Annotated in this window: 53 protein-coding genes and 2 pseudogenes; 39 read left to right on the top strand and 16 right to left on the bottom strand. The window is 68.7% G+C overall.

Annotation, left to right across the window (positions count from 1 at the left end):
- Positions 1-1,097: AAA family ATPase (locus tag E3T37_RS16105; RefSeq protein WP_166806123.1), on the top strand; the 1,097-nt coding region annotated here is incomplete at its 5' end.
- Positions 1,098-1,175: 78 nt separating this feature from the next.
- Here the strand turns inward: E3T37_RS16105 and E3T37_RS16100 are convergent.
- The 4 genes and pseudogenes from E3T37_RS16100 to E3T37_RS17520 all read right to left on the bottom strand — a co-directional run bounded on the left by E3T37_RS16100 (position 1,176) and on the right by E3T37_RS17520 (position 4,066).
- On the bottom strand, positions 1,176-1,556 hold the full coding sequence (locus tag E3T37_RS16100; RefSeq protein WP_134368280.1) for a four-helix bundle copper-binding protein: 381 nt from the start codon (positions 1,554-1,556) through the stop codon (positions 1,176-1,178).
- A gap of 57 nt (positions 1,557-1,613) precedes the next feature.
- A pseudogene (locus E3T37_RS16095) lies at positions 1,614-2,812 on the bottom strand (IS110 family transposase).
- Between the two features lie 529 nt (positions 2,813-3,341).
- A complete protein-coding gene (locus E3T37_RS16085) occupies positions 3,342-3,785 on the bottom strand; it encodes a sirohydrochlorin chelatase (protein WP_241975780.1) in 444 nt (147 codons plus the stop codon).
- Positions 3,782-4,066, bottom strand: a complete 285-nt coding sequence (locus E3T37_RS17520; protein ID WP_241975781.1) for a sirohydrochlorin chelatase — start codon at positions 4,064-4,066, stop codon at positions 3,782-3,784. Before E3T37_RS17520 ends, E3T37_RS16085 begins: the two co-directional genes overlap by 4 nt.
- 87 nt (positions 4,067-4,153) lie before the next feature.
- On the opposite strand from E3T37_RS17520, the gene cyoE reads away from it, so the two are divergent.
- Positions 4,154-5,104, top strand: a complete 951-nt coding sequence (gene cyoE, locus E3T37_RS16080) for a heme o synthase (RefSeq protein ID WP_160140999.1) — start codon at positions 4,154-4,156, stop codon at positions 5,102-5,104.
- A gap of 37 nt (positions 5,105-5,141) precedes the next feature.
- On the opposite strand, the gene E3T37_RS16075 is transcribed toward cyoE, so the two are convergent.
- Positions 5,142-5,276: an FAD-binding oxidoreductase gene (locus E3T37_RS16075; protein WP_134368278.1), complete on the bottom strand. Its 135-nt coding sequence runs from the start codon at positions 5,274-5,276 to the stop codon at positions 5,142-5,144.
- Positions 5,277-6,094: 818 nt separating this feature from the next.
- Positions 6,095-6,394, bottom strand: a pseudogene (locus E3T37_RS17880) (FAD-binding protein); the annotation flags it as partial.
- 284 nt (positions 6,395-6,678) lie between these two features.
- On the opposite strand from E3T37_RS17880, the gene ftsY reads away from it, so the two are divergent.
- The 4 genes from ftsY (at position 6,679) to E3T37_RS16050 (ending at position 10,599) form a co-directional block, all read left to right on the top strand.
- Entirely contained in the window at positions 6,679-7,554 is an 876-nt protein-coding gene (gene ftsY, locus E3T37_RS16065; protein WP_134368277.1) for a signal recognition particle-docking protein FtsY, read from the top strand.
- Between the two features lie 7 nt (positions 7,555-7,561).
- A complete protein-coding gene (locus tag E3T37_RS16060) occupies positions 7,562-8,065 on the top strand; it encodes a DUF2004 domain-containing protein (RefSeq protein WP_134368276.1) in 504 nt (167 codons plus the stop codon).
- A 56-nt stretch (positions 8,066-8,121) separates the two neighbouring features.
- On the top strand, positions 8,122-9,711 hold the full coding sequence (gene ffh, locus E3T37_RS16055) for a signal recognition particle protein (protein WP_134368275.1): 1,590 nt from the start codon (positions 8,122-8,124) through the stop codon (positions 9,709-9,711).
- Positions 9,712-9,786: 75 nt separating this feature from the next.
- On the top strand, positions 9,787-10,599 hold the full coding sequence (locus tag E3T37_RS16050) for an LLM class F420-dependent oxidoreductase (RefSeq protein ID WP_134368274.1): 813 nt from the start codon (positions 9,787-9,789) through the stop codon (positions 10,597-10,599).
- Positions 10,600-11,192: 593 nt separating this feature from the next.
- Here E3T37_RS16050 and E3T37_RS16045 read toward each other — a convergent pair.
- Positions 11,193-12,335, bottom strand: coding sequence for a glutamate--cysteine ligase (locus E3T37_RS16045; protein WP_134368273.1), 1,143 nt, complete (start codon positions 12,333-12,335; stop codon positions 11,193-11,195).
- Between the two features lie 274 nt (positions 12,336-12,609).
- Here E3T37_RS16045 and rpsP point away from each other — a divergent pair, with 274 nt between their 5' ends.
- The 11 genes from rpsP to E3T37_RS15990 all read left to right on the top strand — a co-directional run bounded on the left by rpsP (position 12,610) and on the right by E3T37_RS15990 (position 20,124).
- On the top strand, positions 12,610-13,035 hold the full coding sequence (gene rpsP, locus E3T37_RS16040; protein WP_134368272.1) for a 30S ribosomal protein S16: 426 nt from the start codon (positions 12,610-12,612) through the stop codon (positions 13,033-13,035).
- Positions 13,036-13,037: 2 nt separating this feature from the next.
- Complete coding sequence (locus E3T37_RS16035) at positions 13,038-13,274, top strand: RNA-binding protein (protein ID WP_134368271.1); 237 nt, start codon at positions 13,038-13,040, stop codon at positions 13,272-13,274.
- Between the two features lie 22 nt (positions 13,275-13,296).
- The gene (gene rimM / locus E3T37_RS16030) at positions 13,297-13,968 is read left to right on the top strand and encodes a ribosome maturation factor RimM (protein ID WP_134368270.1); all 672 of its coding nucleotides are present in this window, start codon (positions 13,297-13,299) and stop codon (positions 13,966-13,968) included.
- Positions 13,969-14,064: 96 nt separating this feature from the next.
- Positions 14,065-14,907, top strand: a complete 843-nt coding sequence (locus E3T37_RS16025) for a formate/nitrite transporter family protein (protein ID WP_134368269.1) — start codon at positions 14,065-14,067, stop codon at positions 14,905-14,907.
- Between the two features lie 9 nt (positions 14,908-14,916).
- Positions 14,917-15,615 (top strand): tRNA (guanosine(37)-N1)-methyltransferase TrmD, encoded by a 699-nt coding sequence (gene trmD / locus E3T37_RS16020; RefSeq protein ID WP_134368268.1) that lies wholly within the window; start codon positions 14,917-14,919, stop codon positions 15,613-15,615.
- Positions 15,616-15,651: 36 nt separating this feature from the next.
- Positions 15,652-16,140, top strand: coding sequence for an MFS transporter (locus E3T37_RS16015; protein ID WP_134368267.1), 489 nt, complete (start codon positions 15,652-15,654; stop codon positions 16,138-16,140).
- Between the two features lie 200 nt (positions 16,141-16,340).
- Entirely contained in the window at positions 16,341-16,685 is a 345-nt protein-coding gene (gene rplS, locus E3T37_RS16010; protein WP_134368266.1) for a 50S ribosomal protein L19, read from the top strand.
- Positions 16,686-16,767: 82 nt separating this feature from the next.
- A complete protein-coding gene (gene lepB / locus E3T37_RS16005; RefSeq protein WP_134368265.1) occupies positions 16,768-17,514 on the top strand; it encodes a signal peptidase I in 747 nt (248 codons plus the stop codon).
- Positions 17,515-17,523: 9 nt separating this feature from the next.
- The gene (locus E3T37_RS16000) at positions 17,524-18,159 is read left to right on the top strand and encodes a ribonuclease HII (protein ID WP_338144963.1); all 636 of its coding nucleotides are present in this window, start codon (positions 17,524-17,526) and stop codon (positions 18,157-18,159) included.
- Between the two features lie 12 nt (positions 18,160-18,171).
- The gene (locus E3T37_RS15995) at positions 18,172-18,495 is read left to right on the top strand and encodes a DUF2469 family protein (protein ID WP_130176401.1); all 324 of its coding nucleotides are present in this window, start codon (positions 18,172-18,174) and stop codon (positions 18,493-18,495) included.
- A 156-nt stretch (positions 18,496-18,651) separates the two neighbouring features.
- Positions 18,652-20,124 carry a glyceraldehyde-3-phosphate dehydrogenase gene (locus E3T37_RS15990; RefSeq protein WP_134368263.1) on the top strand — a complete coding sequence of 491 codons (1,473 nt, stop codon included), beginning with the start codon at positions 18,652-18,654 and terminating at the stop codon, positions 20,122-20,124.
- Between the two features lie 27 nt (positions 20,125-20,151).
- On the opposite strand, the gene E3T37_RS15985 is transcribed toward E3T37_RS15990, so the two are convergent.
- On the bottom strand, positions 20,152-20,598 hold the full coding sequence (locus E3T37_RS15985; RefSeq protein ID WP_134368262.1) for a nitroreductase family deazaflavin-dependent oxidoreductase: 447 nt from the start codon (positions 20,596-20,598) through the stop codon (positions 20,152-20,154).
- Between the two features lie 191 nt (positions 20,599-20,789).
- On the bottom strand, positions 20,790-21,602 hold the full coding sequence (locus E3T37_RS15980; RefSeq protein ID WP_134368261.1) for a metal-dependent hydrolase: 813 nt from the start codon (positions 21,600-21,602) through the stop codon (positions 20,790-20,792).
- 145 nt (positions 21,603-21,747) lie between these two features.
- On the opposite strand from E3T37_RS15980, the gene E3T37_RS15975 reads away from it, so the two are divergent.
- The 9 genes from E3T37_RS15975 (at position 21,748) to E3T37_RS15940 (ending at position 30,117) form a co-directional block, all read left to right on the top strand.
- Positions 21,748-22,620, top strand: a complete 873-nt coding sequence (locus tag E3T37_RS15975) for a dipeptidase (protein WP_241994585.1) — start codon at positions 21,748-21,750, stop codon at positions 22,618-22,620.
- Positions 22,577-22,870 (top strand): membrane dipeptidase, encoded by a 294-nt coding sequence (locus tag E3T37_RS17510; protein ID WP_241994584.1) that lies wholly within the window; start codon positions 22,577-22,579, stop codon positions 22,868-22,870. Before E3T37_RS15975 ends, E3T37_RS17510 begins: the two co-directional genes overlap by 44 nt.
- Positions 22,871-22,928: 58 nt before the next feature.
- Positions 22,929-23,639 (top strand): SGNH/GDSL hydrolase family protein, encoded by a 711-nt coding sequence (locus E3T37_RS15970; protein ID WP_241975783.1) that lies wholly within the window; start codon positions 22,929-22,931, stop codon positions 23,637-23,639.
- A 125-nt stretch (positions 23,640-23,764) separates the two neighbouring features.
- The gene (locus E3T37_RS15965) at positions 23,765-24,121 is read left to right on the top strand and encodes a YraN family protein (RefSeq protein ID WP_134368260.1); all 357 of its coding nucleotides are present in this window, start codon (positions 23,765-23,767) and stop codon (positions 24,119-24,121) included.
- Entirely contained in the window at positions 24,121-25,656 is a 1,536-nt protein-coding gene (locus E3T37_RS15960) for a YifB family Mg chelatase-like AAA ATPase (RefSeq protein WP_134368259.1), read from the top strand. Before E3T37_RS15965 ends, E3T37_RS15960 begins: the two co-directional genes overlap by 1 nt.
- Positions 25,653-27,014, top strand: a complete 1,362-nt coding sequence (locus E3T37_RS15955) for a DNA-processing protein DprA (RefSeq protein ID WP_241975784.1) — start codon at positions 25,653-25,655, stop codon at positions 27,012-27,014. Before E3T37_RS15960 ends, E3T37_RS15955 begins: the two co-directional genes overlap by 4 nt.
- 36 nt (positions 27,015-27,050) lie before the next feature.
- Positions 27,051-28,199 (top strand): alcohol dehydrogenase catalytic domain-containing protein, encoded by a 1,149-nt coding sequence (locus tag E3T37_RS15950; RefSeq protein ID WP_370261508.1) that lies wholly within the window; start codon positions 27,051-27,053, stop codon positions 28,197-28,199.
- Positions 28,200-28,243: 44 nt separating this feature from the next.
- Positions 28,244-29,152 carry a phosphodiesterase gene (locus tag E3T37_RS15945; protein ID WP_134368258.1) on the top strand — a complete coding sequence of 303 codons (909 nt, stop codon included), beginning with the start codon at positions 28,244-28,246 and terminating at the stop codon, positions 29,150-29,152.
- Positions 29,143-30,117: a tyrosine recombinase XerC gene (locus E3T37_RS15940; RefSeq protein ID WP_370264067.1), complete on the top strand. Its 975-nt coding sequence runs from the start codon at positions 29,143-29,145 to the stop codon at positions 30,115-30,117. Before E3T37_RS15945 ends, E3T37_RS15940 begins: the two co-directional genes overlap by 10 nt.
- A 10-nt stretch (positions 30,118-30,127) precedes the next feature.
- Here the strand turns inward: E3T37_RS15940 and E3T37_RS15935 are convergent, their stop codons facing one another.
- Entirely contained in the window at positions 30,128-30,637 is a 510-nt protein-coding gene (locus E3T37_RS15935) for a murein hydrolase activator EnvC (RefSeq protein ID WP_134368257.1), read from the bottom strand.
- A gap of 330 nt (positions 30,638-30,967) precedes the next feature.
- On the opposite strand from E3T37_RS15935, the gene rpsB reads away from it, so the two are divergent.
- From rpsB to E3T37_RS15890, 9 genes are all read left to right on the top strand, one after another.
- Positions 30,968-31,882 carry a 30S ribosomal protein S2 gene (rpsB, locus tag E3T37_RS15930; protein ID WP_134368256.1) on the top strand — a complete coding sequence of 305 codons (915 nt, stop codon included), beginning with the start codon at positions 30,968-30,970 and terminating at the stop codon, positions 31,880-31,882.
- An 11-nt stretch (positions 31,883-31,893) separates the two neighbouring features.
- Positions 31,894-32,721, top strand: coding sequence for a translation elongation factor Ts (gene tsf / locus E3T37_RS15925; protein WP_134368255.1), 828 nt, complete (start codon positions 31,894-31,896; stop codon positions 32,719-32,721).
- Positions 32,722-32,842: 121 nt separating this feature from the next.
- Entirely contained in the window at positions 32,843-33,559 is a 717-nt protein-coding gene (pyrH, locus tag E3T37_RS15920; RefSeq protein WP_134368254.1) for a UMP kinase, read from the top strand.
- 31 nt (positions 33,560-33,590) lie between these two features.
- Positions 33,591-34,145, top strand: a complete 555-nt coding sequence (frr, locus tag E3T37_RS15915; RefSeq protein ID WP_134368253.1) for a ribosome recycling factor — start codon at positions 33,591-33,593, stop codon at positions 34,143-34,145.
- A gap of 13 nt (positions 34,146-34,158) precedes the next feature.
- Complete coding sequence (locus tag E3T37_RS15910) at positions 34,159-35,139, top strand: phosphatidate cytidylyltransferase (RefSeq protein WP_174235663.1); 981 nt, start codon at positions 34,159-34,161, stop codon at positions 35,137-35,139.
- A 47-nt stretch (positions 35,140-35,186) separates the two neighbouring features.
- The gene (locus tag E3T37_RS15905) at positions 35,187-35,744 is read left to right on the top strand and encodes a DivIVA domain-containing protein (RefSeq protein ID WP_134368252.1); all 558 of its coding nucleotides are present in this window, start codon (positions 35,187-35,189) and stop codon (positions 35,742-35,744) included.
- A 66-nt stretch (positions 35,745-35,810) separates the two neighbouring features.
- On the top strand, positions 35,811-36,473 hold the full coding sequence (locus E3T37_RS15900) for a lytic transglycosylase domain-containing protein (protein ID WP_134368251.1): 663 nt from the start codon (positions 35,811-35,813) through the stop codon (positions 36,471-36,473).
- Positions 36,474-36,536: 63 nt separating this feature from the next.
- Positions 36,537-36,836 carry a hypothetical protein gene (locus E3T37_RS15895; protein ID WP_134368250.1) on the top strand — a complete coding sequence of 100 codons (300 nt, stop codon included), beginning with the start codon at positions 36,537-36,539 and terminating at the stop codon, positions 36,834-36,836.
- 34 nt (positions 36,837-36,870) lie between these two features.
- On the top strand, positions 36,871-37,605 hold the full coding sequence (locus E3T37_RS15890; RefSeq protein ID WP_134368249.1) for an alpha/beta hydrolase: 735 nt from the start codon (positions 36,871-36,873) through the stop codon (positions 37,603-37,605).
- A gap of 13 nt (positions 37,606-37,618) precedes the next feature.
- Here E3T37_RS15890 and E3T37_RS15885 read toward each other — a convergent pair whose 3' ends face one another.
- Both E3T37_RS15885 and E3T37_RS15880 read right to left on the bottom strand, forming a co-directional pair.
- Positions 37,619-38,668, bottom strand: coding sequence for an AI-2E family transporter (locus E3T37_RS15885; RefSeq protein ID WP_134368248.1), 1,050 nt, complete (start codon positions 38,666-38,668; stop codon positions 37,619-37,621).
- 67 nt (positions 38,669-38,735) lie between these two features.
- Positions 38,736-40,346: a hypothetical protein gene (locus E3T37_RS15880; protein WP_134368247.1), complete on the bottom strand. Its 1,611-nt coding sequence runs from the start codon at positions 40,344-40,346 to the stop codon at positions 38,736-38,738.
- A 251-nt stretch (positions 40,347-40,597) separates the two neighbouring features.
- On the opposite strand from E3T37_RS15880, the gene E3T37_RS15875 reads away from it, so the two are divergent.
- A complete protein-coding gene (locus tag E3T37_RS15875; RefSeq protein WP_134368246.1) occupies positions 40,598-42,388 on the top strand; it encodes a hypothetical protein in 1,791 nt (596 codons plus the stop codon).
- Positions 42,385-43,353: a tetratricopeptide repeat protein gene (locus tag E3T37_RS15870; protein ID WP_134368245.1), complete on the top strand. Its 969-nt coding sequence runs from the start codon at positions 42,385-42,387 to the stop codon at positions 43,351-43,353. The genes E3T37_RS15875 and E3T37_RS15870 overlap by 4 nt, the downstream gene beginning before the upstream one ends.
- 224 nt (positions 43,354-43,577) lie before the next feature.
- Here E3T37_RS15870 and glgB read toward each other — a convergent pair whose 3' ends face one another.
- Both glgB and E3T37_RS15860 read right to left on the bottom strand, forming a co-directional pair.
- The gene (glgB, locus tag E3T37_RS15865) at positions 43,578-45,761 is read right to left on the bottom strand and encodes a 1,4-alpha-glucan branching protein GlgB (RefSeq protein WP_370292656.1); all 2,184 of its coding nucleotides are present in this window, start codon (positions 45,759-45,761) and stop codon (positions 43,578-43,580) included.
- A 35-nt stretch (positions 45,762-45,796) separates the two neighbouring features.
- A complete protein-coding gene (locus E3T37_RS15860; protein WP_134368243.1) occupies positions 45,797-47,794 on the bottom strand; it encodes a maltotransferase domain-containing protein in 1,998 nt (665 codons plus the stop codon).
- Positions 47,795-47,992: 198 nt separating this feature from the next.
- On the opposite strand from E3T37_RS15860, the gene glgP reads away from it, so the two are divergent.
- Entirely contained in the window at positions 47,993-50,557 is a 2,565-nt protein-coding gene (gene glgP, locus E3T37_RS15855) for an alpha-glucan family phosphorylase (RefSeq protein ID WP_134368242.1), read from the top strand.
- A 169-nt stretch (positions 50,558-50,726) separates the two neighbouring features.
- Here glgP and ybaK read toward each other — a convergent pair whose 3' ends face one another.
- Together ybaK and glgX are read right to left on the bottom strand one after the other, a co-directional pair.
- On the bottom strand, positions 50,727-51,221 hold the full coding sequence (ybaK, locus tag E3T37_RS15850; RefSeq protein WP_134368241.1) for a Cys-tRNA(Pro) deacylase: 495 nt from the start codon (positions 51,219-51,221) through the stop codon (positions 50,727-50,729).
- Between the two features lie 3 nt (positions 51,222-51,224).
- Positions 51,225-53,267, bottom strand: coding sequence for a glycogen debranching protein GlgX (gene glgX / locus E3T37_RS15845; RefSeq protein WP_134368240.1), 2,043 nt, complete (start codon positions 53,265-53,267; stop codon positions 51,225-51,227).
- Between the two features lie 84 nt (positions 53,268-53,351).
- On the opposite strand from glgX, the gene E3T37_RS15840 reads away from it, so the two are divergent.
- A partial coding sequence (locus tag E3T37_RS15840; RefSeq protein WP_134368239.1) for a cysteine desulfurase family protein occupies positions 53,352-54,527 on the top strand: 1,176 nt, incomplete at its 3' end.

Raw genomic sequence — 54,527 nt, 5'->3', positions numbered from 1 at the left:
TCGCCCGCCGGCGCGAGACCGAGCGGGCCGCGGCCGAGGAGGCAGCTCGCCGCGCCGTCATCCGTCGCCGGCAGGTGGCCGCGGCCACGGATGTCGCCCAGGCGCTGCCCCGGGTGCTCGCCGCCGTTGATGCCTCGGTGGCCGAGGCCCGGGTGCGTCTGGCGGGCGCCGAGCACGAGCGCAGCAGCCAGAACGAGGAGCTGGCGGCGCTGCGCCGGGACGACAACGCGCTGCGCACCCGCCTGCAGTCGGTCACCGAGACGGTGCACGGGCTCGAACTGGCGATCTACGAGAAGAAACTGCACCTCTCCGGACTGCTGGAACGCGCCGGCAGCGAGCTCGGCCTGGTGGAAGAGGTGCTCGTCGCCGAGTACGGCCCCGACCAGCCAGTCCCGGCGGACGACCCCAACGGAGAGGCCTCGAGCTTCGACCGTGAGGAACAACAGCGGCGCCTCGCCGTGGCCGAACGCAGGTTCGCCCAGCTCGGCCGCATCAACCCGCTCGCTCTGGAGGAGTTCGCGGCGCTGGAACAGCGGCACCGGTTCCTGACCGAGCAACTCACCGACCTCACCAACACCCGGCGGGACCTGCTCACGATCATCGAGGAGATCGACGAGAAGATGGGCGCCATCTTCGGCGCCGCCTTCGAGGACACCCAGGCGGCGTTCGCCGAGGTCTTCCCGGTGCTGTTTCCGGGCGGAAGCGGCAGCATCCGTCTGGCCGACCCCGATAACCTGCTCACGACCGGCATCGAGGTCTCCGTCAAACCGGCCGGCAAAAAGATCGAACGCCTGTCGCTGTTGTCCGGCGGCGAGCGCTCGCTGGCGGCCGTGGCCCTGCTGATCGCGATCTTCAAGGCCCGCCCGAGCCCGTTCTACATCATGGACGAGGTCGAGGCCGCGCTCGACGACGCCAACCTCGGCCGTCTCCTGACCATCTTCGAGGACCTGCGCGCCGCCAGCCAGCTCATCATCATCACCCACCAGAAGCGCACGATGGAGATCGCGGATGCCCTCTACGGCGTTTCGATGCGGCAGGACGGGGTCTCGGCCGTCGTCGGTCAGCGCGTGGTGAAGGACGAGGCGCAGCTCGTCTGACCGGCGACGGCCGCGGCGCGGCGCGGGCTACACCGCGGCGCGGACTACACCGCGGCCAGGGTCACACCGCCTCCCGGGCTAGAGCGCGGCGAGCAGCGTGCCGCAGGCGTCCATGACGCGCCGGCAGGCCATGGTGCAGGTGAGCCACGACGGGTACAGCTCCGCCATCCGCTCGCAGGCCTCGACCGAGGCCGAGCAGGACTCGCGGCACGTCTCCAGCATGGCGATCGCGGTCGCTCCGTCGCTGTGCACATGCCAGGACAGCAGCCGGCTGGTCGCGGAGCACACCTCGATGCAGTCAAGGTCGGCCAGGAAGCAGTGGGTGATCTCACCGTTGCCCTCGAGGGCGAGGCAGGCGGCGGCGCAGTCCTCGCTCACCTGCACGAGCGCGACACAGGCCTCGACGCACCGGTTGATCCCGGTGCGCACGGACTCCTCCGGCCATGTGCTCGTCACCATGCCAACACAGTAGACCCGGGCCCCGCGCTTGTCGGGGGGGGTGCCCCTATGTTTTTGTCAAGCGGCGAGTTGATGGTCGGTTTGATAGAGGGTGCCGTCGCGGAGCATGGCGTAGAGGACGTCGCAGCGTCGTCGGGCGAGGGCGATGAGGGCTTGGTTGTGGCGCTTGCCTTGGGCGATCTTGCGGTCGTAGTAGGCCCGTGAGACCGGGTCGCGAGGGCGGCGAAGGCCGAGAGGAATAGCGCCCGTTTGAGGATCTTGTTGCCTCGCCGGGAGGGATGTTCACCGCGGATGGAGCTGCCGGAGCGCCTGGTCACGGGGGCCAGGCCAGCGTAGGCGGCGAGGTGGCCGGCGGAGGCGAAGTCCTTGCCGGAGACTTCGGTGAGGAGTCTGGCTGCGGTCCTGATCCCGACTCCGGGCATGCTGATCAGGACGGGGTGAAGAGGGTGAGCCTCCACGAGCCGCTCGACTTCGACGGCGATCTCGTCCCGTTGCCGGCGGAGCGCGGCGAGCTGTTCGGCAAGCTTGGGGAGCACGATGCTGGTCGCGTTCGTGCCGGTGACCACGACGGTCTGCTCGGCCAGCGCCTGGGTAATCTCGTCCGCGAGGCGCCGGCCCATTCGCGGTGCCAACTTCAGCAGCCGGTTACCGAGTCGGGTTGGGCCAGCGGCCTTCATCGTCGCTGGCGTTGGGTAGCGCTGCAGCAGATCCAGCACCGCCGGATGGTCCAGGTGCGGGCCCAGGACCCGCTCCAACGCAGGGTGGATCTGGGTGAGCAGGCCCCGGATACGGTTGCTCGTGGCCGTGATCTGGCCGACGACATCGTCGTCGAAACCGCAAAGCATCGAGAGCTCAGCGACCTGCTCATCGGCCAGTTGCAGTGACCGCAGCGCGTGCGGGAGGCTCCTCGCGGCTTGGGCGATGATCGCGGCATCGCGGGCGTCGGTCTTGGCTTCGCCCGCGTGCAGGTCCGCGATGCGCCTCATTGCCAGCCCCGGCAGGTAGCCCACGAGCACGTCTTCGGCCTGGGCGACGGCGATCGGCAGGGCGCCGATGGTCGCGGGCTGATCGACGACGAACAAGACCTGGCCGTGTCGTTTCAGCTGCCCGATCAGCTCGCGGAGCTTCGCTTCGTCATTGGGCAGTGCCTTGTCGAAGAGTTGTTTGCCGGTCCGGTCGAGGGCGACCGCGTGGTGTTCTCCTTTGCCGACGTCCACGCCGATGAAGACGTCGACGCTGTCGTAGTTCTCGATCATGAATCCTCCGTCTCAGGTTCCAAAAGTCGGCCTGAACCGCGGCATCAAGTCTCGGCATCCACGTTACGAACGGCCTGGGACGAGTCCCGGTCCAGCCCCTATCAGCGATCACCTGATGCCAGTCAGGCCCGGTGACAACACCCCCCGGATCAGGGGCGACTGGGGGCAAGAACCATGCCGGGCCTGACAGGCCAACACCCTCACATAACTACACGATCAAGGGCTACGAAGAAAGTAACGGGGCGTGCCGTCGACCTTCCATTGGCCGTTCGGCCGGGAGGAGGGGCGGGGGCGACGCACGGGTTGTGCCGTCTCGGTCTGGCTCGGTGACACGATGGTTTCCTCCTCTGGGACGCGACGTGCGGCGAAAACGGATGCGCCGGGTGCGTGGGAGAAAACGTACCGAGGATGGGGGGTGGGCGACACCGGAGCCGTAACGGCCGGTCACGCGCCGTAGCGGTGCGTCACACAGTCGCGGACGAGGTCGCCGGGGGCTACGGTGCCCGGCGCCTTCCGGGGCGGATCGGCCTCAGAGCGCGCTGCGGTAGCGGCCGGTCACGAGCTCGACGAGCAGCCCGGGGGCCGGCTCGTTCGGCACCAGGAGCGGGCGCGTCACGACATCCGCCCCCGCCCGCTCGACCAGCCCCTGGAAGTATCCCGGCGCGAGCAGGTAGCTGCTCACGACGATGCGGCGACCCGGGTTCTCGATCCGCGCCGTCGTGACCGCGCAGGCCAGCCGCGGGGTGGCGGCGGAGAGGAAACCGAGGGTGACCTCCCGACCGGATGCCGCGGTGAGCCCCGCGGCGACGACCCGGCAGGCCGAGACCGCGCGGGGGTCGCTGGAGCCGGCGACCGCGAGCACCGCCACGTCCTCCTCCGCCACGTCCTCCTCCGCCAGGCCCGCTTCCTCGAGCCGGTGCCGGAGCAGGGCGATCAGCCGGTCGTCGGGGCCGAGCGCCGGTCCGAGCGTCACCTGACGCTCGGACCGGCGTCGACGGCCTCCGTGAGGTCCACGTGCACGTGGTACCCGGCCGACAGCAGCAGCGGGACCACGACGGCGGGCAGGCCGGCCGGCAGCGCGGCCAGGGTTTCCGGCGTGTCCGGATGCTGCACGTCGACGAAGCCGAGGGTGACGGTCAGGTCGGGATGCGCCTTGGCGACCGCGCGCATCAACCCGGCGACCGCGGCCTGGCCCGCGGGGGACGAGGTGCCGTGGGCGATGCCGACGAGGGCGGGGGAGCGTTGGATCGTCACCCCACCATTCTGCCGGTTCGTCCTTCTCCTGTGACCCCGGCGCTTATGATTGAGGTATACCGCCTACCCGATGGGAACACCTTCCGTATGACCGCGCGAGCCCCGTTTTCAGCACGTGACCGGGTCGACGGCACCGATGGGGCCCTCGCCGCCCGCGGAAGCGGAACGTCCTTCCGCGACACGCTCACCAGCTACTACTCGCTGACCAAGCCCGGCGTGCTCTACGGCAATGCGCTCACCGCCGCCGCCGGCTTCCTCCTCGCCGCCCGGGGCCAGGTCGACCTGTTCCTGTTCGTGGTGCTCTGCGTCGGCACCACGCTCGTGATCGCCTCCGCGACCGTGCTCAACAACGTGCTCGACCGCGACATCGACATGGTGATGGAACGCACGAAGAAGCGGGCCACCGTCACGGGGCGCGTGGGGGTGCGGAACGCGGTCATCTTCTCGATCCTGCTCTTCGTCTTCGGCATGGGCATGCTCGCCGCCTGGACGAACTGGCTCGTCGTCGTCGTCGGCCTGGCCGGCTTCCTCGTCTACGTCGTGCTCTACGGGATGCTGTCCAAGCGCCTGTCGATCCACGGCACCCTGGTCGGCAGCGTGTCCGGTGCCGCACCGATCCTGGCCGGCTACGTCGCCGTCTCCGGGGCCATCGACATCGGTGCGGTCCTCGCCTTCCTGGCGGTCTTCCTCTGGCAGATGCCGGAGTTCTACTCGATCGCCATCTACCGCCACGACGAGTACGCCAGCGCCGGCGTGCCGGTCATCTCGGTGGTGCGGGGCATCCGCAACACCACGATCCAGATCTTCGTGTACACGGTCGCCTTCGTCGTGTCGACGCTGCTGCTGCCGGTGTTCGGCTACGTGGGGTACGTGTACACGACCGTGATGGGCGTGCTCGGCGCCTACTGGATCTGGCTCGGCATCGTGGGCCTGCGCACCGGCGACCCCGCGCCGTGGGCACGCCGCATGTTCCGTTTCTCGCTGGTGATCATCCTGGCGCTGTGCCTGATGGTCTCGGTGGGCCCGGTCCTTCCCTAGCCGCGGTCCTTCCCCAGCCGGACAGGGCCTACTGGTTTCAGCTCGGGAGCTGCCGGTTGCTGCGGAACAGGCCGTCCGGGTCGACGGCGAGCTTGATCCGCCCCAGCCGGGCGAGGCTCTCCGGCGGCAACGCCGCGGACAGGTCCTGCCCGGGGACGAGGAACGTCGGCACAATGCGGGGTCCGCGATCTCCCGGACCGCGATCTCCCGGACCGCGTTCTCCCGGACCGCGTTCTCGAAGGGCCCGAAGACACTGCCCCGATCGATTCGGCGACTCGGGTCCAGCAGGACCGCTCCCGCGTAGACGAGGTACTGCGATTCGAGATGCCCGACGATGCCCGTGGCATCCGGGGCCGGATCGGAAATCGCGCCCCCGAGCGGCCGCAGCTCGAGCATGCTGATGCCGGCGGGGGTCGTTGCGGTGAACGCCTCGATCAGCGGGCCGAACCCGTCGTCGCCGAGTTCGCTGATGGCCGCGGTCCAGTCGAGGAACGGGAGAGGGTCGCCTGGTTCGGCCGAAACCTCGCCGAGGTGCCCGATTTCGAACGGTGCGGTCATGTCGGCGATGACGGGCGCCGTGGCCAGCAGCGGGGCGATCAGCGTGCGGGCGGCGTCGGCGTCGCCGACGAAGACGACATCCATGGTCGCGAAACCGTGGCCGCGCATGAGCTCCGGCACCACCTCCAGATCGGGCATGTTGATCAGCCCGGCGAAGATGGTCAGCTCGTCGGGTGCCGTCGCCATGATCGCGGCGAACCGCTCGAACACGACTCCCGCTGCCTCGAGCGGGAACACGATCTTGCCTCCGAAGAGCGCGGGGGCGGGGTAGAGGTCGATCTCGATGGCCGTCACGATGCCGAGCAGACCGGCCGCGCCGCGCAGCCCCCAGAGCAGCTCGGCGTCGCCCTCGGCAGTGCTGTCCGCGACCACGCGTCGCTGCCGACCGTGCGCGTCGACAAGCTCGACCGCGCGGATGGAGTGGGCGGCGAGCCCCTTACACCGGCTGAACCAGGAGTGCCCGCCCGAGAGCAGGTACCCGGCGCAGGTCACGTCCGGGTTGGTACCGGCCAGGGCGATGAGGCCGGTTCCCTCGAGGCGGGGGAGCACGGCGCCCCATTTGGCGCCGGAGCCGATCCGGGTGAAGCGCTCTTCGACCTTGATGGTCACCTCGTCAAAGGCGGAAGTACGCACCAGGATGCAGTTGCGCAGGTCACTGTTCGCCCCGTGTCCGTTCGGCTGCACCGCGATTTCGTAGCCACCGGCACGGGCGGCGTCGATAATGAGTCGCACATCGTCGGCGCCTGCGGGAATGGCGACCGCGGCGGGACGTTGTTCGACGGCCCGGTTCCAGGGTGACCTCGCCTGGTCCTAGTCGGCGTCGCCCGGAAGGACCAGCCGCCCGTCCAGTGCCGCGGCGAGGGTGCGAAGGTGGGGATCCAACTCGTTGGTGTGTGGCACTGGCGTTCCTTTCTCCGTAAGAAACCGACTGCGGCTCGGTGCGTGCCCACCGATTATCGACCGAGGCACGCCGGAGACCAACCCCTGGGGCATCGGGCGCGCCGTAGGCTAGGCGTATGGCTGAACGCACCCCCTGGTCTCTCTCCGGCGCACTGCGCGGCATGTTCGCGAAGAAGCTCATCGACGATGAAACGTGGGACGACCTCGAAGACGCGCTCATCCAGGCCGATTTCGGTCCGAGCATCACGGAGGAGATCGTGGCCGACCTGCGGGCCAAGGTCGCCCGGTACAACACGACCGACCCGACCGACCTGCATCGGATGCTGCGCGAAGGCCTCGAGGAACGACTCTCCAAGCTCGATTCCACCCTCAACCTCAGCGCCCGGCCGGCCGTCGTGCTCGTCGTCGGGGTGAACGGCGTCGGCAAGACCACCACGATCGGCAAGTTCGCGAAGTTCCTCCGCACCTACGACCGCAGCGTGCTGATCGGTGCGGCGGACACGTTCCGCGCCGCGGCCGTTGAGCAGCTGGCCACCTGGGCCGAGCGGGCCGGCGCCGAGATCGTGCGGCCGCAGGCGCACGGCCAGGACCCGGCATCCGTCGCATTCCAGACCGTGCAGCGGGCCCTCGAAACGGGCACCGAGATCGTGATCATCGACACCGCCGGCCGGTTGCAGACCAAGGGCGGCCTGATGGACGAACTGACCAAGATTCGCAAGGTGGTCGAGAAGCAGACTCCCATCGCGGAGGTCCTGCTCGTGCTCGACGCGACGACGGGCCAGAACGGGCTCACTCAGGCCGAGGCCTTCATCGAGCACGCCGGCGTGACCGGCCTCGTGCTCACCAAGCTCGACGGCTCCGCGAAGGGCGGATTCGTCCTGGCCGTTCAGGAGAAGACCGGCATCCCCATCAAACTCGTGGGTCAGGGCGAGGGCATCAACGACCTCACCGGTTTCACGCCTCACGTATTCGCGCAAAAGCTCGTCGGATAGGACAGTCATGACCATCGAACACGATTTCTTCGGCATTCTCGGCAGCGACGACGAGGGTGAGGTGTACTGGTCGGACTTCGCCGAATTGGGCGACGAGGACGTGCAGATCGACCTCAGCTCGCCGGACGAGGCCTCGGTCTCGGCGGAGGCGCTCGACATCGCCGCGGCCATGGTGAACGCGCTCGAGGACCTCGACTCCGAGGCCCGCGAGTCGCTCGTGGCCGACCTCAGCAAGGAGGCCTCGGTGACCAGCGCCTACATCGAATCCGAACTGGAGGAGATGGATCCCGAGGCCCTCGAGGACGCCCTGATCTGGGATTCCGGTGACAAGCAGATCGACTTCCTGCGCTCCATCCAGCTGCAGCGGGTGGGCTTCCACCCCCACCACCACCGCAGCGAGGAGCACTTCGCCGTGCTCGAGTATTCGATCAGCCCGGATGAGACCGACGCGCTGCTCGTGGTCACGATCGACGTGCACGGCGACCCCGTGCTCATCGCGGTCGAGCAGTAGGGCAAACGCGACCTCGGCACGCGACAGGCCTGCGGACCGGTTAAACTAAACGCATAATGGCTACTTTTGGAAACCTCTCAGATCGCCTGGCCGAGACGTTCAAGAATCTCCGCACCAAGGGCAAGCTCAGTGCGGCGGATGTCGACGGCACCGTCCGCGAGATCCGGCGCGCCCTCCTCGACGCCGACGTCGCCCTCGAGGTCGTCAAGGACTTCACCGGCAAGGTGCGTGAGCGCGCCCTCGGGGACGAGGTCAGCAAGGCGCTGAACCCGGCCCAGCAGGTCGTGAAGATCGTCAACGAGGAACTCGTCGAGATCCTCGGCGGGCAGCAGCGCCGGCTCGAGTTCGCCAAGAAGCCGCCGACCATCATCATGCTCGCGGGTCTCCAGGGTGCCGGCAAGACCACGCTCGCCGGCAAGCTCGCGAAGTGGCTCGCCAAAGACGGCCACACCCCGATCCTCGTCGCCGCCGACCTGCAGCGCCCCAACGCCGTCACGCAGCTCGAGGTCGTCGGGGCCCAGGCCGGCGTGCCCGTGTACGCGCCGCAGCCGGGCAACGGCGTCGGGAACCCGGTCACGGTCGCCCGCGACGGCGTGAAGTACGCCCAGCAGAAGATGCACGACGTGGTCATCGTCGACACCGCCGGACGCCTCGGCGTCGACGCCGAGATGATGAAGCAGGCCGCGGACATCCGTAAGGCCATCGACCCGGACGAGGTCCTCTTCGTCATCGACGCCATGATCGGCCAGGACGCCGTGGCCACCGCCAGGGCCTTCCAGGACGGCGTCGACTTCACCGGCGTCGTACTCTCCAAGCTCGACGGCGACGCGCGCGGTGGTGCGGCCCTGTCCGTGGCCTCGATCACGGGCCGGCCGATCATGTTCGCGTCGACCGGTGAGAGCCTCGACGACTTCGAGCCGTTCCACCCCGACCGGATGGCGTCCCGCATCCTGGACCTCGGTGACATCCTCACCCTGATCGAGCAGGCGCAGGGCGCGTTCGACGAAGACGAAGCGCGCAAGATGGCGGAGAAGTTCTCCACCGACAGCTTCACGCTGGACGACTTCCTCGGCCAGATGCAGCAGCTGCGCAACATGGGCTCGATCAAGAAGATGATGAGCATGCTCCCCGGCGCCGGCGCCATGAAGGCGCAGCTCGACAACTTCGACGAGCGCGAGATCGTGCGCACCGAGGCCATCATCCAGTCGATGACCAAGGCCGAGCGCACCACCCCGAAACTGCTCAACGGCTCCCGCCGGCTGCGCATCGCCCGCGGTGCCGGCTCGACCGTGACCGAGGTGAACCAGCTCGTGCAGCGATTCGAGCAGGCCTCGAAGATGATGAAGACGGTCGCCAAGGGCGGCATGCCCAACATCCCCGGCATGGGGCCGGTCCCCGGTGGAATGGGCGGCGGCGGCGGGCGCGGCAAGCCGCAGCCCAAGAAGAAGGGGTCCAAGTCGGGCAACCCGGCCAAACGCGCGGCGGAGAACCTGGCGATCGCGTCCGGCGAGAAGCCGGCCCTCGGCGCCGGCGTGAGCGGCGGCACGGGCTTCGGCCTCGGTGCCGGCGCGAGCGGGGGCTCGAAGAAGGCCGGCGGCCCCACCGAAGACGAGATGGCCGCTTTGCAGAAGATGCTCGGCCGGTAGCGCCCACGGCAGCGCCGCCGGTGACACCTTCGGCAGCGCCGCCGGGCGCCCCGGTGGCCGGTTTAGGATGAGCCCATGACCTCCTCCACGCCGTCCCCCCTGCCCTCGTCCACGGCCGGCCGGGTGCGCATCGGCGCGCAAATCGCGCCCCAGCACGCCACCTACGCGAAGATCCGGGAGACGGTGGCCGAGGTCGAGGCCCTGGGCACGGACGTGGCCTTCAACTGGGACCACTTCTTCCCGCTCTCCGGCGACAAAGACGGCCTGCACTTCGAATCCTGGACCATCCTCGCGGCCTGGGCCGAGCAGACCAGCACGATCGAACTGGGCGCCCTGGTCAATTGCAACAGCTACCGCAACCCCGACCTCCAGGCCGACATGGCGCGCACCATCGACCACATCAGCGGCGGCCGGTTCATCTTCGGCACCGGCTCCGGCTGGTTCGAGCGCGACTATGACGAGTACGGCTTCGAGTTCGGCACCGTCGGCGGCCGCCTGGACGCCCTCGAAGCGGACCTGCCGCGGATCGAGGCCCGTTGGGCGAAACTCAACCCGCCGCCCGTGCGCGACATCCCGGTGCTGATCGGCGGCGGCGGGGAAAAGAAGACCCTGCGGATCGTGGCCAGGCACGCCGACATCTGGCACTCGTTCTCCACCCCCGCGGTGCTCGAGCACAAGCTCGGGGTGCTGGCGGGCTGGTGCGACACGGTCGGCCGCGACCTGGCCGAGATCGAGATCTCCACCGAGCTGCGCGCCCGCACGGTCGAGGAGGCCGACCAGCTCTACGACCTCGGCGCGCGCCTGTTCACCCTCGGGCTCTCCGGCCCCCGCTACGACCTGGCCCCGCTCACCGACTGGCTGGCCTGGCGCGACAGCAAAAACGCGTAACAGCCCTTCCGCCGAGCCGTGAGTTTAGACCCTCTTTTTCGTCTGCGGAGGGTCGCAACTCACGGCTCGGCGCCGTTCCGGGCCCGCGCATTCGACGCGTCGCCAGCCATTGAGTGCCACGAGCAACGACCACAGCATCGAGACGTCGGGGTGGCTGATCCGCATGGTGCGGGGCAAACCCGAGGTGATGGCACCGGTCTGCCATGACGCGGCCCGGGGTTGGGTGCCGGGTCAGGACCACCTCGCACAGCGGGCCAGCGGTGCCGGCCGCGCCCGCGCCACGAAAACCCGAACCGCAGCCCGCGGGCATCCGCGAGTCACGGGTTCAGCGGAATAGTCGTGCCAAAGGCGGTCAGACGGCCAGGCCCAGGCCCGGGGCCGCGACCCGTAACCGACTGGCTAGCCTGGCGCGAATGCAAAAACGCGCTTCAGACATCCGCCGAGCCGTGAGTTCCGCCCCTCTTTCTCGCCCGGAAAGGGTCGCAACTCACGGTTCGGCGAGGTCTCGGCGAGGTCCGGGCCGGATCGCGGCCGCGATGCCTGTGCGCACGGTGAAGCAGCGGGTCTGCGCTGGCGGGGTACCGCGAGACGGGTCAGCGATCGCCGGACAGGCCGGTGCGCAGTTCCCGGCTGAGCGCCTTGACGACGGCTGGCAGGTCGCCGTCGTTGTCGTCGGCGATCCGGAGCTGGCGCTGGTAACTCGCGCCCCCGGAGATGATCCGGCCCAGCCCCAGCAGCTCGTCCAGGCAGCCCAGGCGCTCGGCGACGGGGGAGAGGGCGCCGATCAGCCGGTGCACGTCGTCGACGACCGGGCATTCCTGCCCGGCGGCATCCATGATGATCTGGGCGTCCAGTCCGTAGCGGGCTGCCCGCCACTTGTTCTCGCGCACGAACCAGGGCTGCATCGACGGCACCTCCTCGCCGTCGTCGAGCCGGGTGGACATCCACTCGACCAGGCACTGGATGAACGCGGCTATGGCCCCGAGCTCCTCGGTCGTGGACACGCCGTCGCAGGCGCGCACCTCGATCGTTCCCCAGCGCGGCGACGGGCGGATGTCCCAGCGCACCTCGGTCACGTCCTCGATCACGCCGGTGGCGGTCATGTCCTCCACATAGTGTTCCCAGGCCTCCCAGTCCTCCAGGATCCAGGGCAGGCCGGCGGTGGGCAGCTGCTGGAACATCAGCGCCCGGTTGGAGGCGTAGCCGGTGTTCACCCCGGCCCAGTACGGGCTCGACGCGGACAGGGCCTGCAGGTGCGGCAGGTAGCCGAGGAGGCCGTTCAGGATGGGGATGACCTTGGCCTTGTCCTCGATCCCTACGTGCACGTGGATGCCCCAGATCATCATGTTGCGGCCCCACCACTGGGTGCGCTCGATCAGGCGGTGGTAGCGGGCCTTGTCGGTGACCTCCTGGTCGAACCACTGGCCGAACGGATGCGATCCGCTGCAGATCAGGTCGACGCCCCGTGGATCCGTGATCGCCCGCACCTCCTCGACCTGCGCCGCCACGTCCGCGACCGCGCCGCCCACCGTGTGGTGCACCCCGGACACCAGCTCGACCGTGTTGAGCAGCAACTCGCCGGTGATGTGCAGGTGCGGCGCGCCGTCGGTCCCACGCAGCGCGGCGAGCACCTCGTCGGCCAGGCAGACCAGGTCTCCCGACTCCCGGTCGACGAGCGCGAGCTCCCACTCGATGCCGATGGTCGACCGCGATGAGCGGGCAAATTCGATTCCCACGTCCGGTCCTCCCGGTCTGGCGCACCCGAACGGGTGTGTTCAGACCCAATCCTGACAGCTATTCGCGCGTCGGTGCCACGGGCGGGGCTCGGGGCCGGTGGCATCGGCATCCGATTATCACAAAGAGGGTGATGTCTGACAGAATGGTTAGTCGAGTTCTCTTGCGTCCGACCCTCTACTCAGGCGCAGGAAGAAACCTTATTTGAGCTTGTGCCGAGTGTGCCCCCACGCTCACGGCCGTCAGTTCGCCAAAAATCAAATACACAGGAGAATTGTGGCTGTCAAAATTCGTTTGAAGCGCATGGGCAAGATCCGTGCACCGTACTACCGCATCGTTGTCGCCGACTCGCGCACCAAGCGCGACGGTCGCGTCATCGAAGAGATCGGCATCTATCACCCCACGCAGGAGCCCTCCGTCATCGAGGTCAAGTCCGAGCGTGCGCAGTACTGGCTGAGCGTTGGCGCACAGCCGACCGAGCAGGTTGAGGCTCTCCTCAAGCTGACCGGCGACTGGGGCATCTTCAAGGGCGACAAGAACGCCGTCAGCACCGTGAAGTTCAAGGAGCCGAAGGTTCCCTTCGTCGCCGACGAGAAGAAGAAGCCGGTTCTGAAGCCGAAGGCTGACAAGCCCGTCGTCAAGGAAGAAGCGCCCAAGGAATCCGAAGCTGCCGCCGAGGCAACCGAAGAGGACAAGGCGTAATTTTGCTTGCTCCCGCGCTTGAGCACCTCGTCAAGGGAATCGTTGATCACCCGGACGACGTGCACGTTGCAGCCCAGACTTCCCCTCGCGGCGAGGTTCTCGAGGTTCGTGTGAACCCCGAAGACCTCGGTCGCGTGATCGGTCGCTCCGGGCGCACCGCCAAGGCACTGCGCACCCTCGTGGCCGCGCTGGCCGACGGCAAGCGCGTACGCGTTGACGTCGTCGACACCGATTTCTGAACTGGTAAATGAGTAGTTGGATATGAGTTCGGTGAACGACAGCACGACTCCGCGCAGCCAGTTGAGGGTGGGGCGCCTGACCAAGGCGCACGGCCTCAAAGGCGCGATCAAGCTCGAGCTGTTCACGGATGACCCGGGACGTCGTTTCGTCCCGGGCGCCGTGTTCACCCTGCAGGTGCCCACGGGTTCGCCCTGGCACGGCAAAAAGATCGAACTCGTCGAACTGCGCTGGTACAACCAGCACGCCGTCGGTTTCTTCAAGGACGTGCCCGACCGCGAAGCGGCCGAGGCCCTGGCGAAGGCCATCCTCTGGATCGACCAGGATGACGCGGAGCAGTCCGACGAAGAAGACGCCTGGTACGACCACCAGCTGATCGGCCTGGCCGTCGTGCGCGACGACGTGCAGATCGGCACCATCTCCCGGCTCGAGCACCTTCCCGCCCAGGACCTCCTGATCGTGAAGACCCCGGCCGGCGACGTGATGATCCCGTTCGTGAAGGCCATCGTGCCCTCCGTGGACATCAAGCGGGGCATCGTCACGATCACCCCGCCCCCCGGCCTTCTCGAGGAACTCCCCGAGGAACCCGAGGAATCCGACGAGGCCCTCGCGGCCGACGAGGCCCCCGCAGCGGACGAGGAAGCGGCCGAGAAGCCCTCCGACGTGCCCGCACCCACCGACACCGACGGCGCATAGACGCGACCCGTCCACCCCCAGGGGAGAGGCGCGCCGCGCCCGTCCGACTTCCCGGCTCGTTACGACGCGGCAGATCCGTTCTAGGAGTAACCGCGCATGTCGTACGTCAAACCCGACCAACTCATCGATGACATCATCCACTCGGGTGAACATAAATCGAACCTGACCACTAAGCAGATGTTCGTGCGCGGCACCCTTTCGGGTGCCATCCTCGGTGCGGCGACGACCGTGGCCCTCACCGCGGCGGCCCAGACCGGGCTCCCGATCGTGGGGGCGGTCCTCTTCCCCGTCGGCTTCGCCATTATTCTGCTGCTCGGCCTGGAACTCGTCACGGGAAGCTTCGCCCTTATTCCGCTCGCCGTCCTGGAAGGCCGGACGACCATCCGGAAGTGCGTCAAGAACTTCGTAGTCGTCATCCTCGCGCACCTCCTCGGGGCCGGACTGTACGCAGCCCTGTACACGTTCGCGATCACCTACGCCGGCACCGACTCGAGCGACCCCATGGTGCAGGCGATCATCCACCTGGCCGAGCACAAGGTGCTGCCCTACCAGGCCGCCGGTGCCGGCGGCATCCTCGTCGCCATCGTCAAGGCGATGCTCTGTAACTGGATGGTGGCCATTGGAACGATCATGTTCTACACCTCGAAGTCGACCGGCGGGAAGATCCTGGCGATGTGGCTCCCGGTCACGATCTTCTTCAGCCTCGGCCTCGAGCACGCGATCGTCAACATGTTCGTGATCCCCGCCGGAATGATGCTCGGCGCCGACATCAGCATGGGCGAGTGGTGGCTCTGGAACCAGGCCCCCGTGCTCCTCGGCAACCTCCTCGGCGCCATCGCCTTCACCGCGCTGCCGGTCTACTTCTCCCATCGCACACGGGGGAACCGGGCCGTGACCCTGGACGCCGCATCCGCTTCACCCGTACTCGTTCGCTCGTAGACTTCTCCCGTGCGCATCGACATCATCACGATCTTCCCGGAGTTCTTCTCCGTCCTCGACGTCTCCCTGGTCGGCAAGGCCCGGCAGTCCGGCCTGATCGACCTGCGCGTGCACAACCTGCGGGACCACACCCACGACCGGCACCGAACCGTCGACGACACTCCGTACGGCGGTGGTGCCGGAATGGTGATGAAGCCGGAGCCGTGGGGCGAGGCCATCGACGAGATCCTCGGCGACGTGGCCGACGACGGGCCGGTGCTGATTTTCCCGTCACCGGCCGGTGAGCTCTTCACCCAGGCGATGGCCCGGGAATTGGCCCAGGAGCGCAACCTGATCTTCGGCTGCGGCCGTTACGAGGGCATCGACCAGCGAGTCTTCGACCACTTCGCCCGCACGGGCCGGGTGCGGCTGGTCAGCCTCGGCGACTACGTGCTCAACGGGGGAGAGGTGGCCGTCATGGCCATGATCGAGGCGGTCGGGCGTCTCATCCCCGGGGTGGTCGGCAACCCGGAGAGCCTCGTCGAAGAGTCCCACGAGGACGGCCTGCTCGAGTACCCGAGCTACACCAAGCCGGCCGCCTGGCGGGAACTCGAGGTGCCGCCCGTGCTGCTCAGCGGCAACCACGGCGCCATCGCCGCGTGGCGACGCGAGCAGCAGCTGGAACGTACGGCCCGAGTGCGCCCTGACCTTCTGCCTCCAGCGAACTGAGGGCACACGCCCGAACCGCCCGGGTAGTCTGATTGCGTGTTCGTACGCAGGGTCTTCTTCTACTGGCAGTTCATCGCCGTGCTCGCGCTACCGGCGTGGCTGATGATCGGTGCTTCGATCTACGGGACCGGCGGCTGGGACGTCGTCGGCAGCTTCTTCAGCGGCCTCTTCATCGGGCTCGGCCTGCTGGCCGTGAGCCTGCTCTTCTACGCCCGCAAAGAGGTGCGCACGACCCGCGCCGTGTCCTGGGCGGATGTCGGATTCCTCACCCTCTGGCACGGCCTGATCGTGGCCATGGGGTTCTCCTACACCTGGGCTCCGGGGCTGGCCGCGCTGGTCATCCTGGTCGGAATCGGCGTTTTCTGGTTCGCCATCTGGGAGCTCGTCGCCGCTGCCCGCAAGAGCGTGCAGGCCATGATGATCCTCGTCGACGAGACGGCGCGTGGGGGCCTCGTCCCCGGCGATCTGCCGCCCACCGAGTTGCCGCCCGTGATCATCGTGCGGGAGAAGCCGCCGGAATCCTGACCGCCGGCTCGGCCTCTTCTTTGTGGGAGTCCGCGGTTTCGTGACATACTCAATGCTTGTGCCGTGGCAAGCCTCTGCCACAGGGGAGCTGCAACGTATCGGCACGAAACACACTCATTCATTTGCTGACCCGAACACGTTCGCGTGCGGGCCCGCATAAGCCGTAGTCGTCCTGTGGCGGATACAGAGAGCGAACCAATATGCATATTCTCGACCAGGTGGATGCACCATCCCTCCGCAAGGACATCCCGGCGTTCCGCGCCGGCGATACCGTCAAGGTCCACGTCAACATCGTTGAGGGCGCCCGCTCTCGTGTGCAGGTCTTCCAGGGAGTCGTCATCGGCCGCTCCGGCGAAGGCGTGCGCGAAACGTTCTGCGTTCGCAAGGTCAGCTTCCAGGTCGGCGTCGAGCGTACCTTCCCGGTGCACTCCCCGGTGATCGACCACATCGAGGTCGTCACCCGTGGTGACGTGCGTCGCGCGAAGCTGTACTACCTGCGCGACCTGCGTGGCAAGAAGGCCAAGATCAAAGAGAAGCGCGACTAACGGTTACGACCGACTCGCAGCTGCTGCTGGATTGACCCTGAGCTCCTCACCCGTACACTGGGTCAGGAGCTCAGGTGGTTTAATGACGGACAATTCTCTGCCCACGCGGTCTCATCGCCTGGATTCAGAAACGAAGCGCACGAAGCGCGGCGTTGCACTCTTTTTTCGTGACCTCCTGGTCATCTTCGTGGTGGCCCTGCTCATCTCGTTCCTGATCAAGACGTTCCTGATCCGGTCCTTCTACATCCCCTCCGGGTCGATGGAGACCACGTTGCTGGTCAACGACCGCATCATCGTCAACCAGCTCGAGCCGAAACTGATGCCGATCGAGCGTGGCGACGTCGTCGTCTTCCGGGATCCGGGCGGCTGGCTCCTGCCGCAGGCGCCGATCGAGCAGAATCCCATCGTCGCCGGGGCGGAGTGGGTCCTCTCCGTCGTGGGCCTGTCCGCGCCGGACAGCAACGACCACCTGATCAAGCGCGTCATCGGGCTGCCGGGCGACCACGTCGTCTGCTGCAACGCCCTCGGACAGATGAGCGTCAACGACGTCCCCCTCGACGAACCGTACGTGACGCTGCCGGTCGGGGAGACCCGGGTGTCCAAGGACGACTTTGACATCGTGGTGCCGGACGGTTCGCTCTGGGTGATGGGCGACAACCGGTACAACTCCAAGGACTCCCGCTACAACGGCGACACTCCGGGCAAGGGGTACGTGCCCGAGGACAACGTCGTCGGCCGCGCCCTCGTGATCAGCTGGCCGCTGGCCCGTTGGTCCTGGCTCGACGACTACCCGGAGGTTTTCCGAGGAATCCCCTCGGGGACCGACTAGGTGGCTGTCATGGATCCGACCCTGGATGTCGAGCTGGCCCTGCTGGCAGCCGGAGCGACCTGCGTGATCGGCTGTGACGAGGTGGGCCGCGGCGCCCTGGCCGGCCCCGTCGGCGTCGGCGTCGCCGTCGTCGACGCCTCCGCCACGCCGTTCCCGGCCGGCTTACGCGACTCCAAGATGCTCAGCCAGCCGCGGCGCGAGCTCCTCGCCCCGCTGGCCGTCGCCTGGGCCCTGCACTCGGCCGTCGGGCTCGCCTCGGCGCAGGAGGTCGACGAGCTGGGCATCATCGCCGCCCTCGGCCTCGCCGGCAAGAGGGCCCTCTCGCGGCTCCACGCGGCCGGGGTCGACATCACCGGCGGCGTCGTGCTCCTGGACGGCAACGACGACTGGCTGAACAAGGCACTGGTCACCCCGCTCAACGTCGTCACGCGCATCCGGGCCGACCAGGACTGCGCGTCGGTGGCGGCGGCATCCGTGATCGCCAAGGTGCACCGGGACGCTCTCATGATCGAAGCGGATGCCGTTACCCCCGGTTATGAGTGGGCCGGGAACAAGGGTTACGGCAGTGCCGCCCACATGGGCGCGATCGCGCTGCTCGGCCCGACCGTGCTGCACCGCAGATCCTGGCTCAAAATCACAGCGTAAGATTGAGTCACCATGGAAGAAGAAGAGTTCGAGGACTACGACCGCGAGGTCGAGTTGGCCCTGTACCGAGAGTATCGAGACGTCGTTGGGCAGTTCCAATACGTGGTCGAGACCGAGCGACGCTTCTATCTCGCGAACGAGGTGGAGTTGGTTCGCCGGGACACGGAGCACGACTTCTACTTCGAACTGACGATGAAAGACGTCTGGGTGTGGGACGTGTACCGGTCTGACCGGTTCGTGAAGTCGGTTCGGGTGCTCACGTTCAAGGACGTCAACGTGGAAGAGCTCGCATCCAAGGAGTTCGAGCTGCCCAAGGAGCTCGCGCTCGACGAGTGACACCGCTCAGCCGGACCGCGTGAGCGGTCCGAGTTCGTGAGTTCTACCGTGGGGGATTCTCCTCCGTCAGGCCACCGTCGGCCGGATGGGGGCTCAGGCTGCACCAGCCTGCACAACTCGGCGCAACGATGCGGTCGAGAGAGAAGGGTATTTCTTTTGCTTCAGGAATCGGACCTCGCACGCGCCACGTGGATCGACCGGGAGGCCCTCGCTGAGGCGATGATCCCGCTGATCGGCCGGCTGTACCGCGAAAACAACGTCGTGACGAGCGTGCACGGGCGCGGGCTGGTCAACCAGTCCGTGGTCGGGCTGCTGAAGGCGCACCGTTTCGCCCGCCACATCGACGACGCCGAGCTGCCCCTCGGGGAGACCCTGCCGCTGCTGCAGGCGCTGAGCACCCTGCGGCTCGGGGCCGCCTCCATCGACGTGGCCCGCCTCGCCATGGCCTACAAGCTGGAGGGCGCGGGGCAGAGCCTCGACGGCTTCCTCCGCGAACAGCTCGCGGACGTCGTGGAGCGTCAGGGCATCGACGAGCAGACCGGCACGGATGTCGTGCTCTACGGCTTCGGCCGGATCGGGCGCCTGCTCGCCCGCATCCTGATCTCGCACGCCGGCGGCGGCCAGGGACTGCGCCTGCGCGCCGTCGTGGTGCGTCGCGGCTCGGAGAACGACCTGATCAAGCGGGCCAGCCTGCTGCGCCGCGACTCGGTGCACGGTCCCTTCGAGGGCACCATCACCGTCGACACGGTCAACAACACGATCCTGGCCAACGGCACGCTCATCCAGGTGATCTACTCCTCCGACCCGGCCTCCGTCGACTACACGAAGTTCGGCATCCACGACGCCATCGTGGTCGACAACACGGGCCGCTGGCGCGACGCCGAGGGGCTGTCCCAGCACCTGGCCTGCCCGGGCGTGTCCCGGGTGCTGCTCACCGCGCCGGGGAAGGGTGCGCTGAAGAACATCGTGCACGGCATCAACCACGCCGACATCGACCTGAGCGACACCATCGTCACCGCGGCATCCTGCACCACCAACGCGATCACGCCGGTGCTCAAGGCCGTGAACGACCGCTTCGGCATCGTGGACGGCCACGTCGAAACGGTGCACTCGTTCACGAACGACCAGAACCTGATCGACAACTTCCACTCCGGGGACCGCCGCGGGCGCAGCGCCGCCCTGAACATGGTGCTGACCGAGACCGGTGCGGCGAAGGCTGTCGCCAAGGCCCTGCCGGAGCTGGCCGGCAAGCTCACCGGCAACGCCATCCGTGTTCCCACGCCGGACGTGTCGATGGCGATCCTCAACCTCACCCTGGCGAACGGCACCACCCGGGACGAGCTCAACACCTACCTGCGCACCATGTCGCTGCACTCGGAACTGCACAAGCAGATCGACTACATCGACTCGCCCGAGGTCGTGTCCAGCGACTTCCTCGGGTCGCGGCGCGCCGGGATCGTCGACGGCCTCGCGACCATCTGCACGGACAACAAGGCCGTGCTCTACGTCTGGTACGACAACGAGTTCGGCTACAGCTGCCAGGTCATCCGGGTGTTGGAGGAGATGGCCGGGGTCCACCCGCCCGTCTTCCCGAAGGTGCGCAACGCGGAACCGGTCGCCGCGTTCTGAGTCGCGTTGTGAGTGCGCGAGTCCCGGTCAGCGCGACCGGGGCTCGCAGATGACGACCGGGATGTCCCGCGACGTCTTCTGCTGGTAGCCGTCGTAACCGCGGTAGGCGGCGACGATCTGCGGCCACAGCTCCGCTTTCTCCTCGGTCGTGGCGGTGCGCGCGCGCAACTTCAGGGTGCTGCCGTGCACCGTCAACTCCACGTCCGGGTTCGCGACGAGGTTGAGGTACCACTGCGGATGCCGGTCGTCGCCGCCCTTGGATGCGATCAGCACGAACCGCTGGTGCCCGTGCACGGGGGCCGTGAGCATGGTCGTGCGGCGTTTGCCGCTCGAACGGCCGATCGTGTGCAGTTCGACCGCGGGCATCGATCCGATCGAGGAGAGAACCCGACCGCCGGTGGCCCGCAGCACCGCCAGGTGCAGCGCGCTCATCGTCTTCATTTGCAGATCCACCAGCCGGTTGCGCATTCCCATAACTCCAGCCTAGGAGGCGGCGGCGCCTCGCCCGGCGTCGAACCAATTCGACGGAGATTAATTTGCAAGAGGCCGGTTTCGGGCCGTTTCGGGCCCGTTTGGGCCCGATACGGCCAAAACTTCCGTCGAATTCGTTCGCGGCGGGGTGGGTAGGGCGGGGTCGGCGGGGCAGCGGGGCGCGGAGCAGCGAGTCAGAGGGGCAGTGCGGCGGCGATCGCGAGCAGCACCGATTGCAGGTTGACCCCGGCCAGTTCGAGCAGGGCGAACGCGACGCCGTAACCGGCGTAAAGGGTGACGGGGATGAGCAGGAGCCACTCCCGCAGCGACCCCGCATTGCCGAGCAGGGGCAGGGCCAGGTAGCCGCCCGACGACCAGAGGCTCTCGAGCAGCGGCACCCGGCGCCACCATCTCGGCGGTTTCGGGATCCACGGCCAGAAAATCGGCATGCCGCCCGTGGTGAGCAGGTCGCCGAGCAGGTGCACGCCGTAACCGAGGGTGAAGCACACGACGAACCAGGACTGCTGCTCCGGGGCGAAGAGGGCGATGAACGCCGCCACGGCGAACCCGATCAACCAGGCCAGCCACCACGAGTCGCGGGCCAGGCCCAGGGCCTTCGCCGCGAAGGCGATCGCAGCGGCACTCATCAGGGCCGGGCCGATGCTCACGGGCTGGCCCGCGCCGGGCGGCTGCCAGAGCACGAAGCCGATGCTGCTGGCGAGCAGCCAGGCGCAGACCAGAGCCAGCAGGCTGTGCAGGCCGTGCCGGTGACCGCCGGAGGCGCGGGAGATCCCCGTGGTGACGAGCCGGCCCAGCACCGGCACCGACTGGGAGATCGTGGCCGCATTGTGGTCCGCGTCGGCCAGCAGGGCAGCCCCGGCGCAGAGCAGCGCACCGGCGATCGTGCCGACCGGCGTGACCGGGAAGAGGCCGAGACCGTGCCCGGCGGTCGCCGTGACGGCGATCCAGGCGGCGGCGCCGGTCATGGCATGGTGTCCACCCATCATGAGAGTGCGTCCTAACTGGTGCTGGCGGACCGGGCCGCGCAAGCCGGCGCAGAGCCGGGTGACGGATGCCGGCGGGAGCGTGGGTGAGGCTCCGGGCCGTTCCAATCGTAGGCGAGTTCCGATCCCCGCTGGCTAGCGTGGAGGCATGAGCGCGCACGCCACCAGTGACCCGTCCCTTCGGCCCGACGACGTCGCCACGGTCGTGGATCAGGCCATCCAGTTGGCGCCGCTGATCGACGGTCACAACGACTGGGCCTGGGAGTGCCGGTTGAACCGGGACTACTCGGTCGAAGGACTCGAGCGCGGCCTCTCCACCGACACCGACATTGCGCGGCTGCGGGCAGGCCGGGTCGGGGGACAGTTCTGGTCGGTCTACGTCAGTGACGACCACCTGGGCGCGGACGCCGTGCAGGGGACACTCGAGCAGATCGACTGGGTCTACCGCCTCGCGGCCCGTTATCCGTCGGACTTCGGCATCGCACGCAGCGCGGCCGACGTGGAGGCCGCCCGCGCCGCCGGGCGCATCGCGTCCCTCCTCGGCGCCGAGGGCGCCCACTGCCTCAACGATTCCCCGGCCGTGCTGCGCATGTTCGCCCGGTTGGGCGTTCGCTACCTCACCCTCACCCACGTGCACAACACCGAGTGGGCCGATTCGGGCACCGACGATCCCGTGCACGGCGGCCTCAGCGCGCGCGGCGTCGAGTACATCCGGGAGCTGAACCGGCTTGGCATGCTGGTCGACCTCTCCCATGTCTCCCCGGCCACGGCGCACGCGGCGCTGGACGCGTCCGACTCGCCCGTCATCTTCAGCCACAGCTCCTGCCGCGCGCTCAGCGACCACCCGCGCAACGTGCCCGACGACGTGCTGCGCCGCCTCGCGGTCAACGGCGGGGTGCTGATGCTCACCTTCGTGCCGCAATTCCTGTCCGCGGACTACTCCACGTGGTTCGAGGGCGGTCAGGCCGGGCCCGACGGTGACGCTGACGGATGTCGCCGACCACGTCGAGCACGCCCGTGACGTCGCCGGCATCCGTCACATCGGCCTCGGCGGCGACTACGACGGCACCGACGAGTTCCCCGTCGGCCTCGAGGGCGTCGACGGCTACCCCGCGCTGCTGGCCGAGCTGGCCCGGCGCGGCTGGCCTGCCGCCGACCTGGCCGCACTGGCCGGGGCCAACGTGCTGCGGGTGCTCCGCGAGACGGATGCCGCGTTCGCGGCGGCCGGGGACGCGGCATCCGGTGGCTCGGTGCCCCGGCTCGTGCGTTGATGACGCGGGCCGCACCTACGCGACCAAGCCGCACGGGGTGCCGCTCCGAACGGGTGTCATGAGCACACGACGACGAACCACCTTCCGGATTGTGTCCGGGCTTCTTTCTGTGGTCGCCATCACCAGCGCCATCGCCGTCGTCGCGGTGCTCATGAGTCGCGGCGCCGGGGACACCGGTTCCGGCCCGGTGGACGGAACGCGCGCGGGCGAGACCGTCGTCGCCTTCTACGGGGACTCGTACACCCGCGGCACCATGGCGTCGGCGCCGGACAAGCGGTGGTCGAGCATCATCTCGGCCGAGCGCGGCTGGACCGAGTTCAACCCGAGTCGGAACGGCCTCGGCTTCGTGAACAACCGGGGCGCGATGGGCGGGGCGGACCTGGTCGACCAGGTGATCGCCGACCACCCCGACATCGTGATCAGCACCATGGGCCTCAACGACAACTTCTCGATGCCCGCCCGCGCCGACGAGATCAAGGCCGCGATCACCCGCGACTTCACGAAGCTGAAGGCAGCCCTGCCGGAGGCCCTCTTCATCATCGTGGAGCCGTTCTGGTACACCGAGGAGCGACCGGAATCGGTGGACCGGATCAACGGCTGGGTCCAGGCTGCGGCGGCCGGGATCGGCGCCGACTACATCCCCGGCGCGTCGCACTGGCTCGACGGGCACCCGGAGTGGATGGCCGTCGACGGCCTCCACCCCAACGACGAGGGCTATCAGGCGATCGCCAACCGGATGGACGCCGCGCTGGCCACCCTCGGCCTGTAACCGCCGGATGCCGTCGGCTCGCCGGCCCGTTCCTCCCCAACGGCAGGCGCGCCGCGCAGCACACAGCTTCCGAGCCGCACCGGCGTCTGCCACGCCTGCCCGGCAGGCTGGCGGCGGAGGTGCTCGTGGCACGCAAAGACGAACTGGGCAGGCAGGGCGAGGACTGCGCCGCAATCTTCCTGGCGGCGGCGGGCTACCGGCTGGTGGCCCGCAACTGGCGCTGCGATCAGGGCGAGGTCGACCTGATCGTCGAGAACGGGGGAGAGGTCGCCTTTGTCGAGGTGAAGACGCGTTCGGGCACGCGGTTCGGGCATCCGTTCGAAGCCATCACGGTCGCCAAGCTCGCCCGCCTGCGCCGTCTCGCCGCGGCCTGGTGCGACCAGTCGACGCTCCGGCCCCGGTGCATCCGCATCGACGCCATCGCCGTGATCATCCGTCCCGGCGCCGACCCGGTGATCGAGCATCTGCCGGGGGTGTTCTGATGGGGCTGGCCCGCACCCACGCGGTGGCCCTGATCGGGCTGACCGGGGCGCTCGTGGAGGTCGAGGCCGACATCTCCGGCCAGCTGCCGGGCATCATCCTGATCGGGCTGCCCGACGCTGCGCTCTCGGAGGCGACCGAGCGGGTGCGGGCGGCGGCCAAGAACTCCGGCTGCCCCCTGACCCGCAACAAGCTCACGATCAACCTCTCCCCGGCATCGCTGCCCAAGCACGGATCGGGGTTCGACCTGGCCATCGCCCTGGCGTGCCTCGGCGCCGACCGGCTGGTTTCGGCCGACTCGGTCGGCCGGGTGTTGCACATCGGCGAGCTCGCCCTCGACGGCCGGCTGCGGCCGACGCCCGGCATGCTGCCGGCGGTGATCGCCGCCTCCCGGCTCGGCCACGACACGGTCATGGTGCCCGCCGGCAACGTCGACGAGGCCTCCCTCGTGCCCGGGGTGAGGGTGATCGGCGTGGCCTCCCTGCGGGACGCCGCGATCTGGCATGGGGCCGAACTCGAGCCGATCCCGGTCACCCCCATCCTCTTGCCCGTCGACGCCGGGCCGCAGGCCGCCGAGCCGGACCTGGCGGACGTCATCGGCAACGACGACGCGATCCTGGCGCTGCAGATCGCGGCGGCCGGCGGGCACCACGTGTTCATGGTGGGGCCGCCCGGCGCCGGCAAGACCATGCTCGCGGCCCGGCTGCCCGGGCTGCTGCCTGATCTCGATGCCGCAGCCTCGCTCGAGGTCAGCTCCATGCGCTCGCTCAGCGGCCGCGGCGTCGGGCGGTCCCTGATCACCCGTCCGCCCCTCGAAGCGCCACATCACACGGCCACGGCCGCGGCGATGGTGGGCGGGGGCAGCGGCCAGATCCGACCGGGCGCGGCAGCCCGGGCCTCCCACGGGGTCCTCTTCCTCGACGAGGCGCCCGAGTTCGCGTCGGCGGTGCTCGACGCGCTCCGGCAGCCGCTGGAATCGGGGGTGATCATCATCCACCGCGCCAATGTGGTCGCCCATTTTCCGGCCCGGTTCCAGCTCGTGATGGCCGCGAATCCGTGTGCCTGCGGCCAATACGGAGCCCCCGACCTGGACTGCGCCTGCCCGCCGAACGCCCGGCGCCGGTACCTGGCGCGCATCTCCGGGCCGCTGCTGGATCGCATCGACATCCAGCTGAAGGTGCAGCGCGTCACCGCCACCCAGCTGCGTCTGGCCGCGGACACGCCGCGCCTGGTGAGCGCCGTCGCCCGAGAGCGGGTCGTCGCGGCACGTTCCGCGGCAGCCGCCCGGCTCTCGGGCACCCCGTGGTCGGTGAACTCCGACGTGCCCGGGCCCTGGCTGCGCGGCCCCCAGGCCCGGCTAGACCGCAGCGCCACGGCCGGCCTCGACCGTGCGCTCGAACGCGGCGGAATCACCATGCGCGGATACGACCGGGTGCTTCGGGTGGCCTGGTCCATCTCGGATCTCGAGGGCGTTTCCAGGCCGGGCATCGAACAGGTCGGGCAGGCGCTCTACCTGCGGAAAGGAATCTCATCATGACGATTTTCGGGCTGGCGGAGGCCACGGTCATCGAGCTGGCGGGCGCGGTGCGTTCCTCCCCGATGTCCTGGCCGACTGCCGCGACGGATGCGCCAACGGATGCCGCAGCGCACGTTCCGGAGGATGGCGCAGCGCAGGCGGCCGCAGCACACGCCGTCGCGGATGCGACCGAGGCCGCCGACGTCTTCGCCCGCGCCGCCTGGACCGGCATCGCCGAGCCCGGCGACGGAGCGGCGGGGCTGCTGGTGCAGGCGCTCGGCGCCGCGCCCGCGCTCACGGCCGTGCTCGACCTGTGGACCCCGGCCCGTCTGGCGGCGGTCGTCGCGGAGTCCGGGGCCGTCGACGAGGCCCGAGCAGAGGGTGCCGACGACCTCGCAGCCCTGCTGGATCAGGGTCTGCAACGGTGGCGGCCCCGGTTGTCTTCCGGCGAGGTGATCCGCTCCCTGCACCAGGCCGCGCGCGCATCCACCCGGCTCCTCCTGCCCGGTGACGTGCTCTGGCCGGTCGGAGTGGACGACCTGGGGCTTCACGCCCCGCTGGCCCTGTGGTGGCGAGGCATCCCCGGAGCGCTGCTGGCCCTGTCGAACTCGATCGCCCTGGTCGGCGCCCGGGCCGCATCCGGTTACGGCGAGCATGTGGCCATGGAGGCGTCGGCGGGCCTGGTGGACCGCGGTTTCGCCATCGTCTCCGGCGCCGCGTACGGCATCGACGGCATGGCCCACCGGGCCGCGCTGGCCAGTTCGGGGGTGACGGTGGCCTTCCTGGCCGGGGGAGCCGACCGGTACTACCCGAGCGGCCACGACGAACTGCTCGGCCGGATCGCGACCCAGGGAGCCGTCATCTCCGAGCTCCCGTGCGGTTCGGCACCGACGAAATGGCGTTTCCTCCAGCGCAACCGGTTGATCGCCGCCTCGAGCGCGGCCACCGTGGTGCTGGAGGCCGGATGGCGGTCCGGCTCGCTCAACACCGCCGGCCACGCCTCGGCATTGGGCCGGCCGCTCGGCGCCGTCCCCGGACCGGTCACCTCGCCCACGTCCGCCGGCTGTCACCGGCTGATCCGCGAATACGACGCCGTCTGCGTGACCAACGCCGCCGAGATGGCCGAACTCGTGGGCGAACGGATGCTGCAGCTCACCCTCGACCTTCCGGCGGACGAGGGTGGCACGGCCGGGTTCGGGGGCCGCACCAGCGAGCAGATCCGGGTGTTCGACGCCCTCAGTTCCCGGTCGCCGCGCACCGTGAACGACATCGCCCGCCGCGCGGGCCTGTCGGCGGCGGCCGTGCAGGGCTCCCTCGGGGCCCTCGATCTGGAGGGGGCGGTGCGCGAGCGGGAAACCGGGTGGGTGCGCGCGGGCTAGCGGGCGGTGCCGCCCGCCCGGGCTAGGTTGAGAGCCATGCAGCCCGCAACGATGCCCGCCACGATGCTCAGTTCGATCCTCCGTGAGTCCGGGGCGTCCCGCCCGTACTCGGTCAGCGCGCCGCTGGTGCAGGAAGAGCTGGCCGTTCCCCGGCCGCGAGCCGGCGAGGTCCTGGTGAAGATCGAACGGGCCAGCCTGTGCTACTCCGACCTGTCCGTGATCAACGGGTCAAGGGTGCGGCCGCTCCCCATGGCCCTCGGCCACGAGGCGGCCGGCATTGTGGCCGCGCTCGGCTCCGGCGTCACGGATGTCCGGGTCGGCGACCGGGTCGTGCTCGTCTTCGTGCCCAGTTGCGGCCGGTGCCGTGCCTGCACGGCGGGGCGCCCGGCGCTCTGCCACCGCGGCGCCGCGGCCAACGGCACCGGCGATCTCCTGCACGGCGACGCCGTCCTCGCCTCGGCCGACGGTGAACGCATCAACCACCACCTGGGTGTCTCCGCCTTCTCGGAGTTCGCGCTCGTCGCCCGGGAGTCCGTCGTCGTCATCGACGACGACGTTCCGTTCGACGTGGCCGCCATGTTCGGCTGCGCCGCCCTGACCGGGATCGGCGCCGTGCTCAACACGGCCCGGCTGGTACCCGGCCAGTCCATCATCGTGTTCGGGTTGGGAGCGGTGGGGCTGATGTCCGTCATGGCGGCCGCGCAGGTCGCCGGAACCACCGTGATCGCCATCGATCCGCTGCCGGAGAAGCAGGCGCTGGCCCTCAAATGCGGCGCGGATGTCGCCGGGTCCCCCGAGCAGGCTGCCGCCCTGGTGGCCGAGCACACCGGGGACGGCGTGGACGTCGCCATCGAAGCGGTCGGTAGCGCCCGGGTGATGGAGGCTTGCCTGGGTCTGCTGACACGGGGAGGCGCCCTGGTCTCGGTCGGCTTGCCGAACCCGGAGCAGCAGCTCTCCGTGCAGGCCCTGCAGTTCGCCGGCACCGGCGTTCGACTGCTGGGCTCCTACATGGGCGACTCCGTCCCGACCCGGGACATCGCCGCATACCTGCAGCTCTGGCGCGATGGCCGGCTGCCGGTCGAGTTGCTGCACACGGACACCAGGCCGATCGCCGAACTCAACGAGGGTCTGGACGCGCTCGCCGACGGTCAGGTGGTGCGCCGCCTGTTCCGAATGACACCATGATCGGAGGCAGGCCGTAGTCTGGGCGGCACCGAGAAAGGTGAGTCATGTCAGCCGTGCAACTGGGCCAGTACCCGCCCGCGTCCCACCTGATCGCGCACATCAGTGACACCCATTTCCTCGGCGGCAGCCGGGCACTCTATGGTGCGGTCGACACCGACACCACGGTGTACCAGGCGATGGCGCAGCTGGAGCGGTCCGGCCTCCGGCCGGACGCGCTCGTGTTCACCGGCGACATCGCCGACCGGGGTGAGGCCGATGCGTATCGCCGGGTGCGCGACATCGTCGAGGCCGCGGCCGAACGGATGGGCGCCCCCGTCATCTGGGTGATGGGCAACCACGACAAGCGGGAGGCTTTCCGCACCGAGTTGCTGCGCGAGGCCGGGTCGATGGCACCCGTCGACCGTGTGCACGACATTGGGGGAGTGCGCATCATCGCCCTGGACACGAGTGTCCCGGGCTATCACCACGGCGACCTGTCCGAGGCGCAGCTGGCCTGGCTGACGGACGTGCTGCGCGAGCCGGCTCCCCACGGCAGTCTTCTGACGCTGCACCATCCGCCCGTGCCGACGATGCTGCCCCTGATGGCCATCCTTGAGCTGCGGGGGCAGGCGAGACTGGCCGAGGTGGTTGCCGGCAGCGACATCCGGGCGATCCTGGGCGGGCACCTGCACTACGCGACGACCGGACTCTTCGCCGGAATCCCCGTGTCGGTCGCTGCCGCGACCTGCTACACCATCGATCCGACCGCGCCGCGCGGCGAACTCAGCGGCCTGCAGGGCGGCCAGTCGATCAACCTCGTGCACGTCTACTTCGACCAGATCGTGCACTCCCACGTGGCCCTCGGGGAGTTCGAGGCGGCAACCGGCTTCGATGCCTCCTTCCTCGCCCGGATGGAGGCGCTCACTCCCGAACAGCGCACCGAGGCCTTCTCCAGGCAGGTCGAATCAGGGTGACGGCTGCGCCCGCACGCCTCCTCGCTGCCCATGTCGACGACTTCGTCATCTACCTTGCGGCCGAGCGTGGCTTCTCCGTGCACACCGTCCGGGCCTACCGCACCGATCTGGCCGGGCTCGTCGCCTATGCGGAGACTCGCGGCGTCACCGACACGGAAGGGTTGAGCCTCGACCTGCTCCGCGACTGGCTCTGGGTCGCCACCCAGGCGGGGCTCGCGCGGGCGACGATCGCGAGGCGTTCGGCATCCGCCCGCAGCTTCACGGCCTGGCTGGCCCGCACCGGCGGCAGTTCCGCCGACCCCGCGGTAAGGCTGCGCTCACCGAAGCCCGGCCGCCCGCTCCCGCGCGTGATCAACCGGGCGCAGATGCAGGACCTGCTCACTCACCTCGAACTCCGCGCCCGCACGAATGACCCGGCAGCGCTCCGCGAACTCGCGATCGTCGAACTGCTCTACGCGTCGGGCCTGCGGGTCTCCGAACTCGTCGGCCTCGACGTGGCCGACGTCGACCTGCACCGGTTGACGGTTCGGGTCACGGGCAAGGGCGCGAAGGAGCGGGTGGTGCCGTTCGGCGTTCCCGCCCAGACCGCGATCCTCGCCTACCTCGGCCGGGCCAGGCCCGTGCTGGCGGCGGGCGGGGTGCAGGAAACGGGGGTGCAGGAAACGGGGGTGCAGAAAGCGGCGGTGCAGAACGCGCTGTTCCTGGGAGCCCGGCGGCAGCGGCTGGGCGTGCGGGCCGTGTACCGGCTCGTCGCCACCCTGCTGGCCGGCATCCCGGGAAACGGACCGGCGGGCCCGCACGCGCTGCGCCACACCGCAGCGACCCACCTGCTCGACGGAGGCGCCGACCTGCGCGCCGTGCAGGAACTCCTCGGCCACGCCAGCCTGGGCACCACCCAGATCTACACGCACGTCTCCGCGGAACGGCTCCAGCAGAGCTACCGGAGCGCGCACCCCCGCGCCTGACTCGGCACGGCTACCGCGCCGGCAGCAGGACCGCCCGTGGGACCCCGCCCAGGTAGAGCAGGGGAGAGACGTAACGGCCGTGCTGCCTCAGCCCGAGGTGGAGGCAGCGGTCGGCGCAGTGGCCCCCGGCGGCAACGTGCCCGAGGAGCTGCCCCGCAGCGACGCGCTCGCCCGCGCCCACGATGGCCGCCACCGGTTCCACCGTCGACACCACGTCGCCCGCGTGAGCGAGCGACAGCACAGGGCGATCCACCACCACGCCGGCGAAGGAGACGACACCGTCGTACGGTGCGAACACGGCCGTGCCGGGGATCGCCTGCAGGTCCAGGCCGCGATGACCGTCCGCATACTCGCTGGCAGGGGCTCTGAATCCCTCGACCACCGGATGCGGCGGCACCAGTGGCCAGGACCAGGTCCCCGCCACACTCGTCGCAGTCGATGGCGTGCCGGGCGGCGCCGGCAGCAGCACGCCGGCCAGCGGCACCAGCAGTGCCGCGGAGAGTAAACGGGAGAGGTTCATGCGACCACCGTGCCTCAGGGGCGATGCGGCCGGCCGGTATCCGCGGCATCCGTGCTGCGCACCCCGGGGGGTCTGGCTGTGGAGGAGCCGGGGGAAGGGCGCGGGCGGGGTGCGGTGCACCAGACGCGGTGCCGGTGGGTGCTAAACTCGTCCAAGCAGCGCTTCGTGCGCTGACTACGCGTGCCCATTCGGCCTCCACGTCCACTCGGTCCTTGCTTCTCGAAGCGGGGCGGATGTGTGCCGGGCACCAGGAGTAGTGATCATCCGATCACGACACAAACCGATTGGCGTTTTGCTGCCTCGCAGCGCGCCAGATAAGGAGAACGGCTCATGGCCGTCGTAACCATTCGCCAGCTGCTCGACAGCGGCGTGCACTTCGGGCACCAGACCCGCCGTTGGAACCCGAAAATGAAGCGTTTCATCTTCACCGAGCGCTCCGGCATCTACATCATCGACCTGCAGCAGTCGCTCGGGTTCGTTGACAAGGCCTATGACTTCGTCAAGGAGACGGTTGCCCACGGCGGCACCATCCTCTTCGTCGGAACGAAGAAGCAGGCGCAGGAATCGATCGCCGAACAGGCGATCCGCGTGGGCCAGCCCTACGTCAACCAGCGCTGGCTCGGTGGCCTCCTCACCAACTTCCAGACCGTTTCCAAGCGTCTGGCCCGCATGAAGGAGCTCGAAGAGCTCGACTTCGAGGACACCGCCAAGAGCGGTTTCACGAAGAAGGAAATGCTCATCAAGAAGCGCGAGCTCGTCAAGCTTCACAAGAGCCTCGGCGGAATCCGCAACCTCACGAAGACGCCGTCGGCGCTGTGGGTTGTGGACACCAACAAGGAGCACCTCGCCATTGACGAAGCCCGCAAGCTCGGCATCCCCGTCATCGCGATCCTCGACACGAACTGCGACCCGGACGACGTCCAGTACCCGATCCCGGGCAACGACGACGCCATCCGTTCCGTCGGCCTGCTGACCCGCATCATCGCGGACGCTGCAGCCGAGGGCCTCATTCAGCGCCACGCCAAGCCGGAGGCCGAAATCGAGCCCCTCGCCGCGTGGGAAGCCGAACTGCTGGCCGCTCCGGCCGAGACCACCCCGGTTGCTGACGAGACTGTCGCCACCGAGGCCGTCGTCGCCGAGCCGGTTGCCACCGAAGAGGTTGCCGCCGCCCCCGCGGAAGAAGCCGCAGCTGACGAAGCCGTAGCAGCCGCCGCGGTCGACGCTCCCGCCGAAGAAACCAAGTAAGGGGTCCCGGTATGGCAAGCATCAGCCTCGCAGACGTCAAGGCTCTGCGCGAGCGCCTCGGCACTGGCATGGTCGACACCAAGAACGCCCTCGTTGAAGCCGACGGCGACATGGAAAAGGCCGTCGAACTCCTCCGGATGAAGGGTGCCAAGGGCAACGCCAAGCGCGCCGACCGCTCCACTTCGGAGGGACTCGTCGCGGCCAAGGAAATCGGCAACACCGCAACCATGATCGAACTCGCCTGCGAGACCGACTTCGTCGCCAAGGGCGTCAAGTTCGTCGCACTGGCCGAGAAGGTCCTGGACGCGGTCGCCGCTGCCGGCACCACCACCGTCGAGGAAGGCCTGGCCGCTCCGGTCGACGCCCAGACCGTCGGCCAGCTCATCGACGGCGAAGCCGCGATCATCGGCGAGAAGTTCGAACTGCGCCGCGTCGCATCCGTCACGGGTGAGAAGTTCGCGATCTACCTGCACAAGACCAGCAAGGACCTGCCCCCGCAGGTCGGTGTTGTTCTCGGCTACTCCGGAGACGACGCAGAGACCGCGCGCAGCGTGGCCCAGCACATCTCCTTCGCGAATCCCGAGTACCTCGCGCGCGAAGACGTTCCCGTCGACGCCGTCGAGGCCGAGCGCCGCATTGTGACCGAGATCTCGAAGAACGAGGGCAAGCCCGAAGCGGCTCTGCCCAAGATCGTCGAGGGTCGCGTCACGGCTTACTTCAAGCAGGTCGCACTCCTCGAGCAGGACTACGCCAAGGACAACAAGTTGTCCGTCAGCAAGGTTCTCGCGGACGCCGGACTGACCGTCTCGGGCTTCGCCCGGTTCAAGGTCGGCGCGTAACGAGAAATTGAGTAACGATGGAGACCGGGTTGCATTCGCAATCCGGTCTCCTTCTCTGTGTGCGCGCCCAGTAGCTCACCCAGTAGTTTTAAGACAGGTACAACGGAAGGACGCGCACAGCATGTCAGATTCGGTCAAAAAGCGCAGGGTCCTCCTCAAGCTTTCTGGGGAAGCATTCGGGGCGGGAAGCCTCGGCGTGAACCCCGACGTCATCAGCGCCCTCGCCCGCGAGATCGCCGAAGCGGCCAAGCAGGTCGAAATCGCGATCGTCGTCGGCGGCGGCAACTTCTTCCGTGGAGCCGAGTTGTCACAGCGCGGCATGGACCGTGGCCGGGCCGACTACATGGGGATGCTCGGCACCGTCATGAACGCGCTGGCGCTGCAGGACTTCCTGGAGCAGGCGGGCGCTGAGACCCGGGTCCAGTCCGCCATCGCGATGACCCAGGTGGCCGAGCCGTACATCCCCCGCCGCGCGGAGCGCCACCTGGAAAAGGGCCGCGTCGTCATTTTCGGCGCCGGTGCCGGACTGCCCTACTTCTCGACCGACACCGTCGCGGCGCAGCGTGCCCTCGAGATCGACGCCGAGATCGTGCTCGTCGCCAAGAACGGCGTGGACGGCGTCTACTCCGATGACCCGCGCACCAACCCGGCCGCGCACAAGATCGACCGCATCACCTATCAGGAGGCCCTGCAGCGCGGGCTCAAGGTCGTCGACTCGACCGCGTTCAGCCTCTGCATGGACAACGGCATGCCCATGCAGGTCTTCGGGATGGCTCCGCACGGCAACGTGACGGCCGCCATTCTCGGGGCCGATCTGGGAACCCTCGTCTCCAACTAAGCTTGTCAACGCCACCGAAGAAGGAGTCACCGTGATCACGGATGTTCTGTCCGATGCCACCGCACGCATGCACAAGGCTGTCGAAGCCGCGAAGGACGATTTCGCGACCGTGCGAACCGGCCGCGCGAACCCGCAGATGTTCGCGAAGATCCTGGTCAATTACTACGGCACGGCGACGCCGCTGGAGCAGATCGCCTCCCTCCAGAACCAGGAAGCCCGCACGCTGTTGATCGGCCCGTATGACAAGGGCGCCCTGCGCGATATCGAGCAGGCCATCCGCGACACCCCGAACCTCGGGGCGAACCTGGGCAATGACGGCAACGTCATCCGCGCCACTCTGCCCGAGCTGACGGCGGACCGCCGCAAGGAGTACGTCAAGATCGTCCGCACCAAGGCCGAGGACGCGAAGGTGTCCGTGCGCAACCTCCGGCGCAAGGCCAAGGACGAACTCGAGGCCCTCAAGACCGAGGTCGGTGACGACGACGTGGCCCGCGGTGAGAAGGAACTGGAACAGATCACCAAGGCCCACGTCGATGCCATCGACGATGCCCTCAAGCGCAAAGAAGCCGAACTCCTCGAGATCTAGGGAGTTCAGCACCATGACGGACGATTCGAAAAAAGACCTGCCGCCCAAGCGCGCGCATGGCGTCAGCCGTGCCGAGTTCCGGGCCCAGGTCCAGTCCACCAGGGCTGACATCGAACGTCAGATGCAGGCCACCCGGGCGCAGCTGGACGCGACGCAGGTGCGTATCCAGGCTCGCACGGGCCGCAACCTGATCCTCGCCACCCTGATCGGGCTGGCGCTGGGACTGTTCATGCTGTTCAGCCTCATCGTGGTCAAGGACCTGTTCATGGTCTGCGCGGCCGCGTTCGTCGGCCTCACCGCCTTCGAGCTGGCCCAGGCGCTTCGCCACTCCGGGCGGAACGTGCCCCGCATCCCGGTCGTACTGGCTGCCGTGTCCGTGGTGCCGGCCGCGTTCTACTTCGGAGCGACCGGCCAGTGGCTGGCCACGCTCGGCGGCATCCTGCTGATCGGTCTCTGGCGGGTCGTTCTGCTCGCCTGGAAGAGCCACCGCGCCGATGCGAGCAGCGTGCTGGCGGATGTCGGTGGCGGCCTGCTGATCCAGTCCTACGTCGTCTTCCTGGGCAGTTTCTCCGTGCTTCTGGTGGCGCTGCCCGAGGGGCAGTGGTGGACGCTCGCGTTCCTGCTGATCGTCATCTCGGCGGACACCGCCGCCTACGCCACGGGGCTCAGCTTCGGCAAGCACAAGATGGTGCCCAGCATCAGCCCCAAGAAGACCTGGGAAGGTTTCGCGGGTGCCGGTGCCGCCTGCCTGGGGATCGGCGTGCTCCTGTCCGTCCTGATGCTCCACGAGCCCTGGTGGTTCGGCCTCATCTTTGGGGTCGTCATCCTGCTCAGCGCGACCTTCGGCGACCTGGCGGAGTCACTGATCAAGCGGGACCTCGGGATCAAGGACATGAGCTCCTGGCTGCCGGGCCACGGCGGATTCCTCGACCGGCTGGACTCGATCCTTCCGTCGGCCGCAGCCGCGTACGCCCTGTACCTGATCTTCGCCTAACAGTTGACGCTCGAAACAGAGGAGATGCTGTGAGGCAGCATGACGCAGTGGCCACGACCTTCCCGCGCACCCCCAAAAAGACGCTGGGTTACAACACGACGCAGGTCGAGTCATTCCTCGCAGCGGCTCGGAAGGCGTACGACGCCACCGATGACGGAGGCGAGGGCGCTCCGCTCACGGCCGAAACCATCCGTCACACCGCGTTCAGCCTGCACAAGGGCGGCTATTCTCCCGCCCACGTGGACGCGGCCCTCGAACGGCTCGAGGATGCCTTCGCCACCCGCGACCGTGACCGGGCCACGCGTGCACAGGGCAAGGAGGCCTGGCTGGAAGAGGCACACGATCTGGCCCAGGTCCTGGTCAACCGGCTCGGTCGCGCCGACCACCACCGTTTCTCCCGCGTCAGCATCCTTACGGTCGGCTACAGCCGGGTAGACGTCGACCGGTTCGCGTCCCGGCTGGTGCGGTACTTCGAAGACGGCTTCCCGGTCACGATCGAGGACGTGCGGTGCGCGGTATTCCGGCCCCAGCGCGGCGGCTATCGCGAAGCCCAGGTCGACGTCGTCCTGGACGGCGTGATCGACGTGATGCTGGCGGTTCGCTAACACGCACGCCGTTATCTCGCTGTTATGCGTGATCTGGGTTAGGCTCAGGACATCGTGGGTAGACATATGAGCATCATCGAGTCCGAGCACGCCGCCATACCCGTCAGGCCCGCAATGAGAAGGCCCCGGTCCAGAGGTCAGGCGTCGCTCTTCCTTTTCGCCTTCACGGCTGCTGCGGCCTTCGTGCTGGTCACCGTCGTGGACCCGTATTCCGGCGCCACCGCGTCACCGTACTTCCAGGTCGTCGGCGTGAGCCGGCCGTCTGGTCCCGCCCAGGAGATCCAGGTCGCCGCCGGCTACGCGAACACCGTGACCCGAGACAGCTTCACCGTGAACGAGAAGCCCATTCCCGTTCCGGTGCCCGTCGCGGCTCCCGTAGCGTCGAAGTCATCGTCGTCTACGGCGCCGACGGCCGCCGTTCCCGATCCCGGCTCCGCCCAGGCCATCGCGTCCGGGATGGTGGCTGACCGCGGCTGGGGCGACGACCAGTTCAACTGCCTCGTCTCGCTGTGGAAGAAGGAGTCCGGCTGGCGCGTCAACGCCGAGAACTCCTCGAGCGGCGCGTACGGCATCCCTCAGGCGCTGCCGGGCTCCAAGATGGCCACCTCCGGCGACGACTGGCAGACCAACGCCGCGACGCAGATCGACTGGGGCCTCGGCTATATCAGCGGCCGCTACGGAACGCCGTGCGGTGCCTGGGCGCACTCCGGCGACGTCGGCTGGTACTAACGCGCCGCACGCCCCCACCGGCCCCGTGGCCGCAAGCCGGCCGCCCCGACGTAGACTGTGCCCATGGCCCGCAGCAACCGACCTCGTGGCCGCAAGCCGGCCGGGTCGGGCGAGCCGGATGACGGCCTGTCCCGTCTGCGGGCCGGCTGGCGCCGCACGGAATCCGGGCGCGACGGCCTCTGGACCGTTCAACCGGTGACCGGTGCGCAGGCCGTCAAGGCCTATGTCTGCCCGGGCTGCAGCCTGCACATCGCGCCCGGACTCGCCCATGTCGTCGCGTGGCGAAACGACGGCCTGATGGGCGAGGCCGCCGACCTGGCGGCCCGCCGGCACTGGCACACGCACTGCTGGAAGATCAGATAGGGATGCCGCAGCGGGCATCCGAGAAGGAGAAACCGTGAGTTCGAGCGTGGTCGAGATTCGCGGGGGAGTCGAACTGCCGGCGGTGCGCGAGCAGATCGAGTTGCACACCGGCGATGGCCTGACCCTGGTGGGGGAGCTCGCGACACCGGTGGGCCGCCCCCCGGTGGCCACTCTCGTCACCCTGCATCCCTTGCCCACGCACGGCGGCTTCATGGACTCCCACCTCCTCCGCAAGGCAGCCGGCCGGCTGCCGGCCCTCGCCGATCTGGCCGTCCTGCGGTTCAACACCCGCGGTACGACCTCCCCGCGCGGCACCAGCGGGGGCAGTTTCGACGGCGGGGACGCCGAGCGCGAGGACCTCGCGGCGGCCATGGCCTTCGTCGCCCAACGGGGCCTGCCGAACCCCTGGCTGGTCGGCTGGTCCTTCGGCACCGAACTGGCGATCAAGTACGGTCTCGAGCACCCGATCCGGGGCGCCATCCTGCTGTCGCCACCCCTGCACCGGGCGTCGGATGCGGATCTGGCCAGGTGGGCGGGGAATGAGCGGGCCCTCGTCGCCATCATCCCGGAGCACGACGACTACCTGCGGCCGGAGGAGGCCCGTCAGCGCTTCAGCAGCGTGCCGGGCACCCGGTTCATCGCCGTGGACGGCGGGAAGCACCTGTGGGTCGGGGAGAGCCAGACGCGCCGGGTCCTGGACGAGATCGTCGCCGTGGTCAACCCGGCGGCCGCACCCCTGCCGACGGAGTGGACCGGCCCGCTCGCCTAGCCGAACCGATTCGTCAGAGTTCGTTCTGCCTCGGCACGACGACCTGCTTGATGATCATGATGGCGGCCGCGGCGACGGGGATGGCGATCAGGGCGCCGAGGATGCCGAGCAGGCTTCCGCCGGCGAGGGCGGCCACGACGACGAGCGCCCCTGGTACGGCGACGGCGCGGTTCATGATGTTCGGGCTGAGCAGGTACGCCTCGACCTGCATGTAGATGAGGTAGTAGATCGCTGCGACCAGGGCCGTGAACGGCGAACTGCCGATCCCGGGGATCAGGCAGGTCAGCACGATGATGATCGAACCGGTGATGGTCCCGATCAGGGGAACGAGCGAGAACAGGAAGGCGATCAGTGCCAGCAAGGCCGGGAAGGGGGCCCCGATGATGGACAGGAAGATGAAACTGAGCACGCCGTTGCACAGGGCCAGGGCACCCTGCCCGATCACGAAACGGCCGACGGCGGTCGTGATCTGCTCGCTGAGGTCGGCGAACCGCTCCCGCTTGGACGCCGGCACCAGCTGGTACATCGCGTGCTTCATGCCGTTCAGGGAGGCCGTGAAATAGAGCGTGAGAATGAGGATGATCAAAGCGCCGAACAGGCCGCTCACCACGGCGATGCCGGACTGGATCACCGTGGACGTGATCGAGGTCAGGTTCTTGCCGAGGAAGTCAGTCACCGAGGTGACGATCTTGGAGACCTCCAGGCCGGGGAACTGGTTCTGCAGGTCGGTGAGGAACGTCGAGGAGTTGACCGACTTCACCAGGTCGGGGATGGCTTTGGAGAGCTTGGACACCTGGTCGACGATGATCGGGGCGACGGCGAAGACCATGCCGGTGAGGACGCTGAGTACGACGGCCAGAACCGTCAGGATCGCCCACCGGCGCGGGAACTTTTTCTTCTCCAGCCAGGACACGGCCGGGTCGAGTCCGAGCGAGAGGAAGAGCGCGGCCCCGATGTAGGTGATGATCGTCTGCAGCGTGACAACGGAGGAGATGATCAGTAGTCCGACGCCGACGCCGAGGGTTCCGATCAGGCCGACTCGGAATGCATTTTGAATCTTCACGTGCTCCCCCATTGGCGACGACTCGGCGTCGGTTCTCATCGTCGGTGCTGCTGCTGCTGCTGGTGGACTACTCGTCCGAGGTGACTCTCTCCGCCTGGGTGAGCAGGCCGCGCAGGCTCTCGAAGTAGCCGGCCACCGCGTCGCGCTCAATCCTAATCTGGGACAGGCGCTCCTCCGCGTCCTCAACGAGAACGCGTGTGCGCGATTCCGCCTCCGTCACCAGAGCGCTCGCGCGGGCCTCGGCCTCCCGCACCGTGCGTTCCGCGGATTCCTCCGCGGTCTTCTTCACTGCTCGGGCCTCGTCTCGGGCGTCAGCGTCCAGCTGGTCGTTCAGGGCGCGAAGTTCGGCCGTGCGCTGGGTGGTCTCGGTGAGCTGCCGGGTCGCGTCGGAAATGAACTTCTGCGTCTGGGCGACGGCCTCCTGGTGACGGGTCAGGTGCCCCTGCTCTGCTTCGTCCCGGCGTGCCTTCAGCTCCATGTCCAGGTCGGCCCTGGTCTGGTCGATCTCCCGCTTCAGTTTCGCGGCCTCGTGTTCGCCGCGCTTGCGAGCGGCCGTCAGGTGATTCTCGAGGTCGATGCGCAGCTGCTCGCTGTCCGCGGCAAAATCGGCCCTGGCCTGTTCGTGTTCGCGCCCGAGATCTGCCCGGGCCTGCTCGGTCTCGGCAGCCAGGTCGGCGCGCGCCTTGTGGGTCTCGTGCTCCAGGTCCGCCCGCCTGCGATCGAGGTCCCTGGCCAGGTCGGTCTGGGCCTGGTCGGCCGCGATCGCCTGGTCGGCGTGGGCCTGCTCAAGTTCCCTGTCGAGGTCGGTGCGGGCCTGCTCGATCTCGGCCGCGAGGTCGGTGCGCGCGGCCTCGGTCTCGTGGGCGAGGTCGATTCTGGCCTGCTCGGTCTCCCGGGCAAGGTCGACGCGCGCCTGCTCGGTCTCGGCCGCGAGGTCGATTCTGGCCTGCTCGGTTTCGCGGGCAAGGTCGGCGCGCTGCTGGTCGAGTTCGTGGGCGACCTCGGCCCGGGTCAGCTCCGTCTCCGTCGTCAGGCCGGCCGCGATCTCCTGCGCCTCGGTTGCTTCCCGCTGGGCGACCACGCGCACCTCGGCGGCCTCACGCTCGGCTTCGGAGCGGATCGCGGCGACCTCCCGCTTCACCGTGGACCGCAGCTCGGCCGCTTCGGTGGCCACGGCGCCGCGGATGGCGGCCGCGTCGTGCATGGCGTCCTGGGTCAGCGTCGTGGAGTCGTCGTGGGCGCGGGCCAGGAGGTCGTCGGCCTCGGCGATGGCGTCGTCCATGATGCGGCCGGCCTTCACGCCGGCATCCGAAAGAACGCGGTCGGCGTGGTCTTTCGCCTCACGGCGCAGGGTCTGCACTTCGCTGGCAGCGGATGCGCGCAGCCGCTCGGCGTCGATGTCGGCCTGGGCGATGACGCGGGTCGACTGTTCCTCCGCGACGCGGAGGGTGTTCTCCAGCTTGGTGCCGAGTCCGGAGAAGGTGGGGCTGCCCACTTCCTCGATTTCGGCGTTCAGGTCCTCGATGTGGGCGGTGAGGCGTTTGATCTCCTTGTTCGCTTCGGTGCCCTGGCTGTTGGCCTGAATAAGGTCGCGACGAAGACCCTGGATGGCCTTGTCGACTTCTTCCCGGTCGTATCCACGGAAAACCTGGGTGAAATCAGCTTCGTCGAGTGCCACGCTATCTCCTCAAAATGGGACTCGGACCCCCGACCACGGTGCATCGGGGGGAGTCTCGTCAATTTTAGTATGTTGGGGAGGGGGCGGCCGGTCCCAGTTGAAGGACTATTAGGCAGCTCTCAGGGGCAACCAGTATCGTGAAATGTCCTGTCTGCTGCTCCCCGGGCCCAAAACCGGGCAGTGCCCGCCCCAAGCGTGTGGTGAGCGGCGGGCAACACAGGAGGGTTTACGTGCGTTTTCTTATTGCCATTGTGGCATTCGTCCTTGCGGCCGGGATGATCGTTCTCGGCATCGCCCAGCGGACGGTCTTTCTCGAACCGGCATCCACCAGCCTCAGCGCGACCATCGCGGACGAGGCCCGGTACGCGGTGATCGAGTCCAGTGCGCTGACCGCGTTCGACGGCAGCCAGACCGTCACCGTCACCGGTGCCGACACCGTCTTCCTGGCTTACGGGCGTTCCAGCGACGTGAAGGCCTGGCTCGGGGACTCCCCGTATGCGGACATCCGCCAGGCCAGGAACGCTCCCCGGCTCAGCAGCAAAATCGTCGAGGCCCCCGCGGCCGAAGCGGCCGACGCGGCATCATCGGAGACTGCTGCGCCCGTGGCCGAGACGATCACCAACCCGGCGGGGTCTGACATGTGGCTCCAGGAATTCACCGCCAAGAAGACCCTGACCACCACTGTCCACGTTCCGGAGGGCATCTCCCTGATCGTCGCGTCCGACGGCACCGCGCCCGCACCGACGACGGTCACCCTGTCCTGGCCCGTCGACAACTCCACCCCGTGGGCCGGCCCGCTGATCGCGGGCGGCGGGATCGTCGCCCTCCTCGGCTTGGTCATGTATCTGCTGGCCCTGCTGCACCTGCGCCGTTCGCATGGCCCGCGCCGCAACCTGCCCCGCGGCCCGCGGATGCCCCGGCTCCCGCGGGTGCCCCGTCCCAAGGCGATCAAGGCCAGCGAGATCACCGGCTCGCGTCGGTCGGTCACCCGCTCCATGGTCAGGGTTGTCCCCGTGGTCCTGGTGTCCGGCCTCCTGCTGAGCGGGTGTTCGGCCGACTTCTGGCCGAGCGCGCCGTCCGCCCCGAAGGCGTCGGTCACCGCGACTCCCGGAGCCACCGACCTCCCCGCGGCCGAGGACGTGCCGCCGCCCGCCGTCTCGGTGCCACAACTGGAGCGAATTGTTTCCGACATTTCCAGACTCTCCACCGACGCCGACGCGAAGCTGGATGCGGAGGCCATCGCGACCCGGTTCACCGGTCCTGCCCTCGCGGAACGGCTGGCCAACTACAAGGTGCGCGCCGTGGACCCCGCGCTGAAGGCCGTGCCGGCCCTTCCGGCCGCACCGCTCACGCTGAAGCTGCCGCAGCAGTCCTCGAACTGGCCGCGGGTTGTCCTGACCGTGATCCAGGACAAGGCCGCGCCCACCGTGGCCCCGCTGGCGCTGGTGCTCCGGCAGGAGAGCCCGCGGGCCGACTACCTGGTCGAGTACGCGATGCAGCTGGAACCGGCCGCGAAGGTTCCCGACGTGGCGCCGGCGAGCATCGGCGCGCCCATCATCGCGCCCGACTCCAAACTCCTGGCCCTGCCGCCGGGTGAGGTCGCCGCGGCCTACGCCGACATCCTGATGCAGGGGGAGGCCAGCCCCTCCTTCGGTCTCTTCGAGGCGGAGGGGGACACCTTCCGCACCCAGGTGGCCACCCTCAGGGCCGACCGGATCGGCAAGCTCTCCAAGACGGCGTCCCTCGAGTTCGCGACCGCCGTCGGGAAGGGGTCGACGGTGGCCCTGGCCACCAACGACTCCGGCAGCATCGTCGCGGTGAGTCTGACCGAGACGGAGACGGCTAAGATCCTCGATGGCGGCGCCACGGTGCAGACCGAAGGGGCCAGCAAGGCGCTTTCGGGAGTGGAAAAAACCGCCAAGGGCATCCAGAGCGTCTACGGTGACCAGCTCCTCTTCCACGTTCCGGCAGCCGGTTCGAAAGAAAAAATCGTCCTCCTTGGCATCGCCCAGGGCCTCATCTCATCCTCGGAGATTCCATGACCACTGTCCCCCCGTCCGGAATGAACATGCGCGGCGCCGTCGACCTGTCGTCCCTGGTGAACCGCCCGGCCGCTCCGGTCCCCGGTGCGCCGGCCGCACCTGCGGGGGCGCCCGTGCCGGTGCCGAGCCTGATTCTTGACGGCACCGACGCGAACTTCGGAGAGGTGCTGGAACTGTCCATGACGGTGCCGGTCATCGTCGACCTCTGGGCCGAGTGGTGCGAGCCGTGCAAGCAGCTCTCGCCCGTGCTCGAGAGGCTCGTCGCCGAGTACGCCGGCAGGTTCGTGCTGGCCAAGGTGGATGTCGACACCAACCCCCAGCTCACGCAGGCGTTCCAGGCGCAGTCGATCCCGACCGTGGCCGCCGTCATCGGCGGCCAGCCGGTGGCGTTGTTCAACGGGGCGCTGCCCGAGGCCCAGGTGCGCGAGGTCTTCGAGCGTGTGCTCGAGCTCGCGTCGGAGCACGGAGTCACCGGGACCGCCGCCGCGCCCGCAGTCGGTGCGGGAGCCGCCGGAGACGCCTCCGAGGCGCCGGTCCCGGCCGAGCCGGAGCTGCCGCCCCTGCACCGCGAGGCCTACGACGCGATCGAGCGTGGGGACTACGAGGCAGCGATCGCCCTCTACAAGACCGCGCTGGCCCGCGACCCAAGGGACACCATGGCCGTGGCCGGCCTGGCGCAGGTGAGCCTGCTGGCCCGTCTGCACGGCAAGACGATGGCCGAAATCCGTGCGGCCGCCGCTGCCGCTCCCGGGGACCTCGATGCGCAACTCCTGGTGGCGGACCTCGATCTGTCGGGCGGCCACATCGAGGACGCCTTCGATCGGCTGCTCGAGCTCTTCCCCGCGCAGGAGCCGGTCGGCAGGAACAAGATCCGGGAGCGCATCCTCGAACTGTTCGAGGTCGTCGGCCAGGACGACCCGCGGGTGCCGCCCACCCGCTCGCGCCTCACCGCGCTGCTCTACTAACCGACGCCCCGAGCCCATACCCAGAGGCGACGCCGTCGACCCAATTCGACGGAGATTCTGCTCTAAAATCGCCGTTTGGTAGGGTTTGGGGCCGATTCCGGCAGAATCTCCGTCGAATTCGTTCGGGCGGCGACGCTTGGGCGCACGCAGCTGAGGCCGCGAAAAGGCCCCTCGGCATCGTCGAGGGGGCCTTTTCGCGCTTTCGCGGACTGAGCGCGTCGTCGTTAGCGGCGCAGTCGCAACCAGAGGCCCGCGAGGGGCGGCAGGCTGAGAACGACGGATGCCGGGCGGCCCGCCCACGGGGTAGCCGAGGCTTCCACGGCGCCCAGATTTCCGACCCCGGAACCGCCGAACTCCTCGGCATCCGTGTTCAGGATCTCCTCCCACACGCCCGCGAACGGCAGGCCGACCTGGTAACCGATGTGCGGTTGACCGGAGAAGTTGAACAGGCAGGCGACGGGGTTGCCGTCGTTGTCCCAGCGCAGGAACGAGACGACGTTCTGCGCGGCCGCGCCTCCGTCGAGCAGCTCGAACCCGCTCGCGTCGTAGTCGCGCGCCCAGAGGCTCGCGTTGGCCCGGTAGACCCGGTTCAACTGGCCGACCAGGTTGAACAGGCCCCGGTGGGCCGGCTGGTCGAGGGTCCACCAGTCGAGGCCGCGCGCCTCGCTCCACTCGGAGCGCTGCCCGAATTCCTGGCCCATGAACAGGAGCTGCTTGCCGGGGTGCGCCCACATGAAGGACAGATACGCGCGCACGTTCGCGAGCTGCTGCCAGGAGTCGCCGGGCATCCTGGAGACGAGGGAACCCTTGCCGTGCACGACCTCGTCGTGGCTGATCGGCAGCAGGAAGTTCTCGCTGAAGGCGTAGACGAACGAGAAGGTCAGCTCGCTGTGGTGGTGCGCCCGGTACATCGGGTCCACGCTCATGTACTCGAGCGTGTCGTGCATCCAGCCCATGTTCCATTTGATGCCGAAACCGAGGCCGCCGCCCGACGTGGCGGCCGTGACGCCGGGCCAGTTGGTGGACTCCTCGGCGATCATCACCGCGCCGGGATTGCGCTTGTAGGCGGTGGCGTTGATCTCCTGCAGCAGGCTGATCGCCTCGAGGTTCTCGTTGCCGCCGTGGATGTTCGGCTCCCACTGACCGTCCTCGCGGGAGTAGTCCAGGTAGAGCATCGAGGCGACGGCGTCCACGCGCAGGCCGTCGATGTGGAACTCCTCGAGCCAGTACAGTGCGTTCGCGACCAGGAAGTTGCGCACCTGCTTCTGACCGAAGTCGAAGACGTAGGTGCCCCAGTCCATCTGCTCGCCGCGGCGCGGATCGGGGTGCTCGTACAGCGCCTCGCCGTCGAACCGGGCCAGGGCGAAGTCGTCCTTCGGGAAGTGACCGGGGACCCAGTCCATGATCACGCCGATGCCGGCCTGGTGCAGCCGGTCGATCAGGTAGCGCAGGTCGTCCGGGGGGCCGAAACGACTCGTCGGCGCGTAGTAACCGGTGACCTGGTAACCCCAGGAACCGCCGTACGGATGCTCGCTGAGCGGCATGAATTCGACGTGCGTATAGGCCAGCTCGTCCAGGTACGCGATCAGCTCGTCGGCCAGGTCCCGGTAGCCGAGGCCCGGCCGCCAGGAGCCGACGTGCATCTCGTAGATGCTCATCGCCCGGTCGTGCGGGTCGGAGGCCGAGCGCTCGGTCAGCCAGCCGGCATCCCCCCACTCGTAGCTGGTCTCGCCGATGACCGACGCGGTCTTCGGCGGGATCTCGGTGTACCGGGCCATCGGGTCGGCCTTGCGCACCCAGTCTCCCGACTGAGCGAGCAGCTCGAACTTGTAGTTGGAGCCGGCGGCCAGCCCGGGCACGAACAGCTCCCAGACGCCGGTGCTGCCCATGTTGCGCATGGAGTGCAGCACGCCGCTCCACTGGTTGAAGTCGCCGATCACCCTGACCGCCTGCGCGTGCGGAGCCCACACAGCGAAGGACGTGCCGGAGCCGGTGCCGAGCGGTCCCACGCGCGGCCGGTAGTGCGCGCCGAGCACGTCCCAGAGACGCTCGTGCCGCCCCTCGCCGATCAGGTGCAGGTCGAGCTCGCCCAGGGTGGGCAGATACCGGTACGGGTCGTCCACGATCCAGGTGGGGGCGTCGCTGTAGCGCGTCTCCAGGACGTAGTCCTGCAGGCCGAGGGTGCTGACACCCTGCCAGATACCGTGGCTCAGGTGTGCCAGCTCCACGTGGGCACCGGTCGACAGCACCGCGATGACCTCGGTGGCCAGCGGCCGCAGGGCACGGATGACGGTGAGCGGGTCGCTGACGCCGGCGGTGGCGAGCAGGTGCTGGCCCAGGACCTCGTGTGGGTTGTAGTAGCTGCCCGCCGCGACGGCTTCCAGGACGTGCGCCGGGATCACCGGCATGTCGGCTCCGTCGGTGGGACGGGGATGGGCGTGCTTCATGTAATCGGTCCCTTCACGTGCAGGATGTGCACCGGTTCGGTGAATGCGTCGAGGCGCACGAAGTTGTCGGCAGACCAGTTCCAGACGGCTCCGGTGACCAGGTCTTCGACCTCGAACGATCCGCCCTGCGGAATGCCGAAGCGGGTGACGTCCAGGTGTACGACGGTCTGGCGCACCGAGTGTGGGTCCACGTTGGCCACGATGATCAGCGCGTCGGACCGGCCGGTGCCGGTGAATTCGGCGTCGAGGAACTTGCTGTAGACGAGGATGGCCTCGTCTTCGCTGCCGTGGATGTCGAGGTTGCGCAACTGCCCGAGGGCCGGGTGCTCGGCCCGGATACGGTTGAGCAGGGTGAGGTAGGGAGCCAGGGACGCGCCGCGTGCCTCGGCCGCCGCGAAATCGCGCGGACGGTACTCGTACTTTTCATTGTCGATGTTCTCCTCGGCGCCGGGACGGGCCACGCTCTCGAAGAGGTCGAAACCGCTGTACACGCCCCAGGTCGGCGCCGCCGTGGCCGCGAGGGCGGCCCGGATCTTGAACGCCGCCGGGCCACCGAACTGCAGGTATTCCGACAGGATGTCCGGGGTGTTGACGAACAGGTTCGGCCGCAGAAAGTCGGCGGTCTCATGGGCCAGGCCGTCGAAGAATTCCGACAACTCCTGCTTCGAGTTGCGCCAGGTAAAGTAGGTGTACGACTGCTGGAAACCGACCTTGCCCAGGCCCTGCAGCAGGGCCGGGCGGGTAAACGCCTCGGCGAGGAAGACGACGTCCGGGAACTCGGACGTGATCTCGTGGATCAACCATTCCCAGAAATCGAGCGGCTTGGTGTGCGGGTTGTCGACCCGGAAGATGTTGATGCCGACGCCGATCCAGTACCGCACGATCCGGAGCACCTCCGCGCGGATCCCGGCCGGGTCGTTGTCGAAGTTGATCGGGTAGATGTCCTGGTACTTCTTCGGCGGGTTCTCGGCGTAGGCGATCGACCCGTCGGGAAGCGTGGTGAACCATTCCGGGTGCTCGGTGACCCAGGGGTGGTCGGGGGAGGCCTGCAGGGCCAGGTCGATCGCGATCTCCAGGCCGTTGCCCCGGGCGGCGTCGAGGAACGCGGTGAAGTCGTCCACGGTGCCGAGATCCGGGTGGATGGCGTCGTGTCCGCCCGCGGCCGATCCGATCGCCCAGGGCGATCCGGGATCGTTCGGCCCGGCGTTGAGGGTGTTGTTGGGGCCCTTGCGGAACGACCGGCCGATCGGGTGGATCGGCGGCAGGTAGACGACGTTGAAGCCCATGGCCGCCACTCCGGGGAGACGGCCGGCGGCCGTGCGGAAGGTTCCGCTCTGCCACGTCCCGTCCGCGCGCCTGACCGCGCCCTCGGAACGGGGGAAGAACTCGTACCAGGAGCTGACGCCCGCGCGGGTGCGTTCGACGAGCACGGTGCGGGACTCGGAGAAGGCTTCCAGCCCGGCGAGTGGGCGCACGGCTGCCGCGGCGTTGAGCTTCTCGTTGGAGATCACCGCGAAGCGCGCATCCGGGGACTTGGCCGGATCGACGAGTGTCTTCGCCGCCGCCGTGAACAGACGCCGCTCGGCCAGGGGCCGGGTCTTGTCGGCGGCCGCGCGCTGGAGGAGGTCGGATCCGATCAGGTACATCAGCTCCACGTCGACCCCGGCCGGGATCTTCAGGGACGCGTTGTGCTGCCAGGTGGCCCAGTCGTCGGCGTAGGCCCGCACCCGGTACTGCCACCGGCCCTGGCTGCCGAGGCCCACGGTGGTCTCCCAGCGGTCGGTTCCCGGCACGGTCAGGGACATCGGATGCTGCGACCGGGTGCCGTCGGGCGCGGTCAGCAGGAGCATAACGCCGATCAGGTCGTGGCCCTCACGGAATGCGGTGGCCTTGAACGGCACCGCTTCGCCGACGAAGGCCTTCGCCGGCCACAGATTGTCGTTCACCTGCGGGGAGAGATCGAGGATCGGGATGCGCCCGAACTTCGGCGTCATCGGTACCGTCGTCCGCGACGTCGGCGGAGCCGAAGGGACGTCGGGGACGTCCGGGATCCGGGCGGGATTTGAAGGAGTTTCAGGAGCCGCGCCTGCGCGTTTTGCTGTCTTAGCCACCCAATGACCGTATCGCTATTTGTCCGCCCAATGCTGTCCTCCTTAACGCAACCGACACATCACGGCTCTAGGCTGGATAGCGTGAAAGCAATCCGCAAATTTACCGTCCGTACCGTGCTGCCCGAGTCCCTTGGCGCTCTTGACGAGCTGGCCGGCAACCTCCGCTGGTCCTGGCACGAGCCGACCCGTCAGCTGTTCGAACACATCGCCCCGGAGTTGTGGCGCGAGACCGGCACCGACCCCGTCGCCCTTCTGGGCGCCGTCGACACCGCGCGGCTCGCCCAGCTCGCCGCGGACAGCGATTACGTCGCCTGGGCGAACTCCACCCGGGACGAGCTGCGTTCCTACCTGCAGGAGCCGCGCTGGTACCAGGGCCTCGAGGGCGAGAAGCCCGCCTCCATCGCTTACTTTTCGCCGGAGTTCGGCATCGCCGCCGCCCTTCCGCAGTACTCGGGTGGCCTCGGCATCCTCGCCGGAGATCACCTGAAGAGCGCGTCCGACCTCGGCGTGCCGCTGGTCGGTGTCGGCCTGTTCTACCGGGCCGGCTACTTCAGCCAGGCCATCTCGCCCGACGGCTGGCAGCTGGAAAGCTACCCGCTGCTCGACCCCGACGGCCTGCCCCTCTCGGTTCTGCGCCGGGCGGACGGCTCCGCCGTGCAGGTCTCCCTCGCACTGCCCGATGACCGCACCCTGCACGCGCGGGTCTGGCAGGCAATGGTCGGGCGCATCCGTCTGCTGATGCTCGACACGGACATCCCCGAGAACGCCGACGACCTGCGTCTGGTCACGGACCGCCTGTACGGCGGCGGAGGCGAACACCGGCTGCTGCAGGAACTGCTGCTCGGCATCGGCGGCGCCCGCGCGGTCAAAATTTGGAGCAACCTCAACGGCCAGGCCGACCCCGAGGTGTTCCACACCAATGAGGGCCACGCCGGATTCCTCGGCCTGGAGCGCATCTCCAGCCTGATCGGCGAGGGCCTCAGCTTTGCCGAGGCGCTGCAGGTGGCGCGTGCCGGTACCGTGTTCACGACCCACACGCCCGTCGCGGCCGGCATCGACCGGTTCGAGCGCAGCCTGGTGCGGCGCTATTTCGAGACCGACCTGCTGCCGGGCGTCGCCGTCGACGACCTGCTCGCCCTTGGTGCAGAGAACTTCCAGGACGGCAACCCCGACGTCTTCAACATGGCCCTGATGGGCCTGCGGCTCGGGCAGCGCGCCAACGGCGTCTCCAAGCTGCACGGCGAGGTCAGCCGGGTGATGTTCAAGGGACTGTGGCCGGGCTTCGACGCCGTCGACGTGCCGATCGCCTCGATCACGAACGGCGTGCACGCACCGACCTGGACCGACCCGGCCCTGATGGCACTGGCGCAGAGCCGCCTGGGCACCAGCGACACCTCCGAAGCCGACTGGGCGTCTCCCGCCGTGTCCGACGAGGACCTCTGGCAGGTGCGGGGCCAGATGCGCCGGCAGTTCGTCGAGGACGCCCGCCGCCGGATCGCCGCCGCCTGGCTGGACCAGAACCCGGGCAGCATCGTGCCGTCCTGGATCGGCAAGGTCTTCGACCCGAACGTGCTCACGATCGGGTTCGCCCGCCGCGTGCCGACGTACAAGCGCCTGACCCTGATGCTGCACGACCCGGAACGGCTGCGTGCGCTCCTGCTGCACGCGGAGCACCCGATCCAGATCGTGATCGCGGGCAAGTCGCACCCGGCCGACGAGGAGGGCAAGCGCCTGATCCAGCGGATCGTGCAGTTCGCCGCCGACCCCGCCCTGCGCACCAAGATCGCGTTCCTGCCCGATTACAACATCGGGATGGCCCAGCTGATGTACCCGGGCACGGACGTCTGGCTGAACAACCCGCTCCGCCCGCTGGAAGCGTGCGGCACCTCGGGCATGAAGGCCGCCCTCAACGGCGCCCTCAACCTCTCGATCCTCGACGGCTGGTGGCCCGAATACTACGACGGCAACAACGGCTGGGCGATCCCCACCGCGGATGCCGCCGGTGACGCGGCCGAACGCGACCGACTCGAGGCCGACGCGCTCTACGAGCTGATCGAGCACCAGGTCGCCCCGAAGTTCTACGACCGCAACGCCGACGGAGTGCCCGAACGCTGGGTGGGGTCGATCCGGCAGACCCTCGCGAAGCTCTCACCCGAGCTGAACGCCGGCCGGATGGTGCGCCAGTACGTGCAGGAGCTGTACCGGCCCGCCGGGCTCGCTGAGGCGCGCCTCGCCGCGAACAACTACCGCGCGGCCCGGGAACTCGCGGCCTGGAAGGGCCGGATCGTGTCGGCCTGGCCCGGAGTCGCCGTGACGCACGTCGAATCCGGCGGCGTCGCAACGGTGCCCCAGGTCGGCGACGAGCTGCACCTGCGAGCCCATGTGCAGCTGAACGGGCTCACCCCCGAGGACGTGACCGTCGAGGTCGTCTACGGGAAGAGTCTCGCCAACGACGACCTGAGCAACGTCTCCGCCATGCCGCTGGACGCGGACGCCGAAGCCCGGCCGGGTGGCAGCCCGACGCTGTTCACCGGCACGCTCGAACTCGACCGCGGCGGCGCATTCGGCTACACGGTGCGGGTCGTTCCGCGCAACGCGCTGCTGGTCAGCCCGGCCGAGATGGGACTGATCGCCGTCGCCAGCTAGCACTGCCCGCGAGCGCTGCTCGGCGAGCGCTGCTCGGCGAGCGCTGCTCGGCGAGCCGCCCCTGCATCCGCGCGGCAGGTTCGCCGAGCCGTGAGTTTCGCCCCCGTTTTTTGAGTTTTTGGGGTCGTTGCTCACGGCTCGGCGGGCCTGGAACGGGCCTGGAACAGGGTTAGGCCCGGGCGATCGCTGCGAACAGCGCCGCCGTGGCCCGGGCCAGGTCGGCCGGCGCCAGCTCGATGTCGAAGCCGCGGCGGCCGCCGGAGACGAACACCGTGTCGAAGGTCAGCGCGCTGTCGTCGACCACGGTGGTGAGCCGGGACTTCTGCCCGACCGGGCTGATGCCGCCCACCACGTAGCCGGTCTTCCGCTCGGCGAGCGACGGGTCGGCCATCACGGCCTTCTTCGCACCCACGGCGGCGGCGAGCGCCTTGAGGTCCAGCTGGCCGGTGACCGGCACGACGCCCACGACAAGCCGGCCGTCGGCATCCGCCAGCAGGGTCTTGAAGACCCGGCCCGGTTCGATGCCGAGTTTCTGCGCGGCCTCCAGGCCGAAGCTGGTGGCAGAGGGTTCGTGCGGGTAGGCGTGGGTGGTGAAGGGGATGCCGGCCTGGCTCAGCCAGACCGTCGCCGGGGTGCCGGCGCTACCCTCCGGCCGCCTCGCCACGCGCTAGTGCGCCCGGAGCAGCTGCATGGACGCGCCCGGCACGAGGTACTGGTCCCCGGGGGCGTGCTCGATCACGGTGTCGCTGAGGTCGTCGTGGCTGGAGTCCCAGAGGAGCGTGTAGGACGTGACGCCCTCGTGCACCGGAAGGGTCACCGTCACGTCCTCCTCCCGGCCCTGCACGATCAGCAGGATCCGGTTGAACTCCTCGTGCTCCGGCGTGCTCGCGGCGAGGTACTGGAGGGTGCGCTCATTCGACGAGTGCCAGTCGTCCTCGGACATCGACTTGCCCTCGATGTTGTACCAGTCCATCTGGCTCGCGCTGAGCGTGGTCTCGCCCGGACGGCCGAACCAGACCGGGCGCAGGGCCGGGTTCTCCCGGCGCAGCTGCAGCAGGCGCCGGGTGACCCGGTGCAGATCGACCTGCCAGTCGTCGAGGTCCCAGTTGAGCCAGGTGAGCTCGCTGTCGTGGCAGTAGGCGTTGTTGTTGCCGCGCTGGCTGCGACCGAATTCGTCGCCGGCCGTGATCATCGGCACCCCGGCCGAAAGCAGCAGGGTCGCCAGCAGGTTGCGCATGGCCTTCCGCCGGACCGTCAGGATCGCCTTGTCACGGGTGGGCCCCTCGGCGCCGTGGTTGAAGGAATTGTTGCTGTCGGTGCCGTCGCGGTTCGACTCGCCGTTGCCCACGTTGTGCTTGACGTTGTAGGAGGTCAGGTCGGCGATGGTGAAACCGTCGTGCGCCGTGATGAAGTTCAGGGAGGCGAGGGGGCCGCGCTCCTGGGAGAACGTGTTCGCGGACCCGGCGAGGCGGGTGGCGAAGCGCCCGATTCCGCTTCCCGCGTGCCCGTCGCGGGCGGCGGCCAGGTCGGTCAGCCAGAACGAGCGCATCCGGTCGCGGTAGCGGTCGTTCCACTCGGTCCAGCCGCCCGGGAAGTTGCCGGTCTGCCAGCCGCCCATCCCGATGTCCCAGGGCTCGGCGATCAGCTTGACGTCGGCGAGTTCCGGGTCGTCCTGGATCGCGGTGAGCAGCGGGCTGTCCTGCTGGAACTCGACGTGCTCGTCCCGGGCCAGGGTGGCGGCCAGGTCGAACCGGAAACCGTCGATCTGCAGGTCGTTCGCCCAGTAGCGCAGCGAGTCGAGCACGAGCCGGCGCGGCACGTCGTGGGAGACGTTCAGGGTGTTGCCGCAGCCCGTGAGGTCGATGTAGGCGCCCGCGCTGTTCTGCCGGTAGTAGGCGGCGTTGTCGATGCCGCGGAGGCTGCTGACGGGGCCGTTGGGTCCCTCTTCGGCGGTGTGGTTGTAGACCACGTCGAGGATGACCTCGAGGCCGGCCTCGTGCAGGAGCTTGACCATGCCCTTGAACTCGCGCAGAACGGCTTCCGGGCCGGCCGCCTGTGAGGACTGAGTGGCGTAGTCGGCGTGCGGGGTGAAGAAGTTGAAGGTGTTGTAACCCCAATAATTCGTCAGACCCTGTTTGATCAGCCGCCGCTCGGAGACGAATGCCTGCACGGGGAGGAGTTCGATCGAGGTGACGCCGAGGTTCTTCAGGTAGCCGATGGTTGACTCGTGGGCCAGCCCGGCGTAGGTGCCGCGGAGGTGGGCCGGGACCGAGGGGTTGAGGTTGGTCAGTCCGCGCACGTGGGCTTCGTAGACGACGGTGTGGTCGAGGGCGATCTTCGGTTTGGACGATCCGGCCCAGTCGAAGGTGTCGTCGACGACATACGACTGCCACTGGTCGGGACCCACCCGAACGAGGCCACGGGAATACGGTTCGATCAGGGTTTTCTCGGGGTGGAACGAATGCTGCGGGCCGGTGGGCCCGGAGACACGGATGCCGTAGCGGCGCCCCGCGGACAGGGTGCGGGATCGACCCACCCACACTCCGTGGGCGTCTTTGACCATGGGCACGGTCTTGACGATCCAGTTGGGGTCGGTGGCATCGAAGATGCAGAGGTCGATGGCGTCGGCGTTCTCCGACCACACACGCAGCTCGCCGCCGTGGGTCGTGACTCGGACACCGAGATTGCGCAGGGAATCGGGCGGAGTCATGGGTTCTAGAGTAATGAGTACAAAAGGGGAGTTGTGACCACACTTTGACTCTCCGTTCCCTAGAGCGAGCGTGGAAGGATCGACATGGCCGTGTATCTGGACCATGCGGCGACGACTCCGATGCTGCCGGAGGCCATCAGCGCATACGTGTCGGCGATGGCGGTGGTGGGCAATCCGGCATCCGTTCACAGCCAGGGCCAGAACGCGAAGCGCCTGCTCGAGGAGGCCCGCGAGCAGGTCGCCCTGAGCCTGGGCAGTGACCCGATCGAGATCGTCTTCACCGGCGGGGGCACCGAAGCGATCAACCTGGGCATCAAGGGGCTGTACTGGGCGCGCCGGCCGCGCACCCGCATCCTGGTGCCGGGCGGCGAGCACCACGCCACCATGGACACCGTGGAGTGGCTGGAACAGTACGAGGGCGCCGTAGTCGAGTGGCTGCCCCTGGACTCGGTGGGCCGGATCGACCTGGCCGCCGTGGAGCGGTCGATCGCGGCGAACCCGCACGACATCGCGCTGATCACCCTGCTCAGTGCCAACAACGAGGTCGGCACCCTGCAGCCGGTCGCGGAGGTCGCGGCCCTCGCCGCGGCCCACGGCATCCCGGTGCACGTCGACGCGGTGGCGGCCTACGGCCACGTTCCGATCGACTTTCGGGCCCTCAACGACGGGGGAGCGTCCGCGGTGAGCGTCTCGGCGCACAAGATCGGCGGGCCGGTCGGGATCGGCGCACTCGTGCTCTCCCGCCGGGCGAGCGTGGTGCCGCTCCTGCACGGCGGCGGGCAGCAACGGCAGGTGCGCAGCGGCACGCAGGATGTGGCCGCGGCGGTGGCGTTCGCGGTCGCCGCGACCGCCCTCGGCGACGACCTGTCCGGCGAGAACGCCCGGGTGGCTGCCCTGCGCGATCGGCTCGTCGCCGGCGTCCGGGCCGCGGTCCCGGCCGTGATCGTCAACGGCGACCCGGATGCCGGCGGGCGCCTGCCCGGCACCGCCCACTTCAGCTTCCCCGGCTGCGAGGGCGATTCGCTGCTGTTCCTGCTCGACGTGGCCGGCATCTCGGTGTCGACCGGATCCGCCTGCCAGGCCGGCGTGCCGGAACCCTCGCACGTGCTGCGGGCCATGGGCCGCAGCGAGGTGGAGGCGCGCGGCGCCCTCCGGATCACCCTCGGCCGCACCTCCACCGAGGCCGACGTCGACGCGCTGCTGGCGGCGGTGCCCGCGGCTCACGCCCGGGCGGCCCGCGCCGGCCTCGCCGATCGGGTG

The sequence above is a fragment of the Cryobacterium sp. TMT2-10 genome, from assembly GCF_004403075.1.
Classification (GTDB): Bacteria; Actinomycetota; Actinomycetes; order Actinomycetales; family Microbacteriaceae; genus Cryobacterium; species Cryobacterium shii.
This window is presented reverse-complemented; position numbering and strand designations above follow the sequence as displayed.

Bases quoted from the DNA above. Each gene is read 5' to 3' on its own strand.
- E3T37_RS16100 (WP_134368280.1), bottom strand. From the start codon at position 1,556: ATGGTGACGAGCACATGGCCGGAGGAGTCCGTGCGCACCGGGATCAAC.
- cyoE (WP_160140999.1), top strand. From the start codon at position 4,154: ATGACCGCGCGAGCCCCGTTTTCAGCACGTGACCGGGTCGACGGCACC.
- ftsY (WP_134368277.1), top strand. From the start codon at position 6,679: ATGGCTGAACGCACCCCCTGGTCTCTCTCCGGCGCACTGCGCGGCATG.
- E3T37_RS16060 (WP_134368276.1), top strand. From the start codon at position 7,562: ATGACCATCGAACACGATTTCTTCGGCATTCTCGGCAGCGACGACGAG.
- ffh (WP_134368275.1), top strand. From the start codon at position 8,122: ATGGCTACTTTTGGAAACCTCTCAGATCGCCTGGCCGAGACGTTCAAG.
- E3T37_RS16050 (WP_134368274.1), top strand. From the start codon at position 9,787: ATGACCTCCTCCACGCCGTCCCCCCTGCCCTCGTCCACGGCCGGCCGG.
- rimM (WP_134368270.1), top strand. From the start codon at position 13,297: ATGAGTTCGGTGAACGACAGCACGACTCCGCGCAGCCAGTTGAGGGTG.
- E3T37_RS16025 (WP_134368269.1), top strand. From the start codon at position 14,065: ATGTCGTACGTCAAACCCGACCAACTCATCGATGACATCATCCACTCG.
- rplS (WP_134368266.1), top strand. From the start codon at position 16,341: ATGCATATTCTCGACCAGGTGGATGCACCATCCCTCCGCAAGGACATC.
- lepB (WP_134368265.1), top strand. From the start codon at position 16,768: ATGACGGACAATTCTCTGCCCACGCGGTCTCATCGCCTGGATTCAGAA.
- E3T37_RS16000 (WP_338144963.1), top strand. From the start codon at position 17,524: ATGGATCCGACCCTGGATGTCGAGCTGGCCCTGCTGGCAGCCGGAGCG.
- E3T37_RS15995 (WP_130176401.1), top strand. From the start codon at position 18,172: ATGGAAGAAGAAGAGTTCGAGGACTACGACCGCGAGGTCGAGTTGGCC.
- E3T37_RS15985 (WP_134368262.1), bottom strand. From the start codon at position 20,598: ATGGGAATGCGCAACCGGCTGGTGGATCTGCAAATGAAGACGATGAGC.
- E3T37_RS15980 (WP_134368261.1), bottom strand. From the start codon at position 21,602: ATGATGGGTGGACACCATGCCATGACCGGCGCCGCCGCCTGGATCGCC.
- E3T37_RS15975 (WP_241994585.1), top strand. From the start codon at position 21,748: ATGAGCGCGCACGCCACCAGTGACCCGTCCCTTCGGCCCGACGACGTC.
- E3T37_RS15970 (WP_241975783.1), top strand. From the start codon at position 22,929: ATGAGCACACGACGACGAACCACCTTCCGGATTGTGTCCGGGCTTCTT.
- E3T37_RS15960 (WP_134368259.1), top strand. From the start codon at position 24,121: ATGGGGCTGGCCCGCACCCACGCGGTGGCCCTGATCGGGCTGACCGGG.
- E3T37_RS15955 (WP_241975784.1), top strand. From the start codon at position 25,653: ATGACGATTTTCGGGCTGGCGGAGGCCACGGTCATCGAGCTGGCGGGC.
- E3T37_RS15950 (WP_370261508.1), top strand. From the start codon at position 27,051: ATGCAGCCCGCAACGATGCCCGCCACGATGCTCAGTTCGATCCTCCGT.
- E3T37_RS15945 (WP_134368258.1), top strand. From the start codon at position 28,244: ATGTCAGCCGTGCAACTGGGCCAGTACCCGCCCGCGTCCCACCTGATC.
- E3T37_RS15935 (WP_134368257.1), bottom strand. From the start codon at position 30,637: ATGAACCTCTCCCGTTTACTCTCCGCGGCACTGCTGGTGCCGCTGGCC.
- rpsB (WP_134368256.1), top strand. From the start codon at position 30,968: ATGGCCGTCGTAACCATTCGCCAGCTGCTCGACAGCGGCGTGCACTTC.
- tsf (WP_134368255.1), top strand. From the start codon at position 31,894: ATGGCAAGCATCAGCCTCGCAGACGTCAAGGCTCTGCGCGAGCGCCTC.
- pyrH (WP_134368254.1), top strand. From the start codon at position 32,843: ATGTCAGATTCGGTCAAAAAGCGCAGGGTCCTCCTCAAGCTTTCTGGG.
- E3T37_RS15910 (WP_174235663.1), top strand. From the start codon at position 34,159: ATGACGGACGATTCGAAAAAAGACCTGCCGCCCAAGCGCGCGCATGGC.
- E3T37_RS15900 (WP_134368251.1), top strand. From the start codon at position 35,811: ATGAGCATCATCGAGTCCGAGCACGCCGCCATACCCGTCAGGCCCGCA.
- E3T37_RS15895 (WP_134368250.1), top strand. From the start codon at position 36,537: ATGGCCCGCAGCAACCGACCTCGTGGCCGCAAGCCGGCCGGGTCGGGC.
- E3T37_RS15870 (WP_134368245.1), top strand. From the start codon at position 42,385: ATGACCACTGTCCCCCCGTCCGGAATGAACATGCGCGGCGCCGTCGAC.
- glgB (WP_370292656.1), bottom strand. From the start codon at position 45,761: ATGCCGGTGATCCCGGCGCACGTCCTGGAAGCCGTCGCGGCGGGCAGC.
- E3T37_RS15860 (WP_134368243.1), bottom strand. From the start codon at position 47,794: ATGACGCCGAAGTTCGGGCGCATCCCGATCCTCGATCTCTCCCCGCAG.
- glgX (WP_134368240.1), bottom strand. From the start codon at position 53,267: ATGACTCCGCCCGATTCCCTGCGCAATCTCGGTGTCCGAGTCACGACC.